45 protein-coding genes and 3 pseudogenes (1 of these 48 cut by a window edge) are annotated in these 48481 nt (G+C 58.9%); 22 read left to right on the top strand and 26 right to left on the bottom strand.

Going from position 1 to position 48481, the window contains the following annotated elements:
• Positions 1–273: 273 nt before the first annotated feature.
• Positions 274–567: a hypothetical protein gene (locus AWM79_RS13930; RefSeq protein ID WP_017132320.1), complete on the top strand. Its 294-nt coding sequence runs from the start codon at positions 274–276 to the stop codon at positions 565–567.
• A 104-nt stretch (positions 568–671) separates the two neighbouring features.
• Here AWM79_RS13930 and AWM79_RS13925 read toward each other — a convergent pair whose 3' ends face one another.
• Positions 672–863 carry a hypothetical protein gene (locus AWM79_RS13925; RefSeq protein WP_017132319.1) on the bottom strand — a complete coding sequence of 64 codons (192 nt, stop codon included), beginning with the start codon at positions 861–863 and terminating at the stop codon, positions 672–674.
• Positions 864–1108: 245 nt separating this feature from the next.
• Between AWM79_RS13925 and AWM79_RS13920 the strand changes: the two genes are divergently transcribed.
• Positions 1109–1441: a hypothetical protein gene (locus AWM79_RS13920; protein ID WP_017132318.1), complete on the top strand. Its 333-nt coding sequence runs from the start codon at positions 1109–1111 to the stop codon at positions 1439–1441.
• 82 nt (positions 1442–1523) lie between these two features.
• On the opposite strand, the gene oadA is transcribed toward AWM79_RS13920, so the two are convergent.
• Both oadA and AWM79_RS13910 read right to left on the bottom strand, forming a co-directional pair.
• Positions 1524–3338: a sodium-extruding oxaloacetate decarboxylase subunit alpha gene (oadA, locus tag AWM79_RS13915; protein ID WP_060783088.1), complete on the bottom strand. Its 1815-nt coding sequence runs from the start codon at positions 3336–3338 to the stop codon at positions 1524–1526.
• 11 nt (positions 3339–3349) lie between these two features.
• Complete coding sequence (locus AWM79_RS13910; RefSeq protein ID WP_060783087.1) at positions 3350–4765, bottom strand: acetyl-CoA carboxylase biotin carboxylase subunit; 1416 nt, start codon at positions 4763–4765, stop codon at positions 3350–3352.
• 199 nt (positions 4766–4964) lie between these two features.
• Here AWM79_RS13910 and AWM79_RS13905 point away from each other — a divergent pair, with 199 nt between their 5' ends.
• Positions 4965–5927, top strand: coding sequence for a LysR family transcriptional regulator (locus AWM79_RS13905; RefSeq protein ID WP_026013215.1), 963 nt, complete (start codon positions 4965–4967; stop codon positions 5925–5927).
• Here AWM79_RS13905 and AWM79_RS24420 read toward each other — a convergent pair.
• The 3 genes from AWM79_RS24420 to AWM79_RS13895 form a co-directional block, all read right to left on the bottom strand.
• Entirely contained in the window at positions 5869–6060 is a 192-nt protein-coding gene (locus tag AWM79_RS24420) for a PA3496 family putative envelope integrity protein (RefSeq protein ID WP_074861911.1), read from the bottom strand. The two genes, AWM79_RS13905 and AWM79_RS24420, sit on opposite strands and share 59 nt — an antisense overlap.
• A gap of 139 nt (positions 6061–6199) precedes the next feature.
• On the bottom strand, positions 6200–7066 hold the full coding sequence (gene hexR, locus AWM79_RS13900) for a transcriptional regulator HexR (RefSeq protein WP_017132313.1): 867 nt from the start codon (positions 7064–7066) through the stop codon (positions 6200–6202).
• 192 nt (positions 7067–7258) lie between these two features.
• Entirely contained in the window at positions 7259–10120 is a 2862-nt protein-coding gene (locus AWM79_RS13895) for a putative bifunctional diguanylate cyclase/phosphodiesterase (RefSeq protein ID WP_017132312.1), read from the bottom strand.
• 315 nt (positions 10121–10435) lie between these two features.
• Here AWM79_RS13895 and uvrD point away from each other — a divergent pair, with 315 nt between their 5' ends.
• The 4 genes from uvrD (at position 10436) to AWM79_RS13875 (ending at position 14696) form a co-directional block, all read left to right on the top strand.
• A complete protein-coding gene (gene uvrD / locus AWM79_RS13890) occupies positions 10436–12616 on the top strand; it encodes a DNA helicase II (RefSeq protein ID WP_017132311.1) in 2181 nt (726 codons plus the stop codon).
• Between the two features lie 38 nt (positions 12617–12654).
• Positions 12655–13095 (top strand): EamA family transporter, encoded by a 441-nt coding sequence (locus AWM79_RS13885; RefSeq protein WP_017132310.1) that lies wholly within the window; start codon positions 12655–12657, stop codon positions 13093–13095.
• 191 nt (positions 13096–13286) lie between these two features.
• Positions 13287–14153: a Tim44 domain-containing protein gene (locus AWM79_RS13880; RefSeq protein WP_060783086.1), complete on the top strand. Its 867-nt coding sequence runs from the start codon at positions 13287–13289 to the stop codon at positions 14151–14153.
• A 135-nt stretch (positions 14154–14288) separates the two neighbouring features.
• Entirely contained in the window at positions 14289–14696 is a 408-nt protein-coding gene (locus AWM79_RS13875) for an SMI1/KNR4 family protein (RefSeq protein ID WP_017132309.1), read from the top strand.
• Between the two features lie 29 nt (positions 14697–14725).
• On the opposite strand, the gene AWM79_RS13870 is transcribed toward AWM79_RS13875, so the two are convergent.
• Complete coding sequence (locus AWM79_RS13870; protein ID WP_017132308.1) at positions 14726–16489, bottom strand: cation:proton antiporter; 1764 nt, start codon at positions 16487–16489, stop codon at positions 14726–14728.
• Between the two features lie 286 nt (positions 16490–16775).
• Here AWM79_RS13870 and AWM79_RS13865 point away from each other — a divergent pair, with 286 nt between their 5' ends.
• Positions 16776–17261: an acyl-CoA thioesterase gene (locus AWM79_RS13865; RefSeq protein WP_017132307.1), complete on the top strand. Its 486-nt coding sequence runs from the start codon at positions 16776–16778 to the stop codon at positions 17259–17261.
• Between the two features lie 31 nt (positions 17262–17292).
• Here the strand turns inward: AWM79_RS13865 and AWM79_RS25010 are convergent.
• Positions 17293–17401: pseudogene (locus AWM79_RS25010) on the bottom strand (pyridoxal kinase); the annotation flags it as partial.
• Positions 17402–17515: 114 nt separating this feature from the next.
• Between AWM79_RS25010 and AWM79_RS13860 the strand changes: the two are divergent.
• Positions 17516–17920 (top strand): DUF3301 domain-containing protein, encoded by a 405-nt coding sequence (locus AWM79_RS13860; RefSeq protein WP_017132306.1) that lies wholly within the window; start codon positions 17516–17518, stop codon positions 17918–17920.
• 2 nt (positions 17921–17922) lie between these two features.
• On the opposite strand, the gene AWM79_RS13855 is transcribed toward AWM79_RS13860, so the two are convergent.
• Positions 17923–18897 carry a CobW family GTP-binding protein gene (locus tag AWM79_RS13855; protein WP_060783085.1) on the bottom strand — a complete coding sequence of 325 codons (975 nt, stop codon included), beginning with the start codon at positions 18895–18897 and terminating at the stop codon, positions 17923–17925.
• Positions 18898–18929: 32 nt separating this feature from the next.
• On the opposite strand from AWM79_RS13855, the gene AWM79_RS13850 reads away from it, so the two are divergent.
• On the top strand, positions 18930–19289 hold the full coding sequence (locus tag AWM79_RS13850; protein WP_017132304.1) for a hypothetical protein: 360 nt from the start codon (positions 18930–18932) through the stop codon (positions 19287–19289).
• A 70-nt stretch (positions 19290–19359) separates the two neighbouring features.
• Here AWM79_RS13850 and zigA read toward each other — a convergent pair whose 3' ends face one another.
• On the bottom strand, positions 19360–20571 hold the full coding sequence (gene zigA / locus AWM79_RS13845; protein WP_017132303.1) for a zinc metallochaperone GTPase ZigA: 1212 nt from the start codon (positions 20569–20571) through the stop codon (positions 19360–19362).
• A 313-nt stretch (positions 20572–20884) separates the two neighbouring features.
• Here zigA and AWM79_RS13840 point away from each other — a divergent pair, with 313 nt between their 5' ends.
• The 5 genes and pseudogenes from AWM79_RS13840 to AWM79_RS13820 all read left to right on the top strand — a co-directional run bounded on the left by AWM79_RS13840 (position 20885) and on the right by AWM79_RS13820 (position 24818).
• Complete coding sequence (locus AWM79_RS13840; RefSeq protein ID WP_017132302.1) at positions 20885–21262, top strand: hypothetical protein; 378 nt, start codon at positions 20885–20887, stop codon at positions 21260–21262.
• 231 nt (positions 21263–21493) lie between these two features.
• A pseudogene (folE2, locus tag AWM79_RS13835) lies at positions 21494–22388 on the top strand (GTP cyclohydrolase FolE2).
• Positions 22385–23053, top strand: a complete 669-nt coding sequence (locus tag AWM79_RS13830; RefSeq protein ID WP_017132300.1) for a metal ABC transporter ATP-binding protein — start codon at positions 22385–22387, stop codon at positions 23051–23053. The pseudogene folE2 and the gene AWM79_RS13830 overlap by 4 nt, the downstream one beginning before the upstream one ends.
• Positions 23053–23919, top strand: a complete 867-nt coding sequence (locus AWM79_RS13825) for a metal ABC transporter permease (protein WP_017132299.1) — start codon at positions 23053–23055, stop codon at positions 23917–23919. Before AWM79_RS13830 ends, AWM79_RS13825 begins: the two co-directional genes overlap by 1 nt.
• Positions 23920–23930: 11 nt before the next feature.
• The gene (locus AWM79_RS13820; RefSeq protein WP_017132298.1) at positions 23931–24818 is read left to right on the top strand and encodes a metal ABC transporter substrate-binding protein; all 888 of its coding nucleotides are present in this window, start codon (positions 23931–23933) and stop codon (positions 24816–24818) included.
• A 132-nt stretch (positions 24819–24950) separates the two neighbouring features.
• On the opposite strand, the gene AWM79_RS13815 is transcribed toward AWM79_RS13820, so the two are convergent.
• The gene (locus AWM79_RS13815; RefSeq protein WP_017132297.1) at positions 24951–25466 is read right to left on the bottom strand and encodes a DUF3617 domain-containing protein; all 516 of its coding nucleotides are present in this window, start codon (positions 25464–25466) and stop codon (positions 24951–24953) included.
• A 128-nt stretch (positions 25467–25594) separates the two neighbouring features.
• Here AWM79_RS13815 and cls point away from each other — a divergent pair, with 128 nt between their 5' ends.
• The gene (gene cls, locus AWM79_RS13810; RefSeq protein ID WP_017132296.1) at positions 25595–27034 is read left to right on the top strand and encodes a cardiolipin synthase; all 1440 of its coding nucleotides are present in this window, start codon (positions 25595–25597) and stop codon (positions 27032–27034) included.
• A 138-nt stretch (positions 27035–27172) separates the two neighbouring features.
• Here the strand turns inward: cls and cfaB are convergent, their stop codons facing one another.
• The 5 genes from cfaB to hflK (AWM79_RS13785) form a co-directional block, all read right to left on the bottom strand.
• On the bottom strand, positions 27173–28357 hold the full coding sequence (gene cfaB, locus AWM79_RS13805; protein WP_017132295.1) for a C17 cyclopropane fatty acid synthase CfaB: 1185 nt from the start codon (positions 28355–28357) through the stop codon (positions 27173–27175).
• Between the two features lie 298 nt (positions 28358–28655).
• Positions 28656–30563 (bottom strand): heavy metal translocating P-type ATPase, encoded by a 1908-nt coding sequence (locus tag AWM79_RS13800; protein WP_060783084.1) that lies wholly within the window; start codon positions 30561–30563, stop codon positions 28656–28658.
• Complete coding sequence (hflK, locus tag AWM79_RS13795; RefSeq protein ID WP_017132293.1) at positions 30560–31618, bottom strand: protease modulator HflK; 1059 nt, start codon at positions 31616–31618, stop codon at positions 30560–30562. The genes AWM79_RS13800 and hflK (AWM79_RS13795) overlap by 4 nt, the downstream gene beginning before the upstream one ends.
• Positions 31615–32637 carry a protease modulator HflC gene (gene hflC, locus AWM79_RS13790; RefSeq protein ID WP_017132292.1) on the bottom strand — a complete coding sequence of 341 codons (1023 nt, stop codon included), beginning with the start codon at positions 32635–32637 and terminating at the stop codon, positions 31615–31617. Before hflC ends, hflK (AWM79_RS13795) begins: the two co-directional genes overlap by 4 nt.
• Positions 32634–34595, bottom strand: a complete 1962-nt coding sequence (hflK, locus tag AWM79_RS13785) for a protease modulator HflK (protein WP_017132291.1) — start codon at positions 34593–34595, stop codon at positions 32634–32636. The genes hflC and hflK (AWM79_RS13785) overlap by 4 nt, the downstream gene beginning before the upstream one ends.
• A 758-nt stretch (positions 34596–35353) precedes the next feature.
• Here hflK (AWM79_RS13785) and AWM79_RS13780 point away from each other — a divergent pair.
• Positions 35354–35692 (top strand): hypothetical protein, encoded by a 339-nt coding sequence (locus tag AWM79_RS13780; RefSeq protein ID WP_060783083.1) that lies wholly within the window; start codon positions 35354–35356, stop codon positions 35690–35692.
• A gap of 123 nt (positions 35693–35815) precedes the next feature.
• Here AWM79_RS13780 and AWM79_RS13775 read toward each other — a convergent pair whose 3' ends face one another.
• Together AWM79_RS13775 and AWM79_RS13770 are read right to left on the bottom strand one after the other, a co-directional pair.
• On the bottom strand, positions 35816–36481 hold the full coding sequence (locus AWM79_RS13775) for a glutathione S-transferase family protein (RefSeq protein ID WP_060783082.1): 666 nt from the start codon (positions 36479–36481) through the stop codon (positions 35816–35818).
• A gap of 134 nt (positions 36482–36615) precedes the next feature.
• The gene (locus AWM79_RS13770) at positions 36616–37431 is read right to left on the bottom strand and encodes an alpha/beta fold hydrolase (protein ID WP_060783081.1); all 816 of its coding nucleotides are present in this window, start codon (positions 37429–37431) and stop codon (positions 36616–36618) included.
• A 232-nt stretch (positions 37432–37663) separates the two neighbouring features.
• Here AWM79_RS13770 and AWM79_RS25005 point away from each other — a divergent pair, with 232 nt between their 5' ends.
• Complete coding sequence (locus AWM79_RS25005) at positions 37664–38113, top strand: hypothetical protein (protein WP_086009305.1); 450 nt, start codon at positions 37664–37666, stop codon at positions 38111–38113.
• Positions 38114–38252: 139 nt separating this feature from the next.
• On the opposite strand, the gene AWM79_RS13760 is transcribed toward AWM79_RS25005, so the two are convergent.
• Complete coding sequence (locus tag AWM79_RS13760) at positions 38253–39443, bottom strand: MFS transporter (protein ID WP_017132286.1); 1191 nt, start codon at positions 39441–39443, stop codon at positions 38253–38255.
• Positions 39444–39551: 108 nt separating this feature from the next.
• Here AWM79_RS13760 and AWM79_RS13755 point away from each other — a divergent pair, with 108 nt between their 5' ends.
• Positions 39552–40472: a LysR family transcriptional regulator gene (locus AWM79_RS13755; protein ID WP_017132285.1), complete on the top strand. Its 921-nt coding sequence runs from the start codon at positions 39552–39554 to the stop codon at positions 40470–40472.
• A gap of 156 nt (positions 40473–40628) precedes the next feature.
• Here the strand turns inward: AWM79_RS13755 and AWM79_RS13750 are convergent, their stop codons facing one another.
• Positions 40629–41516 (bottom strand): LysR family transcriptional regulator, encoded by an 888-nt coding sequence (locus AWM79_RS13750; RefSeq protein WP_060783080.1) that lies wholly within the window; start codon positions 41514–41516, stop codon positions 40629–40631.
• A gap of 156 nt (positions 41517–41672) precedes the next feature.
• On the opposite strand from AWM79_RS13750, the gene AWM79_RS13745 reads away from it, so the two are divergent.
• Positions 41673–42380 (top strand): SDR family NAD(P)-dependent oxidoreductase, encoded by a 708-nt coding sequence (locus AWM79_RS13745; protein WP_017132283.1) that lies wholly within the window; start codon positions 41673–41675, stop codon positions 42378–42380.
• 185 nt (positions 42381–42565) lie between these two features.
• Here the strand turns inward: AWM79_RS13745 and AWM79_RS24415 are convergent.
• Positions 42566–43036, bottom strand: a pseudogene (locus AWM79_RS24415) (isocitrate lyase/phosphoenolpyruvate mutase family protein); the annotation flags it as partial.
• A 276-nt stretch (positions 43037–43312) separates the two neighbouring features.
• On the opposite strand from AWM79_RS24415, the gene AWM79_RS13735 reads away from it, so the two are divergent.
• Positions 43313–43573: a DUF4238 domain-containing protein gene (locus tag AWM79_RS13735; RefSeq protein ID WP_167375428.1), complete on the top strand. Its 261-nt coding sequence runs from the start codon at positions 43313–43315 to the stop codon at positions 43571–43573.
• Between the two features lie 802 nt (positions 43574–44375).
• Complete coding sequence (locus AWM79_RS13730) at positions 44376–45275, top strand: LysR family transcriptional regulator (protein ID WP_060783078.1); 900 nt, start codon at positions 44376–44378, stop codon at positions 45273–45275.
• Here AWM79_RS13730 and AWM79_RS13725 read toward each other — a convergent pair.
• The 5 genes from AWM79_RS13725 to AWM79_RS13710 form a co-directional block, all read right to left on the bottom strand.
• A complete protein-coding gene (locus tag AWM79_RS13725) occupies positions 45253–45876 on the bottom strand; it encodes a LysE family translocator (protein ID WP_017132281.1) in 624 nt (207 codons plus the stop codon). The genes AWM79_RS13730 and AWM79_RS13725 overlap by 23 nt on opposite strands.
• Positions 45877–45897: 21 nt before the next feature.
• Positions 45898–46518: a nitroreductase family protein gene (locus tag AWM79_RS13720; protein ID WP_017132280.1), complete on the bottom strand. Its 621-nt coding sequence runs from the start codon at positions 46516–46518 to the stop codon at positions 45898–45900.
• A gap of 16 nt (positions 46519–46534) precedes the next feature.
• Positions 46535–46768: a 2Fe-2S iron-sulfur cluster-binding protein gene (locus AWM79_RS26090; protein ID WP_074861917.1), complete on the bottom strand. Its 234-nt coding sequence runs from the start codon at positions 46766–46768 to the stop codon at positions 46535–46537.
• A gap of 64 nt (positions 46769–46832) precedes the next feature.
• Positions 46833–47660 (bottom strand): ATP-binding cassette domain-containing protein, encoded by an 828-nt coding sequence (locus AWM79_RS13715; RefSeq protein WP_060783077.1) that lies wholly within the window; start codon positions 47658–47660, stop codon positions 46833–46835.
• An 11-nt stretch (positions 47661–47671) separates the two neighbouring features.
• A protein-coding gene (locus AWM79_RS13710; RefSeq protein WP_017132278.1) for an ABC transporter ATP-binding protein crosses the window boundary here: on the bottom strand, positions 47672–48481 show its 3' portion. It continues 156 nt past the right edge of the window; only the last 810 of its 966 coding nucleotides appear in the window; its start codon lies beyond the right edge, outside the window; its stop codon occupies positions 47672–47674.

Genomic DNA, 48481 nt, shown 5'->3' with positions numbered 1-48481 from the left:
GCCCATCAGCCAAAGTCGCACGACAGCCACTTGCAACCCAAAGAGCTTGAACTCCGAGTTCAGCGTCTTGAGCCGTCGGGTTGCCCTCTGCATGTTCGATATGAATAAGGGACCTCACGAAACCCTGTACATCCTGGCAAAGCAATACCCGACCGTTGATCAGGACTGTCATTTCTGACAGTAGATATCCCGTCGACCCAGGCCTTAGCTTGAAGAGGCCCTGCTTACCTTTGGGTGGCAGGTTTCTATGAACTTTAAGGATGAGGTGTCGAAATGGGTAATTCGAAAGCCGAAAAATCGCTTCTTCCAGAACGGGCGGTCGTTGGTCAGAGAATCATTGTCGAAGGTCTTGCCGTAAGCGTCATGAGTGGACTTGAGTCGATCATCTTCAAAAGAGGAACGGAACCTGGTATGCAGAATGAGTTCATACGCGGCAGAGCCAAGGATATTAGCATTCAGATTCCTAATATGCCGGGAACTGTCGAGGTCACTGGTCGTTATGCTGCATGCAGTGCCGTGCGTCCGGAAGACCAGCTCCAAGGTACGATTGAAATCGTCGAAGCCTGATCTTTGTGCCGCATAATTAAGAAGAAGGAATACATGTCTGCGAAGTATAAGTCGCTGTGAGTCGAAGGCTGCGGTTCAGCCTTCGATCTCGATAAGCATTTCGCTCAGGTTTCCGATAAACCCTTCATTTGCCTACCCCGACAGACAGGCGCTGAACTGAGGATGTTCTCCAGGTGATCCAGCAGATAGCTTTGCTTATAGGCACCGTTGAAATACTTTTGTGGTTCCTCGAAAGCCAGGGTCATGGCGTCTGAACAAGCCCCGTGCGCATAGATCTGGAGTGTCAGCGTGTGCATGGTTCAACCTGCAATATAGTGCATATCAGTTCGCTCATGCCGCCAAAAAAAAGCAATAAAATGCATGCAGAACCCCAAAAGGAAACCATGTGCACAATAAAATCCAGACATCTCACCATCTGACCGCTGATCAGGACTGTCATTTCTGACAGTAGATGACCATTTCGAAACCCCAGTAACTTGAAGACGCCGCCTGTTCCTCGCCAAGGAGCGGGCTTGAATGAACTTCAGAGTTGAGGTGCGAGATGATCGATTCAAGCATGGAAAAACGGACCCCGGCAAAGCAACAATCACTTCTGCCGGAAGAGGCGGTCGTGGGGTCGACGATCGAAATCACGGGAAGGGTGGTCAATGCATTCAGCGGGCTCTACAGGATCAGGTTTTGGAAGGGCGGCGCCGACGCCCCATTTATCACCGGCTTCCGTCGTGACAACTGGGAGAGTGTCTCTGTAGTCATTCCCGATAAGGTCGGCGATGTCACCCTCGAGGGATTTTATGACTTATGCACCCCTCTTCCGGACGAGACACATATCTTCGGTACTCTCAAGATAAAGCCGGCTGAACCCGATAGAACGTGATTGCGCCAGATGAATGAAACACATAAAAAAAGGGGGCACATGCCCCCCGAGGTATAAATCGTTGTGAGTCGAGGGCTGCGGTTCAGCCTTCGATCTCGATCAGGACTTCGCCAGGATTGACCCGGTCACCCTTGGCCACATGGATGGCGGTGACCTTGCCGGCAATCGCGGCCTGCACTTCGGTCTCCATCTTCATGGCTTCGGTGATCAGCACGGCCTGGCCGGCTTTCACGGTGTCGCCGGCCTTGACCAGGACATCGACGATATTGCCCGGCATGGTGGTGCTGACATGGCCCGGAGCACTGGCCTGCTTGCGCTTGCTGCTACCACCGCTGACAAATTCGTTGAGCGGTTCGAACACCACCTCTTCCGGCATGCCGTCGATGGACAGGTAGAAGTGCCGCTTGCCTTCAGCCTTCACGCCGACACCGGTGATGTCCACGCGGTAGGTTTCGCCATGCACGTCGATGACGAACTCGGTCGGCACGCCCTCGCCGCCCGCCGAACGCACGCCGCCCGCTTCAGGGATCGGCAGCAGTGCTTCAGGCACCAGAGTGCCGGCCTCGCGCTCTTCGAGGAACTTGCGCCCGATATCCGGGAACATGGCGTAGGTCAGCACGTCTTCTTCCGACTTGGCCAGGGCACCGATCTCGCCGCGCAGCTTGACCATTTCCGGCTTGAGCAGGTCGGCCGGGCGCACGTCGATGACGTCCTCGCTGCCGATGGCCTGGCGCCGTAGTTGCTCGTTGACGGTGCCCGGTGCCTTGCCGTAGCCGCCTTGCAGGTACAACTTCACCTCGTTGGTGATGGTCTTGTAGCGCTCGCCAGCCAGCACGTTGAAGAACGCCTGGGTGCCGACAATCTGCGAGGTCGGGGTCACCAGCGGCGGGAAGCCAAGGTCTTCGCGCACACGCGGAATCTCCGCCAGCACTTCGCCCATGCGGTTCAGGGCGCCCTGCTCTTTCAACTGGTTGGCCAGGTTGGAAATCATCCCACCCGGTACCTGGTTGACTTGTACACGGGTGTCCACGGCAGTGAACTCGCTTTCGAACTGATGGTACTTCTTGCGCACGGCGTAGAAGTACAGGCCGATTTCCTGCAACAGCTCCAAGTCCAGGCCAGTGTCGAATTCGCTGCCTTTAAGCGCCGCCACCATCGACTCGGTGCCTGGATGGCTGGTGCCCCAGGCGAAGCTGGAGATCGCGGTGTCGATATGATCGGCACCGTTTTCCACCGCCTTGAGCTGGCACATCGCGGCCAGTCCAGCGGTGTCGTGTGAATGAATGAACACTGGCAGCGACTGCTCGGTCTTGAGTGCCTTGACCAGTTCGCCGGTGGCGTAAGGCGTCAGCAAGCCAGCCATGTCCTTGATCGCCACCGAGTCGCAACCCATGGCCTCCATCTGCTTGGCCTGGGTCACAAAGGCCTCGATGGTATGCACCGGGCTGGTGGTGTAGGCGATGGTGCCCTGGGCATGTTTGCCCGCCGCCTTCACCGCTTCGATGGCGACCCGCAGGTTACGCACATCATTCATGGCGTCGAAGATACGGAACACGTCGATACCGTTGACCGCCGCCTTGGCGACGAAGGCCTTGACCACGTCGTCGCTGTAGTGACGGTAGCCCAGCAGGTTCTGGCCGCGCAGGAGCATCTGCAGGCGGGTATTGGGCAACGCGGCGCGCAGCTCGCGCAGGCGCTCCCACGGGTCTTCCTTGAGAAAGCGCACACAGGCGTCGAAGGTTGCGCCGCCCCAGACTTCCAGGGACCAGTAGCCCACCTTGTCGAGCTTGTCGCAGATCGGCAGCATGTCTTCGGTGCGCATGCGGGTGGCGAGCAGCGATTGATGGGCGTCGCGCAGGATCGTGTCGGTAACGTGTATTTTTTTGCAAGAAGTCATTGGGGTAATCCTCACAGGCCTGCGTGGGCGGCAATGGCGGCGGCGATGGCCAAGGCCAGCTCTTCGGGTTTGCGCTTGATCGAATAGTTGGTCAGTTCCGGGTGGCTTTCCACGAAGCTGGTATTGAACTGGCCGCTGCGGAATTCCGGGTTACGCAGGATTTCCTGGTAGTAGGCGGCCGTGGTCTTCACGCCTTGCAGACGCATGTCGTCCAAGGCTCGCAGGCCACGGTCCATGGCTTCTTCCCAGGTCAACGCCCAGACCACCAGCTTCAGGCACATGGAGTCGTAGAACGGTGGAATGGTGTAACCGGTGTAGATCGCCGTATCGGTGCGCACGCCGGGACCACCGGGGGCGTAATAACGGGTGATCTTGCCGAAACTGGGCAGAAAATTATTCTTCGGGTCTTCGGCGTTGATCCGGAACTGCAGGGCAAAACCGCGATGGATGATGTCTTCCTGCTTGACCGACAGCGGCAAGCCGGAAGCGATACGAATCTGCTCGCGGACAATGTCGATACCGGTAATTTCTTCGGTGATGGTGTGCTCCACCTGCACCCGGGTGTTCATCTCCATGAAGTACACCTCGCCCTCGGCGAGCAGGAACTCCACGGTACCGGCGTTCTCGTAGCCCACCGCTTTGGCCGCGCGCACCGACAGATCACCAATATAGGCGCGCTGTTCCGGGGTTAGCTGGGGGCTGGGGGCGATTTCGATCAGCTTCTGGTTGCGGCGCTGGATCGAGCAATCACGCTCGAACAGGTGCACCACGTTACCGAAACTATCGCCAAGAATCTGTGCCTCGATGTGCTTGGGATTGACGATGCATTTTTCCAGGAACACTTCTGCCGAGCCAAAGGCCTTGGTCGCCTCGGAAATCACCCGGGGAAACGCCTGCTCCAGTTCTTCACGGCTGTTACAGCGACGGATGCCGCGACCGCCACCCCCTGAGGTGGCCTTGAGCATCACCGGGTAGCCGATGCGGTCGCCTTCGATGAGGGCTTCGGCGATGTCCGCGACGTTGCCTTCGGTGCCTGGGGTAACCGGTACGCCGGCCTTGATCATGCTGCGGCGGGCTTCAGTCTTGTCGCCCATGCGACGGATCACTTGCGCCGAGGGGCCGATGAACTTGATTCCGCGTTCGGCGCAGATATCCGCCAGTTCAGCGTTTTCCGAGAGGAAACCATAGCCGGGGTGCAGCGCGTCGCAGCCGGTTTCCACCGCCAGATTCACCAGCTTGCGCGGGTTCAGGTAACCGGCCAGGGGGTCTGCACCGATGCTGTGGGCCTCATCCGCGCGTTTGACATGCAGGGCATGGCGATCGGCGTCGGAATAGATCGCGACCGAGCGAATGCCCATTTCGGCGCAAGCACGCACGATGCGTACCGCAATTTCACCACGGTTGGCGATCAGAATCTTTTTTATCACTTGGAAATTCCTAAGCCGCTGGAACAAACAACCCCGTCTACTGCCAGGAAAACGGGCCGGCGCGTGACGAAATATTTCCAGTCAGTCGCCTTATCACACTAGTCCTACCCAGCGATAAACCAAAATCAATAATTATTGGGTCACTCATAAGCAATGACTTATAGTTGCTCAACCTGAGATCCGAGAGCGCTCGCCGAAAATGCGTAAATCATTGATGCGTATGACATTGCGTCAACTGCAGATTTTCAATGAAGTCTGCGACCTGCGTTCCTATAGCCGTGCAGCCGACGAAATGTCTCTCACACAACCAGCCGTCAGCCTACAAATTCGCCAGTTGGAGGAACTGATCGGACAGCCCCTGTTTGATTATGTCGGCAAAAAGCTCTACATGACCGAGGCGGCTGAAGCGTTACAGCGGGCGAACCGGGACATTTTCGGCCGACTGGAAAACCTCGATATGCAGCTTTCGGACCTACAGGGCTCGCTGCAGGGGCAACTGAAGCTGGCGGTGGAATCGAGCGCCAAGTACTTCGTGCCGCACCTGTTTGCCGCGTTCAAGCGCCAGTATCCCGAGGTCAACCTGCACCTGACGGTGGTCAACCGGGCACAGGCGCTTCGACGCCTGTCGGACAACCGTGACGATCTGCTGATCATGTCCATGGTGCCCCAGGACATGGGCCTGGAGTTTCTCCCGTTCCTGAACAACCCGATTGTCGCGGTGGCTCCGCCCGACCATCCGCTGTGCCATAGGGGTCCACTGCACCTGCAGGACCTGGAGCCCTACACCTTATTGATGCGTGAACCAGGATCAGGGACGCGGATGGCGTGCGAAGAGTATTTCAAGGAGAAGCGCGTGCACTTCTCGCAGACACTCGAAGTGACCTCGGGCGAGGCCCAGCGCGAGTGTGTGGTGGCAGGGCTGGGGCTGGCGCTGTTGACGCGCCACGCCCTGAGCCTGGAACTGGCGACCGGCGTACTCCAGGAACTGCCAGTGGAAGAACTGCCGCTCTATCGCAGTTGGTGTGTGGTTCAGGCCAAGGACAAACGCCTGTCACCGGTCGCCCATGCGTTCCTGGGGTTTATCCGTAGTGAGCGGTTGCAGATCAGCGGACTGGTTGAGCGCTTCGACGGTCGGATGCCGGGTCCGCCTGCCAGTAATTGAGTGCGGCGATTTCCTGTTGCAGTTGGCGCAACTCGGTGCGGTCTTCGATTGCGCGACGAAATTCCATGCGACGCTGGTCTTCCTGCTGTCGACGGGTCTTGACGCTGCTTTGCTCTTCGTGGTGCCGGGCCATTTCGAGTCTCCCAGGGTAAGTAAGAGATTTTCAAGATGGACGCCGGGCATTACGCTTTGGCGGCAAGTGGGTGACAGACAGATGAATATTGACCGTTGCAACGCTGTGGTGTCGGGTTGAGACCCGTGGCGAGCGGGTCTCAGTCGTCCAGTGCCTTCACCGACTTGGGTGACAGCCGCAGACTGCGCAAGCTGCGCTTGACGCTCTTGAGGTGGTTCACCAAGCTCGGGCCACGGGCCATTGCCACACCCATCGCTAGCACATCGATCACCACCAGATGGGCGATCCGCGAGGTCAGCGGCGTATAGATCTCGGTGTCTTCATGTACATCGATCGCCAGGTTGACCGTCGACAGCTCGGCCAACGGCGTCTGGCTCGGGCACAGGGTGATCAGGGTCGCGCCGCTTTCACGCACCAGGTTGGCGGTAATCAGCAGGTCCTTGGAGCGTCCGGACTGGGAAATGCAGATCGCCACATCGGTGGGCTTGAGCGTCACCGCCGACATCGCCTGCATGTGCGGGTCAGAATAGGCCGCGGCGGTCAGCAGCAAGCGGAAGAACTTGTGCTGGGCATCCGCCGCCACCGCACCGGAGGCACCAAAGCCATAGAACTCCACGCGCTGGGCTGCCGACATGGCCGTCACCGCCCGCTGCAACGCGGCCGGATCGAGCTTCTCGCGCACTTCCATCAAGGTGTGCAGGGTGGTGTCGAAGATCTTCAGGCTGTAGTCGGCAACCGAATCGTCTTCGTGGATCGCGAACTGCCCGAAGCTCGCACCGGCCGCCAGGCTCTGCGCCAGCTTGAGCTTGAGGTCCTGGAAACCCGAGCAACCGATGGCTCGGCAGAAGCGCACGATGGTCGGTTCGCTGATGCCCACGCAGTGGGCCAGATCGGCCATTGAACTGTGCATCACCGCCGCCGGGTCGAGCAGCACGTGATCGGCAACCTTGAGCTCCGATTTGCGAAGCAGGTTGCGGGACTGAGCGATGTGTTGCAACAGATTCAAAGGACTGGACTCGATTGTTATGGGCGAACGCCTGGGATGTAGCAGTCTTGTAGTTATACTACATGAGTGTGCCAATTGCCCGTGCAATCCGTAGCAGCAGGTCCACAGGCATCTGCTCTGCCTAGCTTACCGCCGGAAAGCCGCGCCGCCCTGAGAAACGCCGGATCGGACGGGCCATCACCCAGCATCGTTTCAATAACGACTCAGTAACCCAGCCAGCGCCTCTGCCGCCACTGGCCGACTGATCAGATACCCCTGCACCTCGTCACAGCCATGCAGCTTGAGAAACTCCAACTGCTGCGGGTTCTCCACGCCCTCGGCCACCACCTTCAGCCCCAGACTGTGAGCCATGGCGATGATTGCCCGGGTGATCGCCGCGTCTTCACTGCCCTCGCCAAGACCGCGAATAAAGCTCTGATCGATCTTCACGTAGTCCACCGGAAAACGCTTGAGATAACTCAGGGACGAATAGCCGGTGCCGAAGTCATCGATGGCCAGCTTGACTCCCAGGTCGCGCAACTGCTGGAAGGTTGCGATGATGTGCTCGACGCTGTCGAGCAACTGGCTTTCCGTCAGTTCGAGCTCCAGCAGATGCGGGGCCAGGCCAGTTTCCGCGAGCACCTGGCGCACCAGGCTGACCAGCTTGCCCTGGCGCAACTGGTGCACCGACAGGTTCACCGAAACCCGTGTCGGCGCCAGTCCCTGGCGCTGCCATTCACAGGCCTGCCAACATGCCTGGCGCAGCACGAACTCACCGATGGCGCCGATCAGCCCGGTCTCTTCGGCCAACCCGATAAAGTCCCCAGGCGGTACTTGGCCCATCGACGGGTGATCCCAACGGACCAGGGCTTCGGCGGCGTTCAGCCGGTCGGTCGCCAGGCAGAGCTTAGGCTGGTAGAACACCGTCAGTTGTTGTTCGTCGATAGCCTTACGCAATTGGTTTTCCAGTTGCAGCCGTTCCAGGGTACTGGCCTGAAGGCTGTCGGTGTAGAACTGAAAGTTGTTGCCGCCCAGGTGTTTGGCATGTTGCATGGCGATATTCGCCTGACTGACCAGCGCCGGGATTTCCCGTGCGCTGTCCGGCAACAAGCTGATGCCCATGGACGCGCTGACTACCAGCTCATGGCCCGCCACCGTCAGCGGCAGCCGCAGCTTACCGAGCAGACGCGTTGCCATCCGGGCCAGACTGGAGAGATTGCCGTAGGCATCGAATAGTACCGCGAACTCATCCCCGGACAACCGGGCAATGGTTTCCGCTTCCGGCAGCGCATTGATCAGGCGTCGGGCCATTTTCTGCAACAACTGGTCGGCGACTTCATGGCCAAGGCTGTCGTTGAGCAGCTTGAAGCGGTCCAGGTTGATATGTAACAACGCCAGGCTGCGACCGCCCTGACGGGCACGCTGGTTGGCTTCGTGCAGACGCTCCTTGAACAGCGAGCGCTTGGCCAGTCCGGTCAGTTCGTCGTAGTGGGTCAGGTAGCGCATGCGTTCTTCGGACTCTCGTCGTGCCGAAAGATCGGCGAAGAAGCCTACGATATGACTGACCTTTCCACCCGCATCGCGCACGACATTGAGCTGCAACCATTGAGGATAAAGCTCGCCGTTCTTGCGTGCCTCCACCAACTCGCCCTGCCAACTGCCGTGCTGCTCCAGGGACTGACGGATCATCGAATAGTGCCGCCTGGCATCGCGACTGCACGGCAGTTCGGCCACATTGCGCCCCAGCATGTCCTCGATCTGATAGCCGGTCACCCGGCTGAACGCCTGGTTGACCGCCAGCAGCGCGTAATTCGGATCGAAGATTACGATGCCTTCGCTGGCGGCCTCGAATACCGTCGCCGCCAGCTGCCGTTGCACCTCCAGCTCCTTGCGGGAATTGATGTCGCGCCGGGTACCGACCATTCTGAGTACGCGGCCGCTGGCACTACGCTCCACGGCTCGCCCACGGTCCTCGATCCACACCCAACGGCCGTCGCCATGGCGGACACGGTATTCGATCAGATAGTCATCGGTGCGGCCCTTCAAGTGCTCCACCAGGGCGCGCTTGAGCGCAGGCAGATCGTCGGGGTGCAAACGCGGCTTGAGGTGGCTGAGCATTGCCGTCACGTATTCGGGATCCAGGCCGAACAGTTCCTTGATCTGAGTGTGATGCACTTCGTCGGTCTGCAGGTTCCAGTCCCATAAGCCGAGTTCACTGGCTTGCAGGGCCAGCGCCAGGCGCGTCTCGCTTTTGCTCAGCGCCCAATTCGCCCGGTCCAGTTCCAGGCTGCGCTGGGCGACACGGGTTTCCAGGCCAACCTGGGCTTCGCGCAACTCCAGCTCGGCACGGCGACGCTGTTCGACTTCCCGGGCCAGCTCCTGGTTGAGCTGCTCGCCGCGGGCCTGGGCCTGTTGCAGGTTTTCGATCAGGGCCTGGTTCTGGAAGCGTCGCAGCAGGCCACGCTCGATCAGTCGGTTGATCTGCAAGGCCACCACGCTCAGGGAGACCAGCAGGATCAGACCGAGCCAGCCCCAACCTTGTTGTGCCTCGGTCCCACCCCAGAACAGATAGCCGATGGCCGGCAGCAGACAGGGTAAGGTAAAGCTCAGGAAAGCCGTGATGCTCACGGCATAGGCGACGCTGGCGGACAGGGTCGCCGCGCCGATCAGGCCAAAGACCCAGGCTTGTTCAAGCAAGCTGTCGGTGGGCACCAGGGCGATGCCGGCACAGGCCAGGGTCAGGCCGCTGACGGCGGAGCCCAGCAGGAACATGCGGCGCCAGATCGGCTGCGCCTGGCGGCTGGGAATCGCCGAATCGAACGCCGCCACCTGGATCACTCGCAGCGCCACCAGCGCCATCAGCCACACCAGCCAGATGCTGACCAGCAGGTACCGCTGCGGGCTCCAGAGCAACCAGGCGCAGACCACGCCATTGATCAGCATGAACAGAGTGGGCAGCAACGAGCCCTGGTACAACAGGCGAGTACGTTCGACCGCCAACTCAGTGGCGAACTGCTTGCGGATAACCCGCCCCACCTCCGCAGAGGGGCTCAGCGCGTCGAAGCTGTGAGTCATGGGCATTGTTCTTATAATGATTGAGCCATAAACATCGCAGGAGCATACACAAGCATCCACCCGGACCAAACCACTCCCGGTCATAAAATGTAATAGATTTACCTCGGCAACAGCCCTCGATATACAGTGAAGTCAGCACTGACACCGTTTGCAGGCGATAACCGACCGATCGTCATCGGCGCTGCTTTTCCTCTGCTGGGTCCCCGAATCGTTCAGACGAACGGGCACGACTCCCTTGGCAGCCCTCGACAGGCCGAGATCGACCATCCGGCATTAGGGTTTGCCCGTGCGCAGCCAGCACCCTAGAATGCGCCGATGCGCGATGATCTCTCCCTTCTGCTGAACTCCCTCAACGATGCCCAACGCCAGGCCGTAGCAGCCCCCGTTGGCCGTCAGTTGGTCCTGGCTGGCGCCGGCTCCGGTAAAACCCGGGTGCTGGTGCATCGTATCGCCTGGTTGATCCAGGTCGAAAACGCCTCGCCCTACTCGATCCTGTCGGTGACCTTCACCAACAAGGCCGCCGCCGAGATGCGCCATCGTATCGAGCAGTTGATGGGCATCAGCCCCGGCGGCATGTGGGTCGGGACCTTTCACGGCCTTGCTCACCGTCTGCTGCGGGCGCACTGGCAAGAGGCCGGGCTGAGCCAGACCTTCCAGATCCTCGACAGCGACGATCAGCAGCGGTTGGTCAAGCGGGTGATCCGCGAACTGGGCCTGGACGAACAGCGCTGGCCGGCGCGCCAGGCGCAATGGTTTATCAACGGCCAGAAAGACGAAGGGCTGCGTCCACAGAATATCCAAGCCAGCGGCGACCTGTTCCTGGCGACCATGCGCAGTATCTATGAGGCCTATGAAGCCGCTTGCGCCCGCGCCAACGTGATCGACTTCTCTGAACTGTTGCTGCGTGCCCTCGACCTGTGGCGCAACAACGACGGTTTGCTCAAACACTACCAAAAGCGCTTCCGGCACATCCTGGTTGACGAGTTCCAGGACACCAACGCTGTCCAGTACGCCTGGTTGCGCCTGCTGGCCAAGGGTGGCGACAGCCTGATGGTGGTTGGCGACGACGACCAGTCGATCTACGGCTGGCGCGGCGCGAAAATCGAGAACATCCACCAGTACTCCGAAGACTTCCCGGACGCCGAGACCATCCGCCTGGAGCAGAACTATCGCTCCACCGCCGGCATCCTCAAAGCGGCCAATGCCCTGATCGCCAACAACACCGGGCGCCTGGGCAAGGAGCTGTGGACCGACGGCGGCGAAGGCGAGGCAATCAACCTTTACGCCGCATTCAACGAACACGACGAAGCGCGCTATGTGGTGGAAACCATCGAAAGCGCGCTGAAGACCGGTCTGGCTCGCAGCGATATCGCCATCCTGTACCGTTCCAACGCCCAGTCGCGGGTGCTGGAAGAAGCGCTGCTGCGCGAGCGCATCCCTTACCGGATCTACGGTGGGCAGCGCTTCTTCGAACGCGCCGAGATCAAGAACGCCATGGCCTATCTGCGCCTGCTCGAAGGCCGGGGCAACGATGCGGCGCTGGAACGGGTGATCAACGTGCCGGCGCGCGGCATCGGCGAGAAGACCGTGGAATCCATTCGCGAACACGCCCGCCACAGCCATGTGTCGATGTGGGAAGCCATGGGCCAGTTGATCGCCCATAAAGGCCTGACCGGTCGCGCCGCCAGTGCGCTGGGGACTTTTATCGAGTTGATCGAGAACCTGGCCGCGAAGACCAAGGATACGCCATTGCACCTGATGACCCAGATCGTCATCGAGCAATCCGGCCTGATCGCCTACCACCAAGCGGAAAAAGGCGAGAAAGGCCAGGCCAGAGTAGAAAACCTCGAGGAACTGGTCAGCGCCGCACGCAACTTCGAGGTTGCCGAAGAAGAGCAAGAGCTGTCGCCGCTAGCCGCCTTCCTCGGTCACGCTTCACTGGAAGCCGGTGATACCCAGGCCGACGAGCACGAAGACAGCATCCAACTGATGACACTGCACAGCGCCAAGGGCCTGGAATTCCCCTACGTGTTCCTGGTGGGCATGGAAGAAGGCCTGTTTCCCCACAAGATGAGCCTGGAAGAGCCTGGCCGTCTCGAAGAAGAACGGCGCCTGGCCTATGTCGGCATTACCCGGGCCATGCAGAACCTGGTCATGACCTACGCCGAAACCCGTCGCCTATATGGCAGCGAGACCTATAATAAAGTGTCACGTTTCGTCCGCGAAGTGCCGAAGGGACTGATCCAGGAAGTGCGGCTGTCCAATAGCGTCAGCCGCCCGTTCGGTGGCGGCCAGCAACAAAGCAGCAGCCTGTTTGGCGGTAGCAATATCCCCGATACCGGTTTCAGCCTGGGTCAGGCGGTTCGTCACAGTGTTTTCGGCGATGGGGTGATCCTCAACTTCGAAGGGGCCGGCGCCCAGGCACGGGTGCAAGTCAACTTCAGCGAAGGCAGCAAGTGGCTGATGCTCGGTTACGCCAAACTGGAAGCCACCTGAGGTCGGTAGGACGATCCGTCAACGGAGATCGCAATCTCATGGGTTCAGGCTTTTTTTCCTCCTGGATATTCTGGGCCCTGTTATCGGCTATCTTCGCCGCTCTGACCGCGATTTTCGCGAAGATTGGCATTGATAGCGTCAATTCTGACTTCGCCACCCTGTTGCGCACGATAGTGGTGCTGGTCAGTCTGGCCTTGATTTTGTACGTAACGGGCCAATATCAGTCATTGAGATCGATATCCGCCAAGAGCTATCTGTTCCTGATACTGTCAGGCTTGGCCACCGGTGCCTCCTGGCTCTGCTACTTTCGCGCCTTGAAAGTCGGCCCGGCATCGCTGGTGGCGCCGGTGGACAAGCTCAGCGTGGTGCTGGTGGCGATCATCGGTGTGCTGCTGCTCGGCGAGAAACTCGACCCGCGGCAGTGGGCCGGCATCGGAATGATTACCGCCGGCGTGGTATTGCTGGCTCTTCGACGCTAACCCAGAAAACTTCATACAAAACTTGACGACATGCATGACAGACCAATGAGCATTGGTCCTGCTGCCTTTCATGAAACGTTCAGCTTTGGAATGAGAGGATCAGGCAAAAGCTGGAAACACTCTCCTGCTAGCCAGTAACATTTCACCTGTGCAGTATGGCGCGCGTGCACTCCACAAACGGGAATTCCCTTATGCAACGTTTTCTTAGCATCGCCCTGGCGCTCTGCATCGGCCTGACGATGAGCCTCGACGCCAACGCCAAGCGCTTTGGCGGCGGCAAAAGCATGGGCTCGGCTCCGAGCCACCAGACCAGCCAGATGGCTCCTGCCGGCGGCAGCGGCGCAGCGGCTGTAGGTGCGGCCGGTGCCGCGGGCGCGGCAGCCAAGGCCGGTGGCGCCTCGCGCTGGCTAGGCCCTCTGGCCGGCATCGCCGCCGGTGGCCTGCTCGCGTCCATGTTCATGGGCGGCGGCTTCCAGGGCATGCAGTTCTTCGACATCCTGATCATGGCGGTCATCGCCTTCGTGATCTTCCGCTTTATCGCCGCCCGGCGCCGCAAGCAGCAGGAGCACATGGCTCCCGCCGGAGCGCCCTACCAGCGTGAAGTGTTCGAACAGCCAGCTCCGGCACAGAACTCGATCTTCGGCGGTTCGGCAGCCCCGACAGCCCCTCGTCGTGTGATCAACGCCCCGGCCTGGTTCAACGAAGAGCGCTTCCTGGAAGCCGCCCGCAGCCACTTCCAGTCGCTGCAGCAGCACTGGGATGCCAATGAAATGGACAAGATCAGCGAGTTCGTGACCCCGCAGATGCTGCAATTCCTCAAGCAGGAACGCGCAGACCTGGGCGACGGCTTCCAGTCCACCTACATCGACAATCTGCACGTACAGCTAGACGGCCTGGATGATCGCGCCGACAAGACTATCGCCACGCTGACCTTCAGTGGCGTGTCGAAGACCTCGCGTTTCGACCAGGGCGAGGCCTTCAGCGAAAGCTGGAACATGGAACGCCCGCAAGGCGACAACCAGCCCTGGCTGGTCGCCGGTATCCGCCAGAACGGCTAATCCAGGGGCTTTGCCCACGGCAACACAAAAACCCCGGACTTGTCCGGGGTTTTGCATTTCACGATTGCACTTGTAACAAGCTACTGTATAAAACGCGTCATACACACCGCGCCATGAAGCGAGAGGATTGAGGCCGTGGAAGAAGTCATCGAACAATTGCGTAAAGACAACGAACTGGTTCCGGTGCCCCTGGAGTTGCCCGACGAGGATCAGTTGGTCGAAGTGGAAGAGGAGCTGTTCATCAACATCCCCTTCGTCTTCAAAGAGTTCCTGCTGACCGTCAGTGACGTGGTCTATGGCAGCCTGGAGCCGGTGACCGTCACCGACCCACAGTCCCACACTTACCTGCCCGATGTGGCGGCCAATGCCTGGGACAGTGGCGTACCTCGGGACCTGATCCCGATCTGCCAGGACGGTGACAACTACTACTGCGTCGAGGAGGACGGCACCGTGGTGCTGTGGTCCGGTGAAGAAGAGCTGATTACCGAGGAGTCCTGGGAGTCGGTCTGGCACTGGGCGCGGGACGTCTGGCTGGAAAGCTGATTCACCCAACCACGGGGCATCTGGAGGTCTCAGTGCCCCGCCGCATCCTTGTTGTTCTCCAGCGTCTCCAGCAGGGCGACCTGCATCCGCGTATGCACGCGGATGAACCAGCGCCACAGCACCGCCGCCACCGCTGCCGCAACCACGGCGATCAGCATCAGCAATTCTCTGGTCGGCAGGATGCTCGCTGACAGCGCCGAGAGCAGCAGGAAAATCAGCAGCAGCGAAAGGATCGGGATCACTTCGGCGATCACCCGCCGTACACGCTGGGTATGTCTGCCGGCCATCTCTGGCTTCACCCCCATTTCCGCCAGCAGCATCGACAGTGCCTTGAGTTTGCGATAGGCAGCGATCAGGAATGGCAGCGACAGCAGCAGTGCACCGCCCCAGATCAAAGCCTTGTGCCAGCTCGGCTCGCTGACCCAATCTTGCAGATAAGCAGCGATCGGCAGCGCAAAAAAGCCACCGGCAAAGAAAATTGCCACCACCAGCGCCAGGTTAACCCCGACCTGCAAGAGGATTCGCCGGATCATCGACGCCAGCAACGCACCCTCGCCCTGGGGTTGGATGCTGCGCAACCACTCGCCATAGAGGCTGAACACTCGCCCGATGCGTGGCGGCACCACTGCGGCCAGCTTCAACGACAGCGGGTCCGCCGCCCGGATCAGGTAGGGCGTGAGCAAGGTGGTGATTACCGATACCGCGACGGCCACCGGATAGAGGAAGTGGCTGGTCACCTGCAAGGTCATCCCCAGCGCCGCAATGATGAAAGAGAATTCGCCAATCTGCGAAAGCCCCATGCCGACCCGCAACGAAGTGCGGCCATCATTGCCGGCGATAAAAGCCCCCAGGCCGCAGGAAAGCATCTTGCCCAACACCACCGCCACGGTGATCACGACAATCGGCCAGGCGTAATCGAGCAGCACCGCCGGATCGAGCATCAGGCCGATGGCGACGAAAAAAATGGCGCTGAACAGGTCGCGAACTGGCTCGATCAGGCGCTCGATCTTCAGCAACTGCCGCGACTCAGCCATGATCGCGCCGATCAGAAACGCACCCAGCACCATGCTGTATTCGAGCCTCACTACCAGCAGGCAGAAGCCGAAGCACAGCCCCAGCACAGTGATCAGCAGCATCTCGTTGCTGTCGAAACGAGCGACGTAAGCCAGCAGGCGCGGTACTAGCAGGATGCCGATCACCAGGGCCACGATCATGAACAACGACAACTTGCCGACGGTGGAGAAGACTTCGCCGGAGCTCACCGTGCCGCTGACCGCAATGCTCGACAGCAGGGCGATGATGCCAATACCGAGAATGTCCTCGACGATCAGTACGCCAAAGATCAGTTGCGCAAAGCGCTGTTTTTTCATCTTCAGGTCATTGAGCGCCTTGACGATGATGGTAGTCGAGGAAATGGCCAGGATCGCCCCGAGGAACAGCGAATCCATGGTGTTCCAGTCAAACCAGCGGCCAATCTCGTAGCCGATCCAGATCATCAGCACGATTTCCATGAACGCCGCGATAAATGCCGTCGCCCCGACCTTGAACAGCTTACCCAGGCTAAACTCCAGCCCCAGGCAGAACATCAGAAAGATCACCCCGAGCTCGGCCAGGATCCTGATGGTCTTTTCGTCGTGAATCAGGCCGAAAGGCGGCGTGTGCGGGCCGATGATAAAACCGGCGACGATATAGCCGAGGACCACCGGCTGCTTGAAGCGGTGGAACACGATGGTGACGACACCCGCCACCAGCATGATCACAGCCAGGTCCTGAATAAAACTGACGGCATGCATGGCGTGACGCTCCTGGTGTTTTTACAGAGAACCGGACAACCCACGACCGCTCGGCGAGCAGTCAATCCTCACCGTTCCCAGTGCAAAAAATTTTCCATGGCAGGCTTTTTGAAGATTAACACCGGGACTTTCAACAAAAAGCCGGTGCAATATGTAGAAACAGATCGCAGGGTGCGTGACCATGGCCCAATCGGTGGCGTCCCGTTATCGAGCATCTGAAAAAATGAAGAAAGCGCCTGCCGAGGTGCCTGACCCCGTCCTTGCCTACCCTATCAGTGAGCGTGCTATGGAACCCGGAAATGCCCAGCTATCGATGACCGTTTTGATGACCCCGGATATGGCCAACTTCTCTGGCAATGTCCATGGCGGCACGCTGCTCAAGTACCTTGATGAAGTGGCCTACGCCTGCGCCAGCCGCTATGCCGGCCGCTATGTGGTGACCCTGTCGGTGGACCAGGTGATTTTTCGCGAGCCGATCCATGTCGGCGAGCTGGTGACCTTTCTCGCCTCGGTCAATTACACTGGCAACACCTCCATGGAGGTCGGGATCAAGGTGGTGACGGAGAATATCCGCGAGCGTTCGGTGCGCCACACCAACAGCTGCTTCTTCACTATGGTTGCGGTGGACGACCAGCGCAAGCCAGCGGCGGTCCCACCGCTGCAACCGCAGAGCAGCGAAGACAAGCGGCGCTTCATGCAGGCGCAGCAGCGCCGACAGATTCGCCAGGAGCTGGAAAAGCGCTACCGGGAAATCAAGGCCGACGCGCCCTGACACTTACAGGCTGACCGGCAAGGCCTCGAAACGGCCAGACATTCCCCCCAACCCGCTGCATGGGGAAAACCGCCGCTGTTGCCGACATGACCGAAAATCACATGGGATTGAATGGCGAGCAGATAAGGAGTGCGTTTCATTCCGGACTCCCGAAAGGCCGATGGATTCAAGCCACGCAGTATGCGACGAAACAGAACCTGTACGACAGGCCGGCGAGCCAGTTAAGCTGCTCTTAACTTGTTGGAGTGGCATTCATGCTGACCCTGGGAAATATGTTCGTGCTGATGTTGCTGGCGACCGGTGCGGCCTGGCTCTGGCACAACCACGGCTTGCGCGAGCGGGCCCTGGAGCGGGTCAAGCAACACTGCGTCAGGCTTGATCTGGAGTTGCTCGACGGTGCGGTGGCCCTCAAGCGTATCGGCTGGGTCCGTGACGCCAATGGCCGACGACGCCTGGCCAGGATCTACAACTTCGAATTCACGGTCACCGGGGATCAGCGCCACGTGGGCACCATTACCCAGTTCGGCGCCCATAGCGCACAGATCGAACTGCCGCCCTATCCGTTCGAGGCCAAGCCCGATCTGCCCAGCGCCGAAGTGGTCCAACTGAGCCAATGGCGCCAGGATCACCCCAAGGACCATAGCCAGTCGCTCCACTGATTTCAGCCCACGCGACACGCCAGCATATCGGCCTTCAGCCGCGCGATATCCTGGGGTTGGTCGAAGATCAGTTCCAGTCGCGAATCCCGCCGCCACTCACTGGGTTGCCAGTGCAAAGAGGCATTGTCCACAGCGTTGCAGGAAACCCAGCCTGCCGAGCTGTGAATCACCCACTTGGCCCTGATCCAGCCCAGACCTGACAACCACTGGCCGATACGTTCGGGGTCCAATCGCTGGCTCGGATGCCAGCGCCAACCGATGCTCCAGTTGCCCTCCTGGACATGATCCAGGCAGATCGGCTGGCTCGGATCGGCCCAGATCGCCGGCAGAACTACGCTCGCCGGGACCGCGGGCAACATCCCCGGCTCGTGCGGTTCATCCGTCGATGGCGCGGCCAGCGCCAACAATTCGTGCAGTTTCAACGCCCCGTGCTCGGTCCAGCGCAGCGGACATTCCGGCAAGCGCGCCAAGACCTGCCTGCGTTCTGCCTCGTCCAGCCCCTGCGACTTGTTCAACAGCAGCAGGCCAGCCAGCGCCAACGCCTCCTGCTGCGATTCGGGCAGAGGTTTTCCAGCCGCCAGCGCCCGGGCATCGAGCACCAACACGCATGGCTGCAAGCTCAATACCCCGAGCCATGGCGCCGCCCCTAACTGCCTGAGAATCTGTGTCGGGTGTCCAAGGCCAGACGGCTCGATAAACAACCGGTCAGGTCTGGCCTGGCGCAACAGCCGACTGAGACCGACCTGGAATGGCGCGCCATTGACACAACACACGCAGCCGCCAGCCACCTCGCCCAATGCGATACCCTCTTCAACCTGAGTCAGCAGCGCGGCATCGAGACCGATCTGGCCGAACTCGTTGATCAGTACCGCCCACCGCTCGCCCCGTGGCTTGTGCGCCAACAGGTGACGAATCAGGCTGGTCTTGCCGGCACCGAGAGGACCGGCGATGACATGCGTGGGAATGTTCTGCAACATAAGTGGGCCGATATGCTTGAAGGGGTGAATGAATGATACGGTCGACTGGCCTGGGACTGCTGATAGCGCTGGGTTCGAGCCAGGTCCTGGCGCAAGCCTGCGTGGTCCACAGCCATAGCGAACGGCTCGACGTCAAAGTCTGCCAGGAAAATCTCAATATCCCGACCAAGCTGTTTAGCGACGGCTTCTGCCAGCCGAGCCTGGCGGGACAGAAGGTCGAGGTCGAATACGTCGAGCAGTGTCCGGGCGGCTCGTTTGGCGTCTGTCAGAACGCACTGGTCGCTAATATGCCCTACCGCCAGAATATTCACTATTACGGTGTGGCGACAGATGCGGCTTACCTCAAGCCATTCTGTGAAGGCCGGAGCGACGGACACTGGCAAATACCATAGCGATTACGGCTCAGGCCAGCCAATCCGGGGTTAGGACCAATCGGCTGGCGAACCGGCGATTGCACCTGCATCACGCCGCCGCCTCTTCGTCGTGCCATGGATCGAACGGATCGCGCAACAGTCGCCAGCCCTCGACACCAAGAGCCATTTCCTCATCGGTCAACAGACAGTTGTCCAGGCATGCGGTCACCTGCGCAAAGTCGATGTTCTGACCGATAAACACCAACTCTTGCCGGCAATCGCCCGCGTCGGCCGTCCAGTTTTGCGTGATCGCCGCCGTGCTTTGCTCATCCTGCGGCCAATGTTGTTGCGGCACGAAACGCCACCAGCACCCGGCAAAACCGTGCCGCATCAGGCCACCGGCCTGGGACCAACTGCCCGCCTCCTGGTATCTGCTCGCCAACCAGAAGAAACCCTTGGACCGCAGCAACTTGCCGTTCACCCAGGGCTGGTTGATAAAGTCAAAGAAACGCTCGGGATGGAACGGTCGCCGCGCCCGGTAAACGGTGGAGGCGATCCCGTATTCCTCGGTTTCCGCCACGTGCCCGCCGCGTAGCTCCCGCAACCAGCCAGGAGCTAGGGCCGCCCGTTCGAAGTCGAAACGACCGGTGTCGAGAATTTTCGCCAACGGCACCTCGCCCATCACCATCGGGATGATTTCGGCCTGCGCATTCAGGCGTCCGAGGATCGCGATCAGTTCCTCGCGCGCCTGGCTGCTGATCAGGTCGATCTTGCTGACCAGAATTACGTCGGCAAACTCGACCTGCTCGATCAACAGGTCGGTGATCGAGCGCTCGTCTTCCTCGCCGAGGGTTTCACCATGGGAGGCCAGGCTTTGCGCGGCCTGGTAGTCGAGCAGGAAATTCATCCCGTCGACCACCGTGACCATGGTGTCGAGTCGGGCGATGTCGGCCAGGCTCTGGCCTTGCTCATCGCGAAAGGTAAAGGTCTCGGCCACCGGGAGCGGCTCGGAGATACCGGTGGATTCGATCAGCAGGTAATCGAAGCGACCGTCGCGGGCGAGTTTGCCGACCTCTTCCAGCAAGTCCTCGCGCAACGTGCAGCAGATGCAGCCGTTGCTCATCTCGACGAGCTTTTCCTCGGCGCGGTTAAGGGTAACGTTGCGCTGGACCTCGCCGCCATCGATATTGATCTCGCTCATGTCGTTGACGATCACCGCCACCCGCAGGTGCTCGCGGTTGCGCAAGACATAGTTGAGCAGGGTACTTTTACCGGCGCCGAGAAAGCCGGACAGCACGGTAACGGGAAGACGTTGGGTCATGGTTGATTCCTCATCAGATTGGCCGGGTCAAAGCGCCCGTTTAAGGCCTTCGCGCAGGACATCGAACTCGCCGCCGATACGCTCCTGCAGCTTGCGGCGCTGGCTCGGCAACAGAACTCACGGAAGAACCCCTGCTGCGCATCGCTCATGTAGTTCGCCTCGGGCCGGGTGGGTGGTGCTTGTTCAGTCATGGGAATTAGGCATTGGTGATTTAGTGTATGTTATATTATAACAATTCAATTTAGCCAATCGCCACTTGCTCGTCACGACGAAGGGCGCAATGCTGATGTCGACTTCACCCACGAGAATGCCGATGCACCCTGCCCTGAAACACGTGCTGCTGAGTCTGCTGCTGTTTACCGCCAGCGCCCCGGCGCAGATCCTCGGCCCGCCGACCCACTGCACTCGCAGCGCCACCCTGCTTGCCTGCACGGACGCGGTCGGCAACGCCTATGGCGTCGCCACTGCGGGCAAGACGATTTATCTGCAGGGTTTCGAAGTGATCGGCAAACGCTACTGGGCGCAGACCAGCAGCCGCTACGGACAACTGACCTTCTTTACCGGCATCGCCTCGGATGGCGAGACCTGGGTGGGTTACAGCCGCCGGGTTGGCTGGACTACCCAGAATCGTTTTTCAAGTTCAGGTGGATTGAGCAGAAAATTCATCTGCGACCGCCTGGTTGGCTGCTAGTAGCCGGTGAGGTTTTGTAACGAGCGGCTCCGCAGCCAGGCTCAGGAGTGTGCGAGCCGCACCGACCAACAGAAAATTGAACACCTGACGTCTATACACGCATAAACCGCTAACCAACATAAGCGCAGGTCCGTACTCGATATCGTTGCGTGAAAGCTCTAGAAAAAAAGCATCGTCGACTCAATGGAAACGATATAACATATCTTTTTATTTTCAACGATGGACCTGCTCATGAATGCGTTGACGCTGCCGGATATCGCCGCGCAGTCATCCCGGCAAGCCTTTCCCTTAGAGTGGGTGGGTATGTGCGGCGTGGCTCTACCGCTTGAAATTGACGGCCAGCGCCTCACTGCGAAAGCCGACGCGGGTGTCAGTTTTGACGACGGCAAAGCACGTGGCATCCACATGTCACGCCTGTACCTGGCCTTGGAGCGCCTGGAACAGCAGGAACTGGCGCCCGCACTGATCCGCGAGGTGCTACAGCAATTCCTCGACAGCCACGCCGGCTTATCCCGCAACGCCTACTTGCGTATTCATAGCAATCTGCTGCTCAAACGCCCGGCGTTGGTCAGTCCGCTGACCGGCTGGAAAACCTATCCAGTCAGTGTGCTCGCCGAACTGAAAAACGGAATGTTCCACGTGGAACTAAAGATTGACGTCGCCTATTCCTCGACCTGCCCTTGTTCGGCAGCCCTCGCCCGGCAACTGATCCAGCAGCAATTTGCCAACGACTTCGCCAACAGGCCCCTAGCACAGCGATATCTTGAACTGGCTCAGTGGCACCCAAGGTATCGTTGCTACGCCTCATAGCCAGCGCAGCATCGCACACCTGCAAATTCGCCTTGATGAAAACATCCGACGGTTGCCCTTCGAAGCGCTGATCAACGATGTCGAGGCCGCCCTCGGCACCGCGGTGCAGACCGCCGTAAAACGCGCCGACGAACAAGCCTTTGCCCTCGCGAATGGCCAGAACCTGATGTTCTGCGAAGACGCGGCGCGCCGCCTCAACCGGGTGCTCAAGTACTCGGAAGCGGTGCAAGGCTTCCACCTGCGGGTGGTCCATGCCGAAAGCCTGCACGCTCACGATGCCGTGGCCGAAAGTCGCTGGAACTGGAGGTCGGCATGATCCGGTGCCAACACCTGCTCTGGGGCGCGCCGGGCCACCCCCTCACTCCCGCCGTGGATTTCGAACTGGCCGCCGGTAGTCTGACGGCTGTGATCGGCGCCAACGGCACTGGTAAAAGCAGCTTGTTGAAAGTCATCGCCGGTTTGCAAAAACCATTGGCCGGCAAAGTGATCCTGGATGTTCCACGGCGCGGCAACCTGTCATTTCTGCCACAACAACTGCACCTCGATCGACAGTTTCCCATCAACCTCCAGGAACTGGTGGCCGCGGGCTTGTGGGGCATCCAGCAAACCCCGCAACAACGCAGAGAACGCCTGCAAGGAGTCATCGACGACTGGCACCTGGGTGGATTGGAACAACGCTCGTTAATGGCCTTGTCCGGCGGTCAGTTGCAGCGCGCCCTACTCGCCCGCCTGAGCCTGGCCGAAGCGCCGATCCTCCTGCTCGACGAGCCCCATGCCGCCCTCGACGAGGAAGGTCAGGCGTTGTTGTGGAGGCATATTCACGCCTGGCATGCCCAGGGCCGCACGCTGATGCTGGCCTGCCATGACTTGGCCGCTGTGCGCCAACATATTCCCAGCGCCTTGCGAATCAAGAGCAGCGGTTGCGTGCTGGCGCCCAGCACTGAACTGATCGTGCAACAATCGATCACGCAGGTGGCCTGATGCTGATGGTCGTCCACCATTTCTGGCAGCCGTTCCAGGATTTCGTCTTTATGCGCCGGGCCCTGCTCGGCGGCCTGGTGCTGGCCTGCAGCACCGCGCCACTGGGGGTGTTCCTGATCCTGCGGCGTATGAGCCTGATCGGTGACGCGGTGGCCCACGGCATCCTGCCGGGCGCTGCACTGGGTTTCTGGATCGCCGGTCTGAGCCTACCGGCCCTGGCTCTCGGTGGGCTCGGTGCGGGCCTGGGCATGGCCGGCCTGTCAGCCTGGATCACCCGCCGCACCGGTCTGCGGGAAGACGCCAGCCTCGCGGCGATCTATCCGATCTCCCTGGCCAGCGGCGTGCTGATCCTGGGCATCGCCGGTAAGCGCCTGGACCTGCTGCACCTACTGTTCGGCTCGGCGCTGGCGGTGGACGGCCCAACCCTGACCGGTATGCTCTGGGTCTGCGGCAGCAGCGTGCTGCTGTTCGCGGCGATCTATCGTCCGCTGCTGCTGGACACCCTCGACCCGTTGTTCCTGCAGACCGTCAGCCGTCTCGGCCCACTGGCCCACGGCTTGTTCCTGACGCTGGTGGTGCTCAACCTGGTGATCGGCTTCCAGGCCATCGGCGCTCTGATGGTGGTCAGCCTGATGATGCTGCCGGCCATCGCCTCGCGCTTCTGGAGTCGGCGCCTGCCGGTGCTGATGGCGCTCGCCGCGCTAATCGGCTGCGTCTCGGTAGCCTTCGGATTATTGCTGTCGTTCTACTATTCGCTGCCCAGCGGTCCGGCCATCGTGCTGGTGGCAGGCGGTTTCTATCTGCTGTCCGTGGTTTTCGGTCCGGTGCACGGTCTGCTGCGCCGACCGCCCCTGCCGTCCCAATGAGGTGTCATCCGATGCGCGCACTCTTCGTGCTGTTCAGCTCCATATTGGTTTTGTCATTGAATCCGTCCAGCAGCCAGGCGGCGGACAAACTTGCAGTGGTCGCCAGCTTCAGCATCCTGCGAGACATCACCCAGCAGATCGGCGGTGACCGTATCGAGGTTACCGGCATGGTCGGCCCGGACACCGATGCCCACACCTATGAGCCGACTCCGGATGACGCCAAGGCGTTGCTTAAGGCCAAGTTGATCGTCAAGAACGGCCTGGGTTTCGAACCCTGGCTCGATCGCCTGGTGACCAGCACCGAGACCAAGGCCACCGTGGTCACCGCCAGCAAGGGAGTGATTTCCCACACGCTGCAAGAAGACGGCAAGACCCTTGCCGATCCACACGCCTGGCACAACCTGGCGAATGCCGAGCTGTATGTGAATAACATCACCAAGGCACTGATCCAGGTCGACCCGACCAACAAGGACGACTATACCCGCAACAGCCAGGCCTACCTGAAAGAGATCCATCGCCTGCTGGCCGAAGCCAAGATCAAACTCGGCAACCTGCCAGCCGGCAATCGTCGTATCGTCACCTCCCATGATGCCTTCGGTTATCTGGGCCAGGCCTACGGTATCCAGTTTCTCGCCCCCCAGGGCCTGTCCACCGAACGAGAGCCGTCCGCCGCCGAAGTCGCCAACCTGATCCGGCAGATTCGCCAGGACAGGGTCAAGGCCGTGTTTATAGAGAACATCAAAGACGCCCGCCTGCTCAAACAGATCGCTGACGAGAGCGCCGCGCGAATCGGCGGCACCTTGTATTCCGACGCCCTTGCGGCCGAGGGTCCGGCGAGCACCTTCATCGGGCTGTTCGAATACAACATGAACACCCTGCACGCGGCGCTGAGCCAATGACTACTCGGTGAGCGCGGGCTGCCTATCTCGATGATTTCGCTTCTGCACCCCAGCACGGATGCAGGTCGAGTGCGAAACGGATGCTCCTTGGCGTTCGATTTCTATCGTGAGTTCGCCAGGGAACGGGGCCATTCAGGAGCGCGGCTTGACCACTCCACAATCCTGCCCTAGCCAGACAGCCTTGGTGTCCATGTTGCCGTTCTGCTGAATACCCGTGACATTGAAGGTGCCGCGCACCTGAGTAGTGAACTCGCGATCACTGACAAAGTGCGCCGTGCCCACTCCCTGAGCCTTCGGACAACTGAACCTGAACTTCCAGTTCGGGCCATTGCGCTCAGTAATCTGCTGGCTGCAACCGGACTGCGGATCGGTCAACGGAATCGACTCGGAAGCCACCTGCTGTCGCGTCAGGCACATCCGTACACCTTGCCCACCGAGATTGATCCCCTGTTTTTCCAGGGCCGCTTGCTGCTCAGGGGTGGTGTTTTGCTTGAGCATGCCCAACAGCATGCCGACATCCAGCGATTGGTTTTCGACCTGCACGTTGCTTGAAGTCAACTCCCACAAACCGGGTTGTAGCACTTGCGCCTGGGCCACGGGAATCACGAAAGCACCGGCGATGGTCAGACCCAGCAGACGAAGGTTCATCGTATTGCTCCTAAAGAATTGTCCTGCTTAGACGCTGGAATGATGCTTGGGTTGCGTGGTGAATTAAATAGCGACAACCGTGACGGAACGTGGTCTGTTAGTTATCGAGAAATCAGGATCAGGACCTTATGGATTATTTTGGCCCCCATGTTTTCGGCTATCTGATTGCGCTGATTCATTCACTCGGCACCGTCGCGGCGATCCATGCCGTGCTGACGGTGCGCACCGCACAGGGCTCGATTGCCTGGGCGCTGTCGCTGATTTTTATTCCCTATCTGACGTTGATCCCCTACCTGGTCTTTGGCCGCAGCACCTTCGACGCCTATATCAAAGCCAGGCGCCAAGCCAACGTGGAAATGCGCAAGGCCATCGCCGACCTGAACTGGCGCCCATGGGTCGAGGAAGCCATGGCGGCGAGTAACTCCCAGGCCTATGCCGCGCTGCGGGCAATGCCCAAGCTCGGCCGCATGCCGTGCCTGGCGAATAACCAGGTACGCTTGCTGATCAATGGCGAAGCCACCTTCGAGGCAATTTTCCAAGCCATCGACCAGGCTCGTCATGTCGTCCTGGCGCAGTTCTTCATCGTCCACGACGACCAGCTCGGGCGCCGCCTGCAAAGCCTGCTATTGAAAAAAGCCGCCGAAGGGGTCGAGGTCTATCTGCTGTATGACGGTATCGGCAGCCATGCCCTGCCCCACGGCTACGCCGATACCCTGCGCGGGGGCGGTGTGCGGGTGAAAGCCTTCGCCACTCGTAGCGGCTGGCTCAACCGCTTCCAGGTGAATTTTCGCAATCACCGCAAGGTCGTGGTGGTCGACGGTTTGACCGGATTTGTCGGCGGACATAACGTCGGTGACGAATACCTCGGCTCAAGGCCCGCACTGTCGCCCTGGCGTGACACCCATGTGCAGGTCAGCGGCCCGGTGGTGGCCTGCCTGCAGGAGTCGTTCGCCGAGGACTGGTTCTGGGCCTCGCGACAGTTGCCGCCGTTGATCCTGCCAGACGACTATCCCGATGACGGCGTGCTCTGCCAACTGCTTGCCAGTGGCCCCGCCGATCCCTTCGAGACCTGTTCACTATTCTTTGCCGAGGCAATCCACGCCGCTCGCGAGCGAGTCTGGATCACCAGCCCCTACTTCATTCCCGACGAAGCGGTGTTCGCTGCCCTGCGCCTGGCCGTGCTGCGAGGAGTGGACGTGCGCCTGCTGCTGCCCTCACGGCCAGATCACCGGATCGTCTACGCCGCCTCCAGCCTCTATGCCTTCGAGGCGGTGCGGGCCGGGGTTCGGGTGTTCCGTTATGGCCCAGGCTTCCTGCATCAGAAGGTGGTGTTGGTAGACAACGAAATCAGCGCCATCGGCAGCGCGAATCTGGATAACCGCTCGTTCCGGCTGAATTTCGAAGTGATGCTGCTAACGGTCGACAAAGCCTTCGCCGACGAGGTTCAGAACATGCTCTTGAAGGACTTTGACCTGGCCAAGGAGATCAGCCGCGACGAAAGTCGGGAAACCCACCGTCTGCAACAACTCGGCATGCGGGTCGCCCGACTGATCTCGCCGATTCTCTAGGGTTTGTACGAAATATTTTCGAGGGAAGGCCAGGCAAGGCGAAAGCAGGCGAGCAAGCGCAGTTGACGAGTGGTCAATGAGCATGGCGAGCCGGCTTTCAACACCGCATGAGCGAGCGCAAATACATTTATACAGAGCCTAGCGGTACAAGTCCTCGCGGGTCCATGGCAGGTCATGGCTACCGTCGGCGAAGGGTTTTACCGCGAGGATCTGGTGTAGATTGATCCAGCCTTTCTCGAAGGCATAGGCGCAACCGGCCAGATACAACCGCCAGATTCGCAGGGCTTTTTTTGGAACTTGCCGGGCGGCGGCTTCAAGGTTGTTTTCCAGGCGCTGGCTCCAGAAGTTCAGGGTTTTGGCGTAATGCAGTCGCAGGCTTTCCACGTCGACCACTTCCAGCCCGGCCTCGCTGATGTATGCCGAAATCATCGACAGGTGCGGCAGCTCACCGTTGGGGAACACGTAACGATCGATAAAATCCCCAGCCCCGCGCCCGACCGGACGCCCGTCGGTGTGCTTGGCAGTGATGCCATGGTTCATCACCAGGCCGCCCTCGCGTACCGCACCGAACAGGATATCGCTGTATTGCTTGAGGTTGGCGTGGCCGACATGTTCGAACATGCCGACACTGACCACCTTGTCGAAACGTCCATCCTGAGGCAGATCGCGATAATCGAGCAGTTGCAGTTCGACCTTATCCTGTAGGCCTTCGGCGATGACCCGCGCCTTCGCCAGGGCCAACTGTTCCTTGCTTAGCGTAATACCGAACACTTTCACTCCGAACTCTCGGGCCGCGAAACGCGCCAGGCCACCCCAACCGCAACCGACATCCAGCAGGTATTCGCCCGGTTGCAGGCGCAACTTGCGACACAAGTGGCGGAACTTGGCCTGTTGGGCCTCTTCGAGGCTGGCATCTTCGGTTTCGAAGTAGGCGCAGGAGTAGACCATGTCACGGTCCAACCAGAGCTGGTAGAACTCATTGGAAAGGTCATAGTGATAGGAAATGGAAGCCGCGTCGGTTGCCTTATCGTGGGCCTGGCGCACCGGAAGGTTGTCCCCTTCATCTTCCAGCAAAGCCTGGCTCAACTCGTCACAGACTCGCACCACTTCACTGACCGAGCCTTCGAGCTCCAGCTTGCCCTCGACAAACGCAGTGCCCAGCAAATCCAGCGTGGGATGAGTGAATTGCGCGACCAACTGCGGGTCGTTGACGATGATGGTGACCCGGGGCGTCGGCCCAAGATTGAATTCATGGCCGTCCCAGAGTCTTAGACGTAGCGGTAGCTGAAGATTCTGTAAGGCCGGTGGAAGTTGCGCGAGCATGAATGGTCCCTCTTGTTTCAGACGTCTGATTAAAGGGTAGCGCATCCACGGGAACTGTCAGCCTATCGAGATAATAGTCCCGAATTATGGGGTTAATCCGACATTGGAGAACGGTCGCTTTCTGTCGTTACAACCCTCGACAAAAATATTCGAAAAAATAGAGACCTTGAAATCTCGCAAAACCCGATAAACGCAGCGGGCTTACCCACGAAAGCAGCCTTGATACCACCAAAGCTTCATGGGCAAGCCCCCGCATAAACCGGCGCCTACCATTGCGCCCCATCGAGCTTGCGGCCAGTCATTCGGGTAATTTGGGCAATGGTTCCTGGAATCGCAGCAGGCGTCCGGCATTGCCCAGCACCAGCAAGGTACTGAGGTTGTGCAGCAACGCCGCAATCATCGCGCCCGCCGCCCCCAGCCAGCCGAAAGCCGCCGCCGCGACAATGGCCAGGGTCCAGCCCAGGCCGATCACCACATTGGCTTGCAGGGTTCGTCGGCACTGGCGGCTCAGGCGTACACAGGTCCCCAGGCGACGCAGGTCGCTGCCGATCAACACCACGTCCGCCGAAGCCAGGGCGATATCCGCCCCACCCGCGCCCATTGCCACACCCACCACCCCGGCCTTGAGCGCCAGCGAGTCGTTGATACCATCTCCCACGACCATCGGTCGGAAGCCGCTACCGATCTCACCGAGCACGCGGGTGAGCTTGTCCTCGGGCAAGGCCTGGGCCTCGATATCGCTGATTCCGACTTCCCGCGCCAAGCTGTCCGCTACGCTCTGACGATCACCCGTCAACAGCAGTTGCCGACCCAACCCCAGCTCGCGCAACTCGGCCAACGCCTGGCGGGCTTCAGGCTTGACGCTGTCGGCCAACAACAACCAGGCGAGAAACTCGCCATTGAGCGCCAATCCGGCAATCGGCCCGTCGTGCTCGGGCACCGCCGGTGTGGCAATTGCCAGTTGCTTAAACAGCTCGGGCCGGCCCAGCGCCGCCTGGCCCTGAGCTGTACGCGCCACGACACCCAGTCCCTGGCGCTCATGGACCTCGCTCAATTCAATCCACTGCGTCGGCACCACCAATCCGGCCAGCGCCCGACTGACGGGATGGCTGCTGGCCGAACCAAGGCTGGCGGCCAGACTCAGCAAGGGCGCCTGATCGACAACCTCGGTTTGCAACGAGTGCAGGCGCAGGGTGCCATGGGTCAAGGTGCCGGTCTTGTCTACCACCAGCGAGGTCAAGTCCGCCAGTTCTTCGAGAAACGCCGAACTGCGAATCAGGATACCGTGCCGCGCCGCCACTGCGATCCCGGCAACCGCCGTTGCCGGCGCCGACAGCACCAACGCACAAGGACAGGCCGCCACCAGTACCGCGAGCATCGCTTGGGCATTGTGAGTGACAAACCAAGTGACCGCCGCAATCATCAGCACCAACACCATATAGCTGCCGGCATAACGCTCCAGCAGACGGGTGATCGGCGGTTTCGCCCGTTCGGCGCTCTGCATCAATGCAATGACCTTACCCAGGGTCGACTCATCGCCGGTCCGGGTCACTTCGATACGCAGCAAGCCACCGAGATTAATCGCCCCACCGAACACCAGCACCCCGGCGCAAGCTTCCAGCGGCACTGACTCGCCAGTGATTGGTGCGGTGTCCAGGCTCGCCTGGCCCGACAGCACCACGCCATCGGCTGGCACCCGGTCGCCGGCGCGTACCTCGACCTGGTCGCCAGCCTTGAGCGTGGCGTTATCCACTTCCAGCACGCTGCCATCGGCCTGTACACAGCGAGCATGACTGCGGGTCAGGCGGCCAAGGGCGCCTATGGCTTCCTGAGAGCCGATCACGCTACGCTCTTCAAGCACATGACCGAAGATCATAATGATCGGCAGCAAGGCGGCGGTCAGCAGGTCGCCGGTGGCCCAGGCACCGAGCATCGCCAGAGCGATCAACTGGTCGGTGATCCCGTGCAAGCTCGGATAGCGCAGGCTGTACCACGCCGAGCGCATCACCGGCACGGCCACCAGAATCGAGGCGAAACCCAGCAGTAACTGGCTGACACCGGTCTGTTCGGGCGCCAGCCAGCGCCACACCAGGCCCAGGCCGAGCAGACCAAGGGCAAGCATCGCCAGCACCAACTGGCGCGCCGCGCTGCGTTGTTCGGCGCCGCTCAACAGGCTTGGTGCAGGTAGTGCGAGGTGACTACTCATTGTTCAGCTCCCTGGATGATCAGGCGGGCATCGTCTCGAGGATCGACCGTGGTCACCGACCCGGCTTGACCGAGAATCTTCGGCAAACGCTCGCGGTACAGACGCAGCAACAGGCCCGGATCGCTGCCGTCCTGCTGCGCCTTGGCCAGACTCATCACCGTCGCCGTATCGGCCTGAGCCTTGGCCAGGCGCTCGCTGGCCTGAGCCTCGGCGACCCGGACCAGACGATCAGCGTCCTGGGTCGCCGACTGGCTGAGCTTGGCCGCTTCGTTATGGGCATTGGCAACGGCCTTGTCCGCCTGCTGACTCGCAGTCAGCACCGCGTTGAAGGCATTCACAGCCGGGCCTGGCAGGCTCGACTGCACGTCGACCCGCGCCACTTCGACGCCAATCCCCTGCCCGGTGGTCGCTAGCTCGGCCAGACGCCGGTTGACCCCCTGTAACAGATCGCCCCGCAAGCGCTCACGACGTTCGGCGGCCTGGCCGTCGCTGCCGAGCAGTTCGGGCCGAGCCACCAGGATGGTGTCCAGGTCACGCGCCGCCGTCAGCGCCACAGCGCTGCGGGTGACAATCCGGTCGAGGGCCGGTAGCACATGCTCGGCCTGGAGCACAAAGGCGTAGGGGTCGGTGACCTTGTAGAACACCCGCACATCCAGTTGCACCACTCCCGCATCGCCGGTCAACAGGTAACCGGAGCCGGCCAGCGTGTCGTTGACCGGTGTCGTCAGGGCCGCCTGGCGATCAGCCTTCAGGGCTGCATCGGAGCGCAACAGGCCTTGCACTCGACGCTCGATCACCCGATCCGCCGCTGGCAGAATCACCACCTGCTCGAACGGCTGCGGCCAGGCCAACAACAGCCCGGCATCCTGGACCCGTTCCAGTGCGCCGAGACGCAGAACCACCGCACGGTCCTGTGGGTCGATCTGCCGGACATTGGAAAAGACCCAGGCCAACGCCGCCAGCAGCGTCACCCCATACAGGCCGAGAAACGCCAGGCGCCCAGCCTGAATCCACGGGCTGTGCAGACCCGTTTCCTGTTCAGGACGCTCGTTCATGGCTGCGATCCACTCTTGCCATCAGCGCCGGGCGGACCGTCCACCAAAATCCGGAACGGCGCCGCGTCGGTGCGTAGGATCAACCGGCTGCCGGGGGTGACGATGGTGCCAAGGGTGTCCAGTGAACGCAGCAAGTTGTACAACTGTGGCGAACCGGCGTAGGCCCGCCCGTAGATCTGGGCCGCCTCGACCCGCGACTGCGCTTCGATATCCGCCGCCTTGACCGTGGCATCGGCTTGCAGAATGCGCGCGTCGCGTTCGGCGGCGGAACGGATCTGCGCGGCTTCGCGTTTGCCGATTGCCGTGCGTTCGGTGGCGATGGTTTCACGTTCGGCACGCATCCGGTCGACAGTGGCCGAGAGCGTGACCGACGGTAAAGTCAGGCGCTCGACGCCGACCTGCAAAACTCGCACGCCATAGGTCGAAAGCAATTGCTGGTCGATCTGCTGGCGCAAATGCGCTTCGAAATCGGCGATCCGTACTTGGCTGGCATCGGTGTTGACCAGGCTCGACAGGTCGAAGCTGGCGGCGGTGGTTTCCAGGGCCGAGCCGACGAAGGTGCGAATCTGCCGTGCCGCTTCGTCCGGCTGATTGCGCACCGCACGCATGAAGCGCTCGACATTCTGCGGGTCGCCCTGGACCTGCCACGCCACGTAGGCCTGGATGATGATGCGCAGGCCATCGCGGGTACCGACATCCTGCAAGCCGCTGGAGGTGGTGCGCAGGCGCAGATCGACCGGAATCGCCGCTTCGAACGGTGCCGGCCAGCGCCAACCGAGGCCCGGCTCCAGCAACACCCGCGATGGGTTGCCGAAGCGGGTGATCACCGTGGCCTCGCCGGAACGCACCTGCACCAGGCTCGCCGCAGCGACCGCGAACAGAATCAGCAACAGCACCCAGCCCATGCGTCGCCACGGAAAAGGTCCGGCGCTGGCGCCTTCGCCAGCATGATGATGGTGGCCGTGATGATGACCATGACCGGCATGATCGTGATGGTCGTGTGAATGAGACAGACTCAAGGGGTGACTCCTTGCTGAACGGCTTTACGCGGCGGCGACGAAGGATCGACCGGCAGCGTGAATGAACGCAGATCAATGGTGGGCGCACTGTGGCCCCCCAGACGATGATCGAGAATAAGCAACCTGGCCTTGCCCAGCCCCTGGCTCAGTCGTGCCAGGTACTGCTCCAGCACGAAAGCCCGTCCGGCCTGGGCATAAGCTTTCTGTTCGGCGGTGAAACGCAGGTCCGCCGCCCGAGCGTCGGCCTGCACTTCACGCGCCGTCGCCTCAGCCTGGTCACGGAGAATGCTGGCCTGCAATTGCGCCTGGTTAGCTTGTTCGCTGGCGGCACCGCGCTCACGCGAGATCAGGGCCTGAGCGCTGATCTGTGCGGCCTGCACCGCGTGATAGGCATTAGCCGCACCGGCCGGCGGGTGAATCGCCTCCACCACCGTGGCGAGGATCTCCACGCCGCTGTCGAGTTGCTGCAGGTCGGCCTGCACCGCACGACCGATATCGTCAGCCAGCGCGCCGCGTTGTTCGCCCAACAGGCCGTCGAGGGTGCGCGAGGCGAAATCATGCACAAGCACCCGGCTGGCAGTGCTGCGAATCAGCGTCGGGACATCGGCGCTGTTATAGGTGGCTGCCAGTGCCGCCTGATCGCTCAGGCCGATACGATAGACAAATCGCACATCCATGTTGACGATCTGAAAGCCCTGCTTGTCGCCGCTGCTGCTGGCGATCACCTGGGACTTTTCGTTCACATGACTGGCATCCCACAACCGATTGGCGCTGGCAGGTGGCGGGCCTTCGGCGGATTCGAGTTCGGCTGAGGCGGCGTCGACGCTGGTCGCCAGTTCGTGGACCACGCCGTTTTCCACCGCCAGCACGCGACCCAACGGCCAGGGCAGACCGATATGCAGCCCAGGGCCGAAAACCTCCACGGGTTTGCCGAACCGTTCATAGATACCGCGGCCCTGAAGCGGTACTTCGCTGATCCCGCTCAGCAACCAACCGACCGCCATGACCACCGCCAGCACCGGGATAAACGCCCGGCGCATAAAGCTGAAGGCCCAGATCTGGCGCAGGTCAATGCCGAAGCGGTTGTGCAGTTCATCTTGCAGCGCCATCAACGGCCGCGGCGGCCAACGCAGCAATCCGGCAATAAAGCTGGTGGCGATCAGCCGGGGCTCAAGGCGTTCACGGCGAGGGCTGAACAGCGACAGCAGCGCCCGTAGCAGCAGCTCCGCCGCCACAGCGGCCGGCAACAGGCCGATCAGCGCGGCCAGGCGGGCCGGCCACAAAGCCTGCGGACCGCTGAATAACAGGCACAGGGCGCTGAACGCCAGCACTGTGATCGCGACCCTGAGCACTTGGGCCAGGGCCTGCGCCTCCGGCCATTCGGCATCATGGGCCTGGGCAAGCTGACGCTCCAACACCAGCAGGACGAACGCCAACAGCAGGCCCAGCGCCGCCGCGACGGAGCCGCTCAGGCCCAGGTCTGTCCCGACCGGCGCCAGACTCCAAGCCTGCTCGATACTCCACAGTGCCAGCAACGACCAGCCGGCCAGCCATAGCGTGTCGGGGCCGATCTGGACCAGGGCGTTGCGCCAGACGCTGTTGCAGCGAGCGACCAGCCGTTCATAGGCTCCCGGCAGTTCAAGTGGCGGTGGTGCGAAAACCTCGCCGGTTTCGACCGCGATCGGCGACCTCGCCTGCTCGCGCCAGCGTGCCACCCCGGCGGCCGATTGCAACGCCGCGACCACCACCAGCAGCGCAGCGACGTTATTGTTCAGCAACATCGACCAGATCGAAGTCGGCGCAAAGAGCCCGACAAAGAACCCCACCACCAGGCCACTGACCGCCAGGCCGGTCAGGCCGATTCCCAGCCACCGTAGCCGGCGAGCCTGATAACCCGCACGTTGGAAGCGCGGCAGGCTTTCCAGATCGGCCTTCGGCGCTTCAAGATCCACTCGCATGTCTACTCCAAAACCCGATGCCACCATCGAGGTCATCCATCGTCAAAATCACTGGCGTGCCGAGATTCTCGTCGAGCCACCATGACGGTGCGCATCGTCGGACACCTTGAAGCATTTGGTTACGATATAACAGAAAGAGTGAATTTTTTGTTCACAACGCACTTTTTATTCACGCCACCGAAAAACTCCGGCATTGCTCCGGGCATACCGATAGCCTCCATAGGCCTGTACACCTGGATGTCGGCTCCTCGCGCAAGTGATTGCCGGCCATGAAGCGCCATAAAGCGCACAATAGAACCCAGGACACCTATAGCTCCGAGTAGTGTTGTCATAATATGTGAAAATCGAAAAAAGATTGTTCTTACATATATTTAAAACCACTCCTACAGACCGACATATCCAGATAAACTGCTACTATCAAAAACGACACCAATGTAACAAAATTCAATAGCTACGCGGCTTGATTGGCGATTCACCAGTGACTAACATCCTGCCACTTGAATATTTATATGGCACCTTTTCCGAAATCCCATCCTATTAAACGCGAGGTCATTGAAAAAGTTGAAGATAGTGCCTGAAGCCTGGCAATAGAAGTCGAACACTTCTGTTGCTTGTTGAAATATTCATGTAGTCGAGCCTATAAACTCGAAAATCCATAACTATAGGCCAAACGGCCAAAACACTTGATACACTCCGTGCGTGCCGGTGACCCATAATATCGCCAACACTCGACACGCACTCCGAGCGACGGAGCCGCCATGAGTCGAAACCTGAGTCAATATCGTTATTTCCAACGGCCTCCAAGGCCTGTCGGTCATTCCAGCAGCATGAGTTGCCTGACCATCAATCAACCCGGAGCGCGGTTGGCATTGAACAACCTGCTGGATTTGATCAGTCATGAGATTCACCAGCAAGACGATGAAAAAGTTCATCGCCTGACCTTCAAGAGCGGCCAGACGCTCTGCATAACAGTCGACGCCAGACTGATTACGGTTCGGGGTCCGCGCATCGATTTCCATACCGACTCACATTATCCCTCGACGACCTATCTCGAAGATCCTGCATTGAGCAGCGATACCAATAAGATACTCTCTTAACCGTCCTGCCCATGAATCCAGGCACGTAGTAGCTGGATTCATGGCTATGGGCCTGCAGTTTTATCCAGACGCTAATGTCAGCCCTTGTCATGGATGGCACTATTCAACTGCCCAAAAGAGCAATCATGGCGACTTCGTGCCGCTGCGGGTCTCACCGCCTCCGGCGCTCTGCAAACCGACAGCGGTCCGCGGCATCGGCACAAAGCCTGGCAGGGCTTCGATACGCGCCAACCAGACCCGCACATTCGGGTAGTCGGCCAGCGATACGTTACCTTCCGGCGCATGGGCCACGTAGCTATAGCCAGCGACATCGGCAATGGTCGGCTCGCTGCCCACCAGATACGGCGTATGGCTCAACTCCTGCTCAAGCACCTGGAGCAATGCGTGGGAACGGCTGATAGCGTCCTCGGCGTCAAAAGGGGCGCCAAACACCGTGATCAATCTTGCTCGCGCCGGACCGAAGGCAATCTCCCCCGCCGCCACCGACAACCAGCGCTGAACGCGGGCGGCGCCCACCGGATCGGTTGGCAACCAACGACCGTCGCCGTATTTGTGTGCCAGGTACACCAGGATCGCATTGGAGTCGGCCAGGATCACACCCTGGTCGTCGATCAGCGGCACTTGGCCAAAAGCGTTCAGTGCCAGGTAATCCGATTTCTTGTGAGCGCCACTGGGAAGATCCACATGGATCAGTTCGACCGGAAGACCAAGCAGCGACAGCATCAATTCGACACGATGAGCATGACCGGAACGGGAAAAGTTGTAGAGCTTGATGGCAGTCTGGGGCATGAGTGACTCCACGGGGCAGTAGGCGAACCAGGATGGTTCACACCCATGGCATCATCTTCCACCTTCAATGAAAACAACAGATGTACCATCGGTCACTTTTTTTCGTCTATCAGCGCCCCAAAAAGCCAAGTTAATTACCTGGGCAATTTTGCCAGAAATGCCAACAGTGCCTGGTTAACGAATGCCGGGTTCTCGATGCTGGAGATATGGCCGGCCTCGGGAATGCCGATATACGGGCAACCGATTAGTTCGGCCATCTCCCGCGCTTCACTCGGCGGGCGTGGTTTGTCCTGCTCGCCACACATCACCAGTGTGCGCTCGGCATCAAGGGCCGCGAGCGCCGCCAGACGATCGTCCCGACCAAAGATCAGGCGACCCAGGGGCACGATGCTGTTGCGCAGGCGCTCGCTGGAATAGGTCGTCAGCGAAGCGCGGAAGCTCTGGTAGTACGGCGTTTCAGGGTCGATGCCGGCCTTGAAGAAAATCGGCACGATGGCGTCGAGCAACGGTGGTGGAATACTGCCGGTGTCCTCGATCATCTTCAGCATGGAGAAGTAATCCTGCCGGGTGCCTTCCGGTTCGGCACCGGCATAGGTGTCCATCAGCACGAGCCCGCGAATACGCTGTGGCGCAGCCAGCGCCAGACGCGCACCCCACATACCACCGACTGACAAGCCGACCACGCTGAAACGCTGGATATCCAGATGATCGAGCAGGGCCAGGGTCTGGTTGGCCAGATCATCCAGGCTGTGGGTATTTTCTGGCAGTGATCCGGATTGCCCATGACCCCAGAGCTCCGGCACGATCACTCGGTAGTGCTGGGCCAAAACGGCGACCTGGGGTGCCCACATGGCGCTGTCCCACAGGTAGCTGGAGCCGAGGACAACCACGTCGCCCGCGCCCTGGTCCAGGTAATGAACCGATTGCCCATCGATAGTCGCAACTGACATTGAATCTCCCTCATGTCGTGGATCAAACAACGAATGCCCGGAGGCGATAATAAGCCATCGAACAGTATTGACCGTACAGGGCACGCACGCCAGAAATCTGAGGTAGCAGGCCACCTGGCCGCGAACTTTTATTCATGAGGATTGCGTTTTTTACACTTTGAAACCTTCGTTTTCCGTCTGATCCAGGCGACTGCGCTAACCTCGTGGGCTTTCAAGCACAGAAATTGCCTTCATGACTTCTACCCAGTTTCTCTGCGTTGTATTGCTGTTTTCGCTTGCCGGATGCGATCAGTCAACAACTTCCAAGGACGTGCCGCCAAAAAGCACCCTGTCCGATCATACGTTCGACTCCCCGAACTCACCCTGGGTTAAAGCCAAAAAACGCAATGTCAGCTTTCGCGCCGTGGGTAATGAACCGGGTTGGTCGGTGGAGGTCGGTCGAGGCAAAACTCCAGCGCTGCATTTGGAAATGTACTACGGCGAGCAGAAAACCGATGTTGCGAAGACCGAAGTAACCCCTGAGGGCTTCTTCGGTAACGCCGCTGACGGTACCGAAATCCAGGTGCTGATCGACCGCAAAACCTGTATCGACGATATGAGTGGCCAGGAATTCGAAGCGAGCGTGCTACTCAAGGTCGGGGATCGAGACTACCGCGGGTGCGGGGTTTCCCTGTTGGACTGAAAGACATTCAGACAGATCCTTCGGATCGAGTATTCAGCACAACCATAACAAACAACTTTTCTCAGATCTTGGCCCACCCATTCCCCGTCACTCGGCGCCAGGGGTGCAACTGGACATCCACAAGCTGGAGTCGGGATGATTACCGGCGACGCATCATCATCAACGCGACGGCGACCGCCAGGGCGGCGATCAGGGTAGCGATGACGCCGATCGAACCCAGACCGTAGTGGCTGATACCGATACCGCCGAGGGTCGCGCCCAAGCCGATGCCTGCGTTGGCCGCAGAAACATTCATGGTGGCAGCCAGGGCTTGAGCTTGTGCACCTGCCTGCATGACCCGCACTTGGCACACAACGAAGAGAGCGGTATAGCCGATACCCCACACTACCAGTGCGACCACCAGCCAGATGTGATGAGGGGCAAGCGGTATCGCGGCAAGCATGCCGGCACCCGCCAGCACCAGAAAAAGCACCATGGCGGCCAACGGCTTACGGTCTACCATGCTGCCACCCAGATGGTTACCGAGCATGCCGATTGCGCCGAAACCCATCAGCCACCAGCCAACTTGGCCAGCAGGAATGTTACCCAGTCGCTCAAGGATATCGGCCAGGTAGGTGTAGGCGGTGAACAACGCGGTGAAGGTCAGGATCGACAACAGCAAATGGGCCAGGAAGCGCGGTTGGCGTAAAATCGCTGTCTGCTTCTGGTCGGGGTGCGAGCTGCCGGAGACCGGAAGCTTAGGCATCAGCAGATGCATCAGTACACCGATGAACAGGGCGACCACCGCCAGGATCCAGAAGCTTCCACGCCAGCCGACGAAGTCTGCGGCCAGGGTACCCAACGGCACGCCGAAGACCAGCGCCGCTGTAATGCCCAGGTACACTTGGCCAACAGCCTTACCCGATTGACCGGGCCCGGCAAGTTGCCCAGCGGTCTCACTGGCAGTCCCCCAAAATACCGGCAACGCCAGGGCAGGAATAAAGCGAGCCAATGCCAGCACCCAGATATTAGGGGAGACCGCCGCCAAAACATTGGAAGCGGCGAACACCATGAGTATCAAGGTGAAGAGTTTCTTACGCTCCACATGAGCCAGCTTAGCGGTGAGCACCGGCCCGAACAGCATCACCGTAAAGGCGAACAAGGTAACGACCTGGCCAGCCAAGGCGATAGAGATGTTCAGGCCTCGAGACAGCGCCGGCAACAGGCCGACAATCACGAATTCGGTAGTGACAATAATGAAGCCCGCGACCGCCATGATCAGGATCTGAAGCCCTGAACGTGACGTTTCAGCGGGGGACAGCGTGGCGTCTGCCACTGACGACGAATGCATGACACTTAACTCCACATAGGTTTTCACATAGCCTATTGGAGAAACTGTGTTTGATCTTGGCTGGTTTTTATCAACTGAGTGGAATTGAATTCATCAATCGGGGCAGCCATGTTTTCCTCTGAACGCCTTAAAGGCATCGATGTTTTCGTGATCGTTGCCGACCTGGGCAGCTTTACCGCGGCAGCCGGACGCCTGAACCTGAGCACCTCCGCCGTCAGCAAGAGCATCGCACGCCTGGAGAGACGGTTAGGCATCCGTTTGTTCCAGCGCACCACGCGCCGCCTGTCACTCACCGAAGCGGGAGATACGTTCTACCGTACCTGCACGACGGTGCTTTCGGATCTGGAAGAAGTCGAAATTGCCCTGACCTCGACTCAGACCGAGCCCCAAGGCAAGGTACGCATTGATTTGCCTGCGTCCTATGGGCGGTTGCACGTACTGCCGCTAGTTCTAGATTTCGTGAAGCAACACCCACGCCTATCGCCGCATGTGTCATTTTCGGATCGTTACGTCGACCCGGTACACGAGGGCATTGACATCGTTGTCAGGATTGGCGGTTCGGATGCATGGCCAACGTCTCTCGGACACCAATTTTTCGGCACGCAGAAACTTATTTTTTGCGCCTCGCCCGATTACCTCCGCCGTTACGGGTGGCCCCAGTCGGAATCGGATCTGGACGGCCACCTCTGTGTCGGCTATGGCCAGAACGACGGAATGGCGATTCCCTGGTATTTCAAAGGCCGTCAACCGGGTGATATGGAGCGCAGGATTATGCATCCGCACATTGCAGTAGCGGATGGAGAAGGAGAAGTGATGGCTGTCCTGGCCGGTCTGGGCATCGCCCAACTGCCTACATGGTTGGTTCAGACACATTTGAAAAGCGGCAGCCTGATGGAGGTTCTTCCCCACCTTTCCACCGAAGGTCTGCCCATGAATCTGGTATGGCTCAAGAGTCGCGAGGCGTTGCCCAAGGTCAATGCCCTGATAGCCTACCTCGGGGCAAATCTCACCCCTGCGGGGCGTCGCTGAATACTTCGTTCTTTAACGGCTTTGGGCGCCCAGGTTCTTCGGGCACTCCCGAGCCCGACCGACACTGCCGGCTCCCAGGGTCCAAAGCCGACACTCCTCTTGGAATACGGGCGAGCCTCGAAAACGGCCAAAGACCGTTTCGCGTGTCCCTGTCGGCTAATCGGCAAACAGCGCGCGCTCGCGTTCAAAGATGGATTGCAGGTAATCCGCAACCGTTCGGATGGGCGGATCTTTTCGGTCCTGTGGACGCATTAGGAGCCAGATATCCAGCTCAGGCGGCACGCTGTCCAGTCGACAGATTCGCAGGTTGGGCTCCTGACGCCCCAGATAGTGCGGCACAAGCGCCAGCCCCGCACCGGAACTCGCTGCCTTGGCCTGAGCGAGGTGGTTGTTGGTCCGAAAGGTGATACGTGCAGAAGGGAAATGTTGCGCAAGCCAGCGAGCTTCCCGAATGTCCGAATTTTCTTCATCGAAACTGATAAAGCTGGGCGCGCGCCCGCTTTCGACGGCCAGGCACACCTCATCGGTACCGTAATAACCGAAGGCCAGATGCCCCAACGGCTTGGCAATAAAGTGACCGTCCAGCGGACGACCCACTCGCACGGCGATATCCGCTTGATGCCGTTCAAGGCTGATTGAACGCAGGCCGGCTGCCAGGTCGATATCAAGGCCGGGGTACATCACCGGCAGTTTGGACAGATGCTCAATCAGGAACCCCTGGCTCAGGCCCGGCGGGGCGTTTACGCGAACCAGGCCTGTGAGCGGATCGTCGCTACCTCCACGACCCAGTGTCTGGGCGGCCGCCTCCATATGGCTGGCGGCATCCATTGTGCGAACCCCCGAAGGCGTCAGGACATAACCGTCGGATCGGCGCTCGACCAGCTTTTCGCCCAGCGTTGCTTCCAGAGATTGGATGCGACGCGCAACGGTTGCGTGATTGACCGAAAGTGCCCGAGCGGCCGCCGATAGGCTGCCGTGCCGACCTAGCGCGAGGAAGACCCTGACATCCTGCCAATCTACTTCTGTGCGTTTTTTATCAGTCATTGATAAAGAATAGCGGATTTTTAAGAATCGTAAATGACCCTAGTATCACTCCCAACCCAGCAAGCGATCGATCCTGGATGAAGCCTGATAGCGAGCAACAGCCGCGATGCTCCTCCAATGCCAGTAGGTCGGTCCACCCACCCGGAGAGCTAAAACATGAGCAGTGAACAAAAGGTCGTCATCGTCACCGGCGCGTCACAAGGCATAGGCGCCGCAATCGTTAAGGCATTTCGCACACTTGACTATCGCGTCGTTGCGACCTCGCGCACGATCAAGCCGTCAGATGATCCGAATATCGTGACCATTGCTGGCGATATCGGCGACCCCGCCACCGCGAAGCGCATTATGTCCGAAACCGTCGAACGCTTCGGCCGTGTGGACACACTGGTCAACAACGCCGGCATTTTTATCGGCAAGCCTTTCACCGAGAACACCCTCGAGGATTACGACGCCGTGATGAACGTCAATATGGCGGGCTTTTATCACATTACCCAATTGGCCCTTGCCGAAATGGAAAAGCAGGCGAGCGGCCATGTAGTGACTGTTACAGGCAGCATTGGAAATGGCAGCAGCGGTGGCTACACGGCGCTGGCGGCGTTGACCAAAGGCGGCCTGAATGCAGCCACTCGCGTATTGGCGATCGAATATGCCAAACATGGCGTCCGGGTGAACGCCGTTGCGCCGGGTATGATTAAGACGCCAATGCATTCCGAGGAACATCACGATTTGTTTGCCAGCTTCCATCCATTGGGCCGTATGGGCGAGACGGACGAAGTGGCCAATGCCATCGTATTCCTGGACTCCGCGGAGTTCATCACGGGAGAAGTCCTGCACGTCGACGGTGGTCGGCACGCCGGCCAGTAGGCGGGTGCGGGGCAGCGTTGCGGGTTGACCGCAAGAGAATCAGAGTATCGGCCCAAGTTCTGTGGGTCGTTACCCATCGGCGGTGCAGTTCAAAGCCATGAATAGCTGCCCGCCAATCCCTGGCTTCACCTCGACATGAAGACTGTCGAGCACCGGTGATACTGCCAGGGGATGCGGCGCCAGCATCACTCGGGTTGGCCGGCCATTAGCGCGTTGAGTTCGCCGTAGGTGTGCGCTTTCAAATCGTGAGTGTCGAGCTGACCGCTTTCCAGGAAGCCACGAATCCCCCCCCATGGCACCATACAAGAACTCAGCGATGGCCGAACCCACGCTCAAGCGCCGCACACCCATGCGCACCTCTTAAGGTAAACGTCGCAGCTCACGTTGACGAACAAGTTGCCCCCCGTTCGCGACTTTTCGGGCCGTGTCGATCTTGTGGATAAGCCGCTCTGGCGTCGCGATTCCATCCTCGATATTGATCCCGACCGCGCCGGCGTCGACGACGGTGGCGATGACTTTGGCGACTTGCCTGAGGTCGTGCGAATAGCCTCCTTCGATATCCACCGTCAGCGGCACGCTGAGCACCCGAGCCATCGAGCCATCGAGCCGACCGTACTGCTCAACAGCTCGATGGGCAGCTTATCGCCATCTTGATGGGTTCTAGCGGCCTGTACGGTGAGTTCGTTAGCTCAAGCTCGGATGTCACACGTCCATGGCCAAGGCGCTGTGACCCGTCTAGCCGGGCTATGGCGAGCGGGCTGCCATTCGGCCCAAATGCCTCTGTGCGTGCAATGACTGAGCCGAGCCTATGTTAATGAAGTGTCAGTACCGATGCAAAACTGACCCACCGGGGATGCGGCGATTAATTCGCCCTGCTCGAAACCTTCGCCTGTGAAAGCCTTGCTTTTCTTGTGGTGGACAAGGGGACAGATGTGGAGGATAAAAAGAGCCAGTATTTCGTACCACAATATTATTTTAGGTTTTTCTCTAACGACAAAAAATTTATTCCTCTGCTACGATTAACAGATGGAAAAGTCGTCCCAGCCGCTTCCATTAGAGACCAAGCGTCGAAAAGCTATTTTTACGGCGACAAGAAAATAGAAGAAAGGATTAGCGAGTTAGAGAACTTATTTTTACCGGAATTAAAAAAGCTGAAAGACACCAAGTTTTTCGATCAGTTTTCCCTAGAATAAACAATCCTGGTGATACAGGGTATTGTGTTTCAGAGATCCAGAACGCTGGCCACTAGGCTTGACCAAGAATCAACAGATCAGGAATGGGCTAACATGATGTTATAAATCGCGATCAATACTAGTGAAAGCCTTTCGGAAGAGGATCGAGCGAGGATTAAAGAAAGTGTCGTGGCCATCCCAATTATGTCTGAAATTCAAAAAATTCAGATAATGGAGGCATTGAAAAATGCACAACTCTTAGCCGACCTCGGGTTGACATTACTAAAAAACAGAACTAACGATAATTTATATTGGCGATGCTCAAGTAATATATTTAAACTATTTCCAGAAGAACATAAAGGGTAGATGAGTGCTGGGCATGCGTAACTCCAGCCTTTAGATTTATTTTCCAATAAACCCCAGGACGGCAATTTTCCTTTACGACATCAATGTGTACAAACCTGTGTTCAACAAAATGCCACAGATTGATATCCGGCAAAAAGCCGATATTGACAGCCTGAATATGCTTCAAATTCATAGTTCAGCCACAAAAAATTTATACTTTTTCAACTTATGCTTTATCTTTTTCTAAGGCGTTAAGGACAAATTGGGGCTAGCATGCAGGCATGCTAAAAACTCTAGAACGCACAAGCTATTGTAACATACTGATATAGCTCGGCTTTCCTAGATATATAAGACCTAAGCTTGTCAAAAAACGACTTTTTTGACGAAAGCATTTCCTGAGCCTATCAGGAATGCTACGTTACTGATCGAAAGGACTCGTAGCCTTACCCTGGATGCCTCGTTGCTGAGTTGAATATAGATGATTGAAGATATACGCTATTTGATCGTGTTCGCGAAAATTGTAGAGGTAGGATCAATATCCGGCGGTGCTGAAGCACTGGGACTTGCAACAGCGACGGCGAGCCTACATCTCTCCAAATTAGAAAAAAACTTAGGCAGCGCACTGCTTTACCGTAATACTCGTAAGCTTTCGCTTACTCACGACGGAACTAAGCTTCTAGAAACAGCAAAATCCATGCTAGAGCTTTACGAAAAAGGTGTAATCGACTTCAAACAACGCTCCATTTCAACCAAAAATAATCTACGTATTTCTATCCCCGCCGTTTTCATAAACAGTGAGTTTACTAGACACATAGTAAATTTCATTGAAAAGTACCCTGATGTCTGTCTTAGCATTTCCTGCAACGACAGTCGCCACGACATAATTGCTGAGAGCATCGACGTTGCCTTTCGCATCGGTGAGCTACCTGATAGCTCATTGAAAGCGCGCCACCTGTTTGCATTGCCCCGCCAAGTAATTGCAGCCAAAAGTTTTTTAGCCGAAAGCGAGCCAGTTAAACACCCTCGCGATCTCGAATCGATGAAATGGATTGGCCTTACTATGCGACCAAACACAAGGTTGTTCCGGCATGTGGGGAGCGAAGAGGTAGCACAAATAAAGTATACGCCTCATCTTCGCGTGGACAGCGTGGAAGCCTCCTACCGATTTGCCCAACTCAAGGTCGGGCTCGCTGCTCCGCCGAATTTTCTAAGCTGCGAAGGCATTCAACGAAATGAGGTCGTTGTGGTACTTCCAGAGTGGATACTGGACCCCCTGAAAGTCTATGCTGTATGGCCGCCAAACATTACAACTAGCAGCATCGCATATACGCTCATTAATGACATATACGACTCGTTCAGCTCCCGTTCGCTGGAGTAGAGGCGAAGAACTGCAGGTAGAACATGTAAAAAGCGGTAGCAATTAACATACCGCCCATCGCCAAGTTGAATATACGAATGCGCATGGTACCGTTTAGCAGAACTGAAACCCGATCTCCCAGCACCGCCCAAGCGGCCAGCGATATGTAGCAGACTACAAAATAAATCGCCATAAAGGTTATCAGCGTGGTGTGCGTATGAGGGCTCGAGAAAAGTGCTGCGCCGGAAGCGCAGGCGACCCATGCTTTAGGGTTGAGCCATTGGAGCAGGAAGCCCTGCATGAAACTAGGGACATCGCCCTTCTCCACCACCAACTCAGGACGCGACGATGCAATCTTGTAGCCTACGTAGATAATGAAGACTGACCCGGCCACACCTAAGTACTCAAAAAACACCGGGTAGCTCTCAATCACTCTGAGGAACCAAAACCCTACGAAAATCAGCAGCAGCGTAAAGCCGATTGTCGCCCCAGAGACGAACGGAAAAGTCCTCCAGAAGCCGTGGTTCGCCCCGGAGGCGATTATCACCATATTCACCGGGCCAGGGGAGATGGACATACTCAGCGAAAACATGCTCATCGTTAAAATTAGCGCAAACTCCATTTTATGTTCTCCGTAGCGTGGTCAGAATCGAGGAAACCCAAGTTCGACAGCCTCAGCTAAATAAGCCGGGGTGACCAACTCTTCAACCGAGATGAAATGGTCGGCGTATGCCGCACGCGCCATCGACCTAGGCGTATGGGCAGTTTCGGCATTCTTACCGAAGCCCAGGAATGCAGTAATTATGGTATCGGGGTTGAGGGAAAGTTTTTCGTGTAATCTCATGTTATAGGCCCACTCTCCTGTCTTCCAGTAGCATTTGTGGCCTTGCCCTTCGGCCGCGATGATCATGTTCTGAATCGCCGCGCCTGCGGATAGCACTTGCTCTACCTCCGGCACCGTGCAAGAGCGATTAATTTCTAGCAAGCAGATTACAATATGCGGAGCAAAGCCGAGCTTGCGCCGAACCTGCTCGACCTGGTTCTCTCGCAGGTCCGCGGAGGTTTCCGGCAGGCTGGAGACGATCAACCAAGTCAAGACCTCCTTGTGCTCAGGATGACATACAATATAACGCCAAGGTCTGAGCCGTTTGTGATCTGGCGCGGTTAATGCGCAAGACAGAATACTTCGCAACTCGTCGCGGTCTATCTCGCCGCCGATCAGCGGCTGGGAGCGACGTCCGAGAATACTGTGAAAATTGATCATTGAGAGTCCTTACAGGTTAGTCAACCACGACGGAAGCGTCGCTGGTAAGAAGGGAGCAGCAGGACAAGACGTAGCCGTTCTCAAGAATATGCCGCTCCGGATGCAATCCACCTACCTCGAGCCGTACCTTGCAAGATCCACAGCGTCCGCGCCAGCAAGCGCTCCGGATCTGAAGCCCCATAGCCTCGATATTCTCCAGCAGAGTTCTTTGTGGGTCGCACACTCCGTTGAAGCGTACTTGTAACGTCATATACCCGAGTGGAGGTGTCAGAGTCTTGCTCATGCGATACCTCTAATCTGCAGAGACGAAGCTTCTACGTACGGAAAAGCTCCTGCTCTTCAGGTTCAGAACGTACTGATCGGACAACGAATGAGGCCCCTACCAGCGCTTGGGTGTAAGTGTGTGTGGGGCGATCAATAACATCTTCGACTGGTCCAACCTCAACCAACTGGCCAGAACGCATAACCGCGACTGTGTCAGCGATGTGTCGGACGACGGCAAGATCGTGTGAAATGAACAAATAAGTCAACCTCATACGTTCCTGCAATTCCAATAGCAGGTTGACGATCTGCGCTTGTATCGAGACGTCCAACGCGGAAAGCGGCTCGTCCAGCACTAAAATCTCGGGCCTCGCCGCTAGCGCCCTGGCTATGGAGACCCGCTGCCGTTGACCACCGCTCAAATGGTCTGGATAGGCGTTCAGATATGCTGCAGGCAGCCCCACCGACGCCAAAGCCTCCTCCGCGGCTTCGCGGAGGTCAGCGCGCGTACGTTTCAAACCCAAGTTAGCCACTCCGGCGCTGACTATCTCCCATACACGCCCGCGCCCGTTCAGCGAACCGTATGGGTCCTGAAATACCATCTGTACCCTACGATAGAAATCACCCGTGGCGATTTCAGCGATGTCACAGGCCACGCCTCCTTGATCCAAACAAATCCGTCCAGAGCTGGGCGATTCGAGTTTCATCAGCAGACGTACTAGGGTGGATTTTCCGCTGCCGGACTCGCCGACGATCGCCAGCGTCTCACCACGCCTCACTTGCAACGAAACTTCGCTCACGGCTTTTACCGCCTCTGCGGCGGAAGCAGTTTCGAAAGTTTTAGTTACCCCCTCGAACAACAAGACATTTCGGTTAGGCACTTTGCTTCTCCTCATTGATTGCAACGGACCATAACGTTCGTAGTACCGTGGGGACGACGAAGCGTTTGTTCCGCACCGCATTGCTCTCTAACCGATGAGCAGCGACTGGCAAAACGGCAACCGATTGTTTCGCTGTCAAGAGAAGGAACTTGCCCACCAATCGCAGGAAGGAGAGTTTTGCGCGCTCTGCCCACGTAGCCAGGCTGAGACGAAATCAGGCCCCGAGTGTAGGGATGCCTAGGTTGCTCCAGCAACTCGTTCGCAGGGCCATGTTCGACCAGTTCACCGGCGTACATGACCTGGACGTGATCGGCATAGGCACTAACCAAACCAATATCATGGGATACCAGCATCATGGCCATGCCTTTTTCATCCCGAAGACGCAAGAGCAGATCCATGATCTGCCACTGGGTAGTGGAGTCAAGCGCGGTAGTCGGTTCGTCGGCAATTAGGAGCGCTGGCTTTAGCGCTAGCGCCATAGCGATCATCACCCGCTGTGCCATCCCGCCAGAGAGCTCGTGCGGATAGGCCTCGGCGCGCGCCGCTGGACGCAGAATGCCGACTTGGTCAAGAAGCGCCAGCAACGTCTCGCGAACTGTAGCCCGAGAAGCTTCCTGATCGGCCAGCCACAAGGCCTCCGCCAACTGCGTGCCTATCGTCATTACCGGGTTCAAAGAACCCATCGGATTCTGGAAGATCATCGCCGCGCAACGTCCGCGTACTTTCCTCCAGTCGCCAGCTCCTGACAGTGCGAGTAGATTTCGGCCGCACAAATCGAGGCGCTCGGCCGATACTTCAGCCCCTGCCGGCAATAGTCCCAT

This window comes from Pseudomonas agarici, from assembly GCF_001543125.1.
In the GTDB taxonomy this organism is placed as follows: domain Bacteria; phylum Pseudomonadota; class Gammaproteobacteria; order Pseudomonadales; family Pseudomonadaceae; genus Aquipseudomonas; species Aquipseudomonas agarici.
This window is presented reverse-complemented; position numbering and strand designations above follow the sequence as displayed.

Coding starts and splice junctions, on each gene's coding strand:
- AWM79_RS13930 (WP_017132320.1), top strand. CDS start 274: ATGGGTAATTCGAAAGCCGAAAAATCGCTTCTTCCAGAACGGGCGGTC.
- AWM79_RS13925 (WP_017132319.1), bottom strand. CDS start 863: ATGCACACGCTGACACTCCAGATCTATGCGCACGGGGCTTGTTCAGAC.
- AWM79_RS13920 (WP_017132318.1), top strand. CDS start 1,109: ATGATCGATTCAAGCATGGAAAAACGGACCCCGGCAAAGCAACAATCA.
- oadA (WP_060783088.1), bottom strand. CDS start 3,338: ATGACTTCTTGCAAAAAAATACACGTTACCGACACGATCCTGCGCGAC.
- AWM79_RS13905 (WP_026013215.1), top strand. CDS start 4,965: ATGCGTAAATCATTGATGCGTATGACATTGCGTCAACTGCAGATTTTC.
- AWM79_RS24420 (WP_074861911.1), bottom strand. CDS start 6,060: ATGGCCCGGCACCACGAAGAGCAAAGCAGCGTCAAGACCCGTCGACAG.
- AWM79_RS13895 (WP_017132312.1), bottom strand. CDS start 10,120: ATGACTCACAGCTTCGACGCGCTGAGCCCCTCTGCGGAGGTGGGGCGG.
- uvrD (WP_017132311.1), top strand. CDS start 10,436: ATGCGCGATGATCTCTCCCTTCTGCTGAACTCCCTCAACGATGCCCAA.
- AWM79_RS13885 (WP_017132310.1), top strand. CDS start 12,655: ATGGGTTCAGGCTTTTTTTCCTCCTGGATATTCTGGGCCCTGTTATCG.
- AWM79_RS13880 (WP_060783086.1), top strand. CDS start 13,287: ATGCAACGTTTTCTTAGCATCGCCCTGGCGCTCTGCATCGGCCTGACG.
- AWM79_RS13870 (WP_017132308.1), bottom strand. CDS start 16,489: ATGCATGCCGTCAGTTTTATTCAGGACCTGGCTGTGATCATGCTGGTG.
- AWM79_RS13865 (WP_017132307.1), top strand. CDS start 16,776: ATGGAACCCGGAAATGCCCAGCTATCGATGACCGTTTTGATGACCCCG.
- AWM79_RS13860 (WP_017132306.1), top strand. CDS start 17,516: ATGCTGACCCTGGGAAATATGTTCGTGCTGATGTTGCTGGCGACCGGT.
- AWM79_RS13855 (WP_060783085.1), bottom strand. CDS start 18,897: ATGTTGCAGAACATTCCCACGCATGTCATCGCCGGTCCTCTCGGTGCC.
- AWM79_RS13850 (WP_017132304.1), top strand. CDS start 18,930: ATGATACGGTCGACTGGCCTGGGACTGCTGATAGCGCTGGGTTCGAGC.
- zigA (WP_017132303.1), bottom strand. CDS start 20,571: ATGACCCAACGTCTTCCCGTTACCGTGCTGTCCGGCTTTCTCGGCGCC.
- AWM79_RS13840 (WP_017132302.1), top strand. CDS start 20,885: ATGCACCCTGCCCTGAAACACGTGCTGCTGAGTCTGCTGCTGTTTACC.
- AWM79_RS13830 (WP_017132300.1), top strand. CDS start 22,385: ATGATCCGGTGCCAACACCTGCTCTGGGGCGCGCCGGGCCACCCCCTC.
- AWM79_RS13825 (WP_017132299.1), top strand. CDS start 23,053: ATGCTGATGGTCGTCCACCATTTCTGGCAGCCGTTCCAGGATTTCGTC.
- AWM79_RS13820 (WP_017132298.1), top strand. CDS start 23,931: ATGCGCGCACTCTTCGTGCTGTTCAGCTCCATATTGGTTTTGTCATTG.
- AWM79_RS13815 (WP_017132297.1), bottom strand. CDS start 25,466: ATGAACCTTCGTCTGCTGGGTCTGACCATCGCCGGTGCTTTCGTGATT.
- cls (WP_017132296.1), top strand. CDS start 25,595: ATGGATTATTTTGGCCCCCATGTTTTCGGCTATCTGATTGCGCTGATT.
- cfaB (WP_017132295.1), bottom strand. CDS start 28,357: ATGCTCGCGCAACTTCCACCGGCCTTACAGAATCTTCAGCTACCGCTA.
- AWM79_RS13800 (WP_060783084.1), bottom strand. CDS start 30,563: ATGAGTAGTCACCTCGCACTACCTGCACCAAGCCTGTTGAGCGGCGCC.
- hflK (WP_017132293.1), bottom strand. CDS start 31,618: ATGAACGAGCGTCCTGAACAGGAAACGGGTCTGCACAGCCCGTGGATT.
- hflK (WP_017132291.1), bottom strand. CDS start 34,595: ATGCGAGTGGATCTTGAAGCGCCGAAGGCCGATCTGGAAAGCCTGCCG.
- AWM79_RS13780 (WP_060783083.1), top strand. CDS start 35,354: ATGAGTCGAAACCTGAGTCAATATCGTTATTTCCAACGGCCTCCAAGG.
- AWM79_RS13775 (WP_060783082.1), bottom strand. CDS start 36,481: ATGCCCCAGACTGCCATCAAGCTCTACAACTTTTCCCGTTCCGGTCAT.
- AWM79_RS13770 (WP_060783081.1), bottom strand. CDS start 37,431: ATGTCAGTTGCGACTATCGATGGGCAATCGGTTCATTACCTGGACCAG.
- AWM79_RS25005 (WP_086009305.1), top strand. CDS start 37,664: ATGACTTCTACCCAGTTTCTCTGCGTTGTATTGCTGTTTTCGCTTGCC.
- AWM79_RS13760 (WP_017132286.1), bottom strand. CDS start 39,443: ATGCATTCGTCGTCAGTGGCAGACGCCACGCTGTCCCCCGCTGAAACG.
- AWM79_RS13755 (WP_017132285.1), top strand. CDS start 39,552: ATGTTTTCCTCTGAACGCCTTAAAGGCATCGATGTTTTCGTGATCGTT.
- AWM79_RS13750 (WP_060783080.1), bottom strand. CDS start 41,516: ATGACTGATAAAAAACGCACAGAAGTAGATTGGCAGGATGTCAGGGTC.
- AWM79_RS13745 (WP_017132283.1), top strand. CDS start 41,673: ATGAGCAGTGAACAAAAGGTCGTCATCGTCACCGGCGCGTCACAAGGC.
- AWM79_RS13730 (WP_060783078.1), top strand. CDS start 44,376: ATGATTGAAGATATACGCTATTTGATCGTGTTCGCGAAAATTGTAGAG.
- AWM79_RS13725 (WP_017132281.1), bottom strand. CDS start 45,876: ATGGAGTTTGCGCTAATTTTAACGATGAGCATGTTTTCGCTGAGTATG.
- AWM79_RS13720 (WP_017132280.1), bottom strand. CDS start 46,518: ATGATCAATTTTCACAGTATTCTCGGACGTCGCTCCCAGCCGCTGATC.
- AWM79_RS26090 (WP_074861917.1), bottom strand. CDS start 46,768: ATGACGTTACAAGTACGCTTCAACGGAGTGTGCGACCCACAAAGAACT.